The sequence below is a fragment of the Curvibacter fontanus genome, from assembly GCF_054780335.1.
In genome coordinates, this window is the sequence record NZ_BAAGWN010000005.1 from 52,707 (window position 1) to 107,405 (window position 54,699).

General features: G+C 65.6%; 56 protein-coding genes and 1 tRNA gene (2 of these 57 running past the window's edge). 31 read left to right on the plus strand and 26 right to left on the minus strand.

Annotation, left to right across the window (positions count from 1 at the left end):
• On the minus strand, positions 1 to 402 hold the 5' portion of the coding sequence (bfr, locus tag ACYVH8_RS03265) for a bacterioferritin (protein ID WP_460487448.1). The gene continues 75 nt to the left of window position 1, outside the view; the window shows 402 of its 477 coding nt (coding positions 1-402); it begins with the start codon at positions 400 to 402; the stop codon falls past the left edge of the window.
• Between the two features lie 131 nt (positions 403 to 533).
• On the opposite strand from bfr, the gene ACYVH8_RS03270 reads away from it, so the two are divergent.
• Both ACYVH8_RS03270 and ACYVH8_RS03275 read left to right on the plus strand, forming a co-directional pair.
• On the plus strand, positions 534 to 974 hold the full coding sequence (locus tag ACYVH8_RS03270) for a LexA family protein (protein WP_460487449.1): 441 nt from the start codon (positions 534 to 536) through the stop codon (positions 972 to 974).
• Between the two features lie 21 nt (positions 975 to 995).
• Positions 996 to 2,285, plus strand: coding sequence for a Y-family DNA polymerase (locus ACYVH8_RS03275; RefSeq protein ID WP_460487450.1), 1,290 nt, complete (start codon positions 996 to 998; stop codon positions 2,283 to 2,285).
• Positions 2,286 to 2,291: 6 nt separating this feature from the next.
• Here ACYVH8_RS03275 and prmC read toward each other — a convergent pair whose 3' ends face one another.
• The 3 genes from prmC to hemA all read right to left on the minus strand — a co-directional run bounded on the left by prmC (position 2,292) and on the right by hemA (position 5,733).
• Entirely contained in the window at positions 2,292 to 3,119 is an 828-nt protein-coding gene (gene prmC, locus ACYVH8_RS03280; RefSeq protein WP_460487451.1) for a peptide chain release factor N(5)-glutamine methyltransferase, read from the minus strand.
• Between the two features lie 83 nt (positions 3,120 to 3,202).
• Positions 3,203 to 4,312 carry a peptide chain release factor 1 gene (gene prfA / locus ACYVH8_RS03285; RefSeq protein WP_460487452.1) on the minus strand — a complete coding sequence of 370 codons (1,110 nt, stop codon included), beginning with the start codon at positions 4,310 to 4,312 and terminating at the stop codon, positions 3,203 to 3,205.
• A gap of 161 nt (positions 4,313 to 4,473) precedes the next feature.
• A complete protein-coding gene (gene hemA, locus ACYVH8_RS03290) occupies positions 4,474 to 5,733 on the minus strand; it encodes a glutamyl-tRNA reductase (RefSeq protein ID WP_460487453.1) in 1,260 nt (419 codons plus the stop codon).
• A 69-nt stretch (positions 5,734 to 5,802) separates the two neighbouring features.
• On the opposite strand from hemA, the gene ACYVH8_RS03295 reads away from it, so the two are divergent.
• Positions 5,803 to 6,081 carry a hypothetical protein gene (locus ACYVH8_RS03295; protein ID WP_460487454.1) on the plus strand — a complete coding sequence of 93 codons (279 nt, stop codon included), beginning with the start codon at positions 5,803 to 5,805 and terminating at the stop codon, positions 6,079 to 6,081.
• A 55-nt stretch (positions 6,082 to 6,136) separates the two neighbouring features.
• Here the strand turns inward: ACYVH8_RS03295 and ACYVH8_RS03300 are convergent, their stop codons facing one another.
• The 7 genes from ACYVH8_RS03300 to ugpB form a co-directional block, all read right to left on the minus strand.
• On the minus strand, positions 6,137 to 6,658 hold the full coding sequence (locus ACYVH8_RS03300; protein ID WP_460487455.1) for a porin family protein: 522 nt from the start codon (positions 6,656 to 6,658) through the stop codon (positions 6,137 to 6,139).
• A 166-nt stretch (positions 6,659 to 6,824) separates the two neighbouring features.
• A complete protein-coding gene (locus ACYVH8_RS03305) occupies positions 6,825 to 7,376 on the minus strand; it encodes a porin family protein (protein ID WP_460487456.1) in 552 nt (183 codons plus the stop codon).
• 130 nt (positions 7,377 to 7,506) lie between these two features.
• A complete protein-coding gene (ugpQ, locus tag ACYVH8_RS03310; protein ID WP_460487457.1) occupies positions 7,507 to 8,256 on the minus strand; it encodes a glycerophosphodiester phosphodiesterase in 750 nt (249 codons plus the stop codon).
• Positions 8,253 to 9,272: a sn-glycerol-3-phosphate import ATP-binding protein UgpC gene (locus ACYVH8_RS03315; RefSeq protein ID WP_460487458.1), complete on the minus strand. Its 1,020-nt coding sequence runs from the start codon at positions 9,270 to 9,272 to the stop codon at positions 8,253 to 8,255. The genes ugpQ and ACYVH8_RS03315 overlap by 4 nt, the downstream gene beginning before the upstream one ends.
• Positions 9,273 to 9,350: 78 nt before the next feature.
• Positions 9,351 to 10,202: a sn-glycerol-3-phosphate ABC transporter permease UgpE gene (ugpE, locus tag ACYVH8_RS03320; RefSeq protein ID WP_460487459.1), complete on the minus strand. Its 852-nt coding sequence runs from the start codon at positions 10,200 to 10,202 to the stop codon at positions 9,351 to 9,353.
• A 9-nt stretch (positions 10,203 to 10,211) separates the two neighbouring features.
• A complete protein-coding gene (ugpA, locus tag ACYVH8_RS03325) occupies positions 10,212 to 11,093 on the minus strand; it encodes a sn-glycerol-3-phosphate ABC transporter permease UgpA (RefSeq protein ID WP_460487460.1) in 882 nt (293 codons plus the stop codon).
• Between the two features lie 100 nt (positions 11,094 to 11,193).
• Positions 11,194 to 12,507, minus strand: a complete 1,314-nt coding sequence (ugpB, locus tag ACYVH8_RS03330; protein WP_460487461.1) for a sn-glycerol-3-phosphate ABC transporter substrate-binding protein UgpB — start codon at positions 12,505 to 12,507, stop codon at positions 11,194 to 11,196.
• A 200-nt stretch (positions 12,508 to 12,707) separates the two neighbouring features.
• On the opposite strand from ugpB, the gene ACYVH8_RS03335 reads away from it, so the two are divergent.
• From ACYVH8_RS03335 to ACYVH8_RS03410, 16 genes are all read left to right on the plus strand, one after another.
• Positions 12,708 to 16,670 carry a DUF3683 domain-containing protein gene (locus ACYVH8_RS03335; RefSeq protein WP_460487462.1) on the plus strand — a complete coding sequence of 1,321 codons (3,963 nt, stop codon included), beginning with the start codon at positions 12,708 to 12,710 and terminating at the stop codon, positions 16,668 to 16,670.
• Between the two features lie 42 nt (positions 16,671 to 16,712).
• Positions 16,713 to 17,126 carry a gamma-butyrobetaine hydroxylase family protein gene (locus tag ACYVH8_RS03340; protein ID WP_460487463.1) on the plus strand — a complete coding sequence of 138 codons (414 nt, stop codon included), beginning with the start codon at positions 16,713 to 16,715 and terminating at the stop codon, positions 17,124 to 17,126.
• Between the two features lie 2 nt (positions 17,127 to 17,128).
• A complete protein-coding gene (gene ubiE, locus ACYVH8_RS03345; protein WP_460487464.1) occupies positions 17,129 to 17,860 on the plus strand; it encodes a bifunctional demethylmenaquinone methyltransferase/2-methoxy-6-polyprenyl-1,4-benzoquinol methylase UbiE in 732 nt (243 codons plus the stop codon).
• Positions 17,861 to 17,920: 60 nt separating this feature from the next.
• Positions 17,921 to 18,877 (plus strand): Tim44 domain-containing protein, encoded by a 957-nt coding sequence (locus ACYVH8_RS03350; protein ID WP_460487465.1) that lies wholly within the window; start codon positions 17,921 to 17,923, stop codon positions 18,875 to 18,877.
• Between the two features lie 32 nt (positions 18,878 to 18,909).
• Positions 18,910 to 19,443, plus strand: coding sequence for a ubiquinone biosynthesis accessory factor UbiJ (locus ACYVH8_RS03355; protein WP_460487466.1), 534 nt, complete (start codon positions 18,910 to 18,912; stop codon positions 19,441 to 19,443).
• A gap of 88 nt (positions 19,444 to 19,531) precedes the next feature.
• Positions 19,532 to 21,097 (plus strand): ubiquinone biosynthesis regulatory protein kinase UbiB, encoded by a 1,566-nt coding sequence (ubiB, locus tag ACYVH8_RS03360; RefSeq protein ID WP_460487467.1) that lies wholly within the window; start codon positions 19,532 to 19,534, stop codon positions 21,095 to 21,097.
• 50 nt (positions 21,098 to 21,147) lie between these two features.
• Positions 21,148 to 22,593, plus strand: a complete 1,446-nt coding sequence (locus ACYVH8_RS03365) for a high affinity choline transporter 1 (protein ID WP_460487468.1) — start codon at positions 21,148 to 21,150, stop codon at positions 22,591 to 22,593.
• Positions 22,594 to 22,727: 134 nt separating this feature from the next.
• Positions 22,728 to 23,021, plus strand: coding sequence for an FmdB family zinc ribbon protein (locus tag ACYVH8_RS03370; protein ID WP_460487469.1), 294 nt, complete (start codon positions 22,728 to 22,730; stop codon positions 23,019 to 23,021).
• 5 nt (positions 23,022 to 23,026) lie between these two features.
• A complete protein-coding gene (locus tag ACYVH8_RS03375) occupies positions 23,027 to 23,665 on the plus strand; it encodes a DUF502 domain-containing protein (protein WP_460487470.1) in 639 nt (212 codons plus the stop codon).
• Between the two features lie 21 nt (positions 23,666 to 23,686).
• The gene (gene aspS, locus ACYVH8_RS03380; protein ID WP_460487471.1) at positions 23,687 to 25,525 is read left to right on the plus strand and encodes an aspartate--tRNA ligase; all 1,839 of its coding nucleotides are present in this window, start codon (positions 23,687 to 23,689) and stop codon (positions 25,523 to 25,525) included.
• A 67-nt stretch (positions 25,526 to 25,592) separates the two neighbouring features.
• Complete coding sequence (locus ACYVH8_RS03385) at positions 25,593 to 26,510, plus strand: restriction endonuclease (RefSeq protein WP_460487472.1); 918 nt, start codon at positions 25,593 to 25,595, stop codon at positions 26,508 to 26,510.
• Between the two features lie 42 nt (positions 26,511 to 26,552).
• Positions 26,553 to 27,035 carry a dihydroneopterin triphosphate diphosphatase gene (nudB, locus tag ACYVH8_RS03390; protein WP_460487473.1) on the plus strand — a complete coding sequence of 161 codons (483 nt, stop codon included), beginning with the start codon at positions 26,553 to 26,555 and terminating at the stop codon, positions 27,033 to 27,035.
• 4 nt (positions 27,036 to 27,039) lie between these two features.
• Entirely contained in the window at positions 27,040 to 27,774 is a 735-nt protein-coding gene (locus tag ACYVH8_RS03395) for an endonuclease/exonuclease/phosphatase family protein (RefSeq protein WP_460487474.1), read from the plus strand.
• Positions 27,771 to 29,003, plus strand: a complete 1,233-nt coding sequence (gene clsB / locus ACYVH8_RS03400) for a cardiolipin synthase ClsB (protein WP_460487475.1) — start codon at positions 27,771 to 27,773, stop codon at positions 29,001 to 29,003. Before ACYVH8_RS03395 ends, clsB begins: the two co-directional genes overlap by 4 nt.
• A gap of 78 nt (positions 29,004 to 29,081) precedes the next feature.
• The gene (gene folE, locus ACYVH8_RS03405) at positions 29,082 to 29,810 is read left to right on the plus strand and encodes a GTP cyclohydrolase I (protein ID WP_460487476.1); all 729 of its coding nucleotides are present in this window, start codon (positions 29,082 to 29,084) and stop codon (positions 29,808 to 29,810) included.
• Positions 29,811 to 29,812: 2 nt separating this feature from the next.
• A complete protein-coding gene (locus ACYVH8_RS03410; protein WP_460487477.1) occupies positions 29,813 to 30,235 on the plus strand; it encodes a BLUF domain-containing protein in 423 nt (140 codons plus the stop codon).
• Between the two features lie 162 nt (positions 30,236 to 30,397).
• On the opposite strand, the gene ACYVH8_RS03415 is transcribed toward ACYVH8_RS03410, so the two are convergent.
• On the minus strand, positions 30,398 to 31,231 hold the full coding sequence (locus tag ACYVH8_RS03415; protein WP_460487478.1) for a MinD/ParA family protein: 834 nt from the start codon (positions 31,229 to 31,231) through the stop codon (positions 30,398 to 30,400).
• Positions 31,231 to 31,992: a GGDEF domain-containing protein gene (locus tag ACYVH8_RS03420; RefSeq protein WP_460487479.1), complete on the minus strand. Its 762-nt coding sequence runs from the start codon at positions 31,990 to 31,992 to the stop codon at positions 31,231 to 31,233. The genes ACYVH8_RS03415 and ACYVH8_RS03420 overlap by 1 nt, the downstream gene beginning before the upstream one ends.
• 136 nt (positions 31,993 to 32,128) lie before the next feature.
• Between ACYVH8_RS03420 and ACYVH8_RS03425 the strand changes: the two genes are divergently transcribed.
• On the plus strand, positions 32,129 to 32,620 hold the full coding sequence (locus ACYVH8_RS03425) for a thermonuclease family protein (RefSeq protein ID WP_460487480.1): 492 nt from the start codon (positions 32,129 to 32,131) through the stop codon (positions 32,618 to 32,620).
• 12 nt (positions 32,621 to 32,632) lie between these two features.
• Here the strand turns inward: ACYVH8_RS03425 and ACYVH8_RS03430 are convergent, their stop codons facing one another.
• From ACYVH8_RS03430 to gpmA, 3 genes are all read right to left on the minus strand, one after another.
• Positions 32,633 to 33,388, minus strand: coding sequence for a HesA/MoeB/ThiF family protein (locus tag ACYVH8_RS03430; protein ID WP_460487481.1), 756 nt, complete (start codon positions 33,386 to 33,388; stop codon positions 32,633 to 32,635).
• A 132-nt stretch (positions 33,389 to 33,520) separates the two neighbouring features.
• Positions 33,521 to 34,957 carry a S41 family peptidase gene (locus ACYVH8_RS03435; protein WP_460487482.1) on the minus strand — a complete coding sequence of 479 codons (1,437 nt, stop codon included), beginning with the start codon at positions 34,955 to 34,957 and terminating at the stop codon, positions 33,521 to 33,523.
• 100 nt (positions 34,958 to 35,057) lie between these two features.
• The gene (gene gpmA / locus ACYVH8_RS03440; RefSeq protein ID WP_460487483.1) at positions 35,058 to 35,801 is read right to left on the minus strand and encodes a 2,3-diphosphoglycerate-dependent phosphoglycerate mutase; all 744 of its coding nucleotides are present in this window, start codon (positions 35,799 to 35,801) and stop codon (positions 35,058 to 35,060) included.
• Positions 35,802 to 35,927: 126 nt separating this feature from the next.
• On the opposite strand from gpmA, the gene ACYVH8_RS03445 reads away from it, so the two are divergent.
• The 4 genes from ACYVH8_RS03445 to ACYVH8_RS03460 all read left to right on the plus strand — a co-directional run bounded on the left by ACYVH8_RS03445 (position 35,928) and on the right by ACYVH8_RS03460 (position 38,294).
• Positions 35,928 to 36,335 (plus strand): rhodanese-like domain-containing protein, encoded by a 408-nt coding sequence (locus ACYVH8_RS03445; protein ID WP_460487484.1) that lies wholly within the window; start codon positions 35,928 to 35,930, stop codon positions 36,333 to 36,335.
• A 4-nt stretch (positions 36,336 to 36,339) separates the two neighbouring features.
• Positions 36,340 to 36,600 carry a glutaredoxin 3 gene (grxC, locus tag ACYVH8_RS03450; protein ID WP_460487485.1) on the plus strand — a complete coding sequence of 87 codons (261 nt, stop codon included), beginning with the start codon at positions 36,340 to 36,342 and terminating at the stop codon, positions 36,598 to 36,600.
• 197 nt (positions 36,601 to 36,797) lie between these two features.
• Positions 36,798 to 37,244: a protein-export chaperone SecB gene (gene secB, locus ACYVH8_RS03455; RefSeq protein ID WP_460487486.1), complete on the plus strand. Its 447-nt coding sequence runs from the start codon at positions 36,798 to 36,800 to the stop codon at positions 37,242 to 37,244.
• Between the two features lie 36 nt (positions 37,245 to 37,280).
• Positions 37,281 to 38,294, plus strand: coding sequence for an NAD(P)H-dependent glycerol-3-phosphate dehydrogenase (locus tag ACYVH8_RS03460; protein WP_460487487.1), 1,014 nt, complete (start codon positions 37,281 to 37,283; stop codon positions 38,292 to 38,294).
• A 105-nt stretch (positions 38,295 to 38,399) separates the two neighbouring features.
• Here the strand turns inward: ACYVH8_RS03460 and cphA are convergent, their stop codons facing one another.
• Both cphA and ACYVH8_RS03470 read right to left on the minus strand, forming a co-directional pair.
• Positions 38,400 to 40,973, minus strand: a complete 2,574-nt coding sequence (gene cphA, locus ACYVH8_RS03465; protein WP_460487488.1) for a cyanophycin synthetase — start codon at positions 40,971 to 40,973, stop codon at positions 38,400 to 38,402.
• A 1-nt stretch (position 40,974) separates the two neighbouring features.
• A complete protein-coding gene (locus ACYVH8_RS03470; RefSeq protein WP_460487489.1) occupies positions 40,975 to 43,140 on the minus strand; it encodes a cyanophycin synthetase in 2,166 nt (721 codons plus the stop codon).
• A 150-nt stretch (positions 43,141 to 43,290) separates the two neighbouring features.
• On the opposite strand from ACYVH8_RS03470, the gene ACYVH8_RS03475 reads away from it, so the two are divergent.
• The 7 genes from ACYVH8_RS03475 (at position 43,291) to ACYVH8_RS03505 (ending at position 49,941) form a co-directional block, all read left to right on the plus strand.
• Positions 43,291 to 45,594 carry a cyanophycin metabolism-associated ABC transporter gene (locus ACYVH8_RS03475; protein WP_460487490.1) on the plus strand — a complete coding sequence of 768 codons (2,304 nt, stop codon included), beginning with the start codon at positions 43,291 to 43,293 and terminating at the stop codon, positions 45,592 to 45,594.
• Positions 45,591 to 46,085 carry a cyanophycin metabolism-associated DUF1854 family protein gene (locus ACYVH8_RS03480; protein WP_460487491.1) on the plus strand — a complete coding sequence of 165 codons (495 nt, stop codon included), beginning with the start codon at positions 45,591 to 45,593 and terminating at the stop codon, positions 46,083 to 46,085. Before ACYVH8_RS03475 ends, ACYVH8_RS03480 begins: the two co-directional genes overlap by 4 nt.
• A 26-nt stretch (positions 46,086 to 46,111) precedes the next feature.
• On the plus strand, positions 46,112 to 46,984 hold the full coding sequence (gene nadC, locus ACYVH8_RS03485) for a carboxylating nicotinate-nucleotide diphosphorylase (RefSeq protein WP_460487492.1): 873 nt from the start codon (positions 46,112 to 46,114) through the stop codon (positions 46,982 to 46,984).
• Entirely contained in the window at positions 46,984 to 48,096 is a 1,113-nt protein-coding gene (nadA, locus tag ACYVH8_RS03490; protein WP_460487493.1) for a quinolinate synthase NadA, read from the plus strand. Before nadC ends, nadA begins: the two co-directional genes overlap by 1 nt.
• A 242-nt stretch (positions 48,097 to 48,338) precedes the next feature.
• Positions 48,339 to 48,839 carry a pantetheine-phosphate adenylyltransferase gene (gene coaD, locus ACYVH8_RS03495; RefSeq protein WP_460487494.1) on the plus strand — a complete coding sequence of 167 codons (501 nt, stop codon included), beginning with the start codon at positions 48,339 to 48,341 and terminating at the stop codon, positions 48,837 to 48,839.
• 80 nt (positions 48,840 to 48,919) lie between these two features.
• Positions 48,920 to 49,621, plus strand: a complete 702-nt coding sequence (locus tag ACYVH8_RS03500) for a histidine phosphatase family protein (RefSeq protein WP_460487495.1) — start codon at positions 48,920 to 48,922, stop codon at positions 49,619 to 49,621.
• A 41-nt stretch (positions 49,622 to 49,662) separates the two neighbouring features.
• Positions 49,663 to 49,941, plus strand: coding sequence for a YfhL family 4Fe-4S dicluster ferredoxin (locus tag ACYVH8_RS03505; RefSeq protein WP_460487496.1), 279 nt, complete (start codon positions 49,663 to 49,665; stop codon positions 49,939 to 49,941).
• Here ACYVH8_RS03505 and ACYVH8_RS03510 read toward each other — a convergent pair whose 3' ends face one another.
• The 8 genes from ACYVH8_RS03510 to ACYVH8_RS03545 all read right to left on the minus strand — a co-directional run.
• Positions 49,942 to 50,313: a hypothetical protein gene (locus tag ACYVH8_RS03510; protein ID WP_460487497.1), complete on the minus strand. Its 372-nt coding sequence runs from the start codon at positions 50,311 to 50,313 to the stop codon at positions 49,942 to 49,944.
• Positions 50,310 to 50,942 carry an aminoacyl-tRNA hydrolase gene (pth, locus tag ACYVH8_RS03515; protein ID WP_460487498.1) on the minus strand — a complete coding sequence of 211 codons (633 nt, stop codon included), beginning with the start codon at positions 50,940 to 50,942 and terminating at the stop codon, positions 50,310 to 50,312. Before pth ends, ACYVH8_RS03510 begins: the two co-directional genes overlap by 4 nt.
• A 98-nt stretch (positions 50,943 to 51,040) precedes the next feature.
• Positions 51,041 to 51,733: a 50S ribosomal protein L25/general stress protein Ctc gene (locus tag ACYVH8_RS03520; RefSeq protein WP_460487499.1), complete on the minus strand. Its 693-nt coding sequence runs from the start codon at positions 51,731 to 51,733 to the stop codon at positions 51,041 to 51,043.
• 93 nt (positions 51,734 to 51,826) lie between these two features.
• A complete protein-coding gene (locus ACYVH8_RS03525) occupies positions 51,827 to 52,804 on the minus strand; it encodes a ribose-phosphate pyrophosphokinase (protein WP_460487500.1) in 978 nt (325 codons plus the stop codon).
• 40 nt (positions 52,805 to 52,844) lie between these two features.
• Positions 52,845 to 52,921 (minus strand) — tRNA-Gln (locus ACYVH8_RS03530).
• Positions 52,922 to 52,956: 35 nt separating this feature from the next.
• On the minus strand, positions 52,957 to 53,814 hold the full coding sequence (gene ispE, locus ACYVH8_RS03535) for a 4-(cytidine 5'-diphospho)-2-C-methyl-D-erythritol kinase (RefSeq protein ID WP_460487501.1): 858 nt from the start codon (positions 53,812 to 53,814) through the stop codon (positions 52,957 to 52,959).
• Between the two features lie 22 nt (positions 53,815 to 53,836).
• A complete protein-coding gene (locus ACYVH8_RS03540) occupies positions 53,837 to 54,346 on the minus strand; it encodes an outer membrane lipoprotein LolB (RefSeq protein ID WP_460487502.1) in 510 nt (169 codons plus the stop codon).
• On the minus strand, positions 54,343 to 54,699 hold the 3' end of the coding sequence (locus tag ACYVH8_RS03545) for a tetratricopeptide repeat protein (RefSeq protein WP_460487503.1). The gene runs 1,380 nt beyond the window's last position; the window shows 357 of its 1,737 coding nt (coding positions 1,381-1,737); the start codon falls outside the window, past its right edge; its stop codon occupies positions 54,343 to 54,345. The genes ACYVH8_RS03540 and ACYVH8_RS03545 overlap by 4 nt, the downstream gene beginning before the upstream one ends.

Consider the following 54,699-nt stretch of genomic DNA (forward strand, 5'->3'; position numbering starts at 1 on the left):
GAGGAAGTCGATGTGCTCCTCGGTGTCGTCCAGAATTTCCTGCAGCAGGTCGCGCGAGACATAGTCGCGCACTTTCTCGCAGTGGGCGATGCCGTCCTTGATGGTGGCCTGCGCGCCCGTTTCCAGGGCCAGATCGCTGCGCAGGATCTCGGGCACGTTCTCGCCGATGTTCAGCTTGCCCAGATCCTGCAGATTGGGCAGGCCGTCCAGCGTGAAGATGCGGTCCATGAGCTTGTCGGCGTGTTTCATCTCGCCGATCGACTCCTCGTATTCCTTCTTGGACAGCTTGTCCAGGCCCCAGTGCTTGAGCATGCGGTAGTGCACGAAGTACTGGTTGATGGCGGTCAGCTCGTTCTTGAGCTGGGCCTGCAGATGGGAGATGGCTTGTGGGTCGCCTTTCATGGGCCTTCCTTTTCCTTGTTGTGGGAGACAGGCCGCATTGTCGCGCAATACGGGCTGCTTGCAAGCGCGTGGTTTTGAGGAATGTGATTGAGAACCATGTGCAGTAAGGCTTGCGGCAGTATACTGTAAATATGAACAGTATCAATTCGGAAGCCCAGGTGCGCGTGCTTGGCAGCTCTGCGCAGTTGCTCCATGCCTTGCACAACAGCGTGGCGGCGGGCTTTCCTTCACCGGCTGAAGATATGGGCGGGCAACGCGTGGACCTCACGCGCGAACTCGTTGAACACCCGCAAGCCACCTTTCTGCTGCGCGCGCGCGGTATCTCCATGACAGGTGCGGGCATCCTCGACGGCGACATCCTCGTCGTGGACCGCGCGCTGAGCGCCCGCAGCGGCAGCATCGTTGTGGCCGTGGTCGATGGCGAATTCACTGTCAAGACGCTGCAGCGCCAGGGCGCCCGCGTGTGGTTGCGCGCTGCGCACCCGGCTTATCACGACATCGAGCCCGCCGAAGGGCAGACGCTGGAAGTCTGGGGGGTGGTCACGGCGGCCATCCATCGTTTCGTCGGCTGAGCGTTGCACCGAGGCTGCCGCATGTACGCCCTGATCGACGGCAACAACTTTTACGTGAGCTGTGAGCGCGTGTTCCAGCCGCGCCTTAACGGCCGGCCCGTGATCGTGCTTTCCAACAACGACGGCTGCGCCATCTCACGCAGCAACGAGGCCAAGGACATCGGTGTGCCGATGGGCGCGCCCTGGCACGAGATCCGGCACCTGGAGAAGACGCAGGGGCTCGTCGCACTCTCGGCCAATTTCTCCCTCTACGGCGACATGTCCGATCGCATGATGAGCCTGCTGGCCGGGTTCGGTGCGCGGCAGGAGATCTATTCCATCGACGAGTGTTTTATCGACCTCACCGGCATGCCGGATGAGCTGGTCGAACTGGGCCACGCCATGTGTGCAAGCGTGCAGCAATCGTTGGGCCTGCCCTGCAGCATCGGCATCGGCCCGACCAAGACCCTGGCCAAGTTTGCCAACCACATTGCCAAGACGGTGGAGCGTAAGGCCGGTGTTTATCCGGCACAGCATGTCCGCGTGTGCAATCTGGTCGAACTGGAGCGTCCGGAGTTGGAGCGGCTGCTGGCCGCTACCGAGGTCGGGGTGGTCTGGGGCGTGGGCTGGCGCCTGCGTGAGCAGTTGAGGGAGGCCGGCGTGCACACAGCGCTGGACCTGGCACGCCTGGACCCGGTGCAGGTGCAGCGCCGCTGGTCCGTGGTGCTTGAGCGCACCGTGCGTGAGCTACGGGGTGAACCCTGTGTGGACCTCGACGACGGGCCGCAGCAACGCCGGCACATCGCGGTCACGCGCTCCTTCGGGCAGAAAGTGGGCGCGCTGGCCGATCTGCGCGAGGCGGTGACGGTGTTCGCCACACGCGCGGCCGAGAAGCTGCGCCGCCAGCGCAGCGTGGCGTGCAAGGTCTACGTCTGCATCCGTACTGGCCATTACGAACGCCTCAACCCTTATTCGGAGAGCCGCGTTGCCGATCTGCCCTGCCCGACCCAGGACACCTCGCTCATCGTGCAGGCTGCGCTGCGGGCACTGGATGCGGTCTACCAGCCCGGCTATCCCTATGCCAAGGCGGGTGTCATGCTGCTGGACCTGAAGTCCGAACGGCCGCGGCAGGCTGAACTCGATCTGGGCGCAGCGCCCGGTTCACGCATCGCCCGCGTGCTGGACCAGCTTAATCAGCGTTATGGGCAGGACACGGTTTTTCTTGCGAGCGCCGGTCTGGGCGGGCGCCAACGCCGCTGGAGCATGCGACAGGCGCACCGCACGCCGCGCTACACGACCTGCTGGGACGAACTGCCCGTGGCGCGGGCCTGAGCGCCTTCAGCCGAGTTGCCAGACCCCGCCGCTGCAACGTTCGATGCCTGCCAGGTCCTGGCGTGATTGCACATCGGCAAAGCCGGCTTGCGCCAGCAGGGAACGAACGGCTTGCGCCTGTTCCCAGCCATGTTCCAGCAGCAGCCAGCCACCGGACGCCAGGCGCAGCGGCGCCTGTGCGACGATGGCGCGGAGGGCGTCCAGGCCATCGGGGCCGGACGTGAGGGCCTGGCGGGGTTCGTGGCCGAGCGCTTCGAGATGCGGATCGCCTTCGGCGATATAGGGCGGGTTGGAGACGATGAGTTCGTGGCGCTGCGTGAGGCCCTCAAGCCAGTTGCCCTGCGAGAAATGCACGTCCAGCTCCAGACGCTGGGCGTTGGCGCGTGCCACGGCCAGCGCATCGGCGCTGGCATCCACTGCGCTGACCTGCGCGTCGGGGCGGGTGTGCTTGATCGCCAAGGCGATGGCGCCGCTGCCGGTGCCCAGGTCAACGACCCGCGGAGAGGGAAGGCCCTGGAGGCAGGCCAGCGCCCAGTCCGCCAGGGTTTCGGTATCGGGCCGCGGGTCGAGCACACGGGCATCGACCTGCAGGCTCAGGCCGTAGAACTCGCGCTGGCCCGTCAGGTAGGCCAGCGGGGTGCCGGCCGCACGGCGGCGCGTGAGGTTGATGTAGCGCATCTCCGCATCCGGGGCGAGCGCGTCGCTGTCGTGCGCCACCAGCCAGGCGCGGTCGTTCTGCGGCCGGCCCAGTGTGTGCAGCAGCAGCAATTGCGCGTCGAGCCGCTCCAGCCCGAGGGCGGAGCAGGCCGCGTTGAGGGCTTGCTGGATCTGCATGGTGGTCCCGACGACGATCTGTGCTACTGAAAATGTAGCTGCATTGTAGGGTGGCAAGCCGGTTTCGGGGCGATTTCCGGGGTTCAGCTGTTGCCGACTTCCAACTCTGCCAGCTGTTCGGCCTCGCGTGCCTGGCGCAGGCCCTGCACCACCTCGTCGAGTTCGCCCTCCATGATGCGGTCGAGCTTGTAGAGCGTGAGGTTGATGCGGTGGTCGGTCAGGCGGCCCTGCGGGAAGTTGTAGGTGCGGATGCGGTCGCTGCGGTCGCCGCTGCCGATGAGCCCTTTGCGCAGGGCGGCGTCCTTGGCGGCGCGCTCGCTGCGCTCCTTTTCCTGGATGCGGGCCGAGAGCACCTGCAGGGCCTTGGCCTTGTTGCGGTGCTGGCTGCGGTCGTCCTGGCATTCGGCCACGATGCCCGTGGGGATGTGCGTGATGCGCACGGCTGAGTCGGTCTTGTTGATGTGCTGGCCGCCGGCGCCGCTGGCGCGGTAGGTGTCGATGCGCAGGTCGGCCGGGCTGATCTGCACGGCCTGGGCCTCGTCGGGCTCGGGCAGCACGGCCACGGTGCAGGCGCTGGTGTGGATGCGGCCCTGGGTCTCCGTGGCGGGCACGCGCTGCACGCGGTGGCCGCCGGATTCGAAGCGCAGGTCGCCGTAGACGCCGCTACCGGAGGGGCCGTCACCGGCCGTACCGGCGATGCGCAGCACCACCTCCTTGTAGCCGCCCAGTTCGCTGGGCGATTCGCTGATGAGCTCGGTCTTCCAGCCGCGGCGCTCAAAGTAGCGTGTGTACATGCGCAGCAGGTCGCCCGCGAACAGGGCCGATTCGTCGCCGCCGGTGCCGGCGCGGATTTCCATGAAGGCGTTGCGGGCGTCGTCCGGGTCCTTGGGCAACAGCAGGCGTTGCAGATCTTCTTCCAACTGGCTCAGTTCGGCGCTGGCGGTCTCGATCTCTTCCTGTGCCATCGAGGCCATGTCGGGGTCGGCCAGCATGTCCTGGGCGCCGGCCAGATCGGCCTCGCGTTGCTTGTAGCGTTCATAACGACCGGCCATCTGCGTGACCTCGTTGTGCTCACGTGAAAGCACGAGAAACTGGCTCATGTCGGACATGATGTCCTCGCGCGAGAGCAGGAAGTTCAGTTCCTCCAGGCGCTGGGCGTAGCGTTCGAGTTGCTGGCGCAGAAACGGTTTCATAGCGGGGCGGGCGTAAGGGGCTTCGACAGGGGTTTGCCCGGAAGGGGCAAGCGATGGTGCGGGCGGTGAAGCCAGCTAGCGCAGCGCAGGGCCGCCCCAAGCAAGCGCGGCCCCCTCGGGGGGCAGAGAGCTACACGCAGTGAGCGAACGTGGGGGCACCATTACTTCTCTTTGCGCAGGAAGAAGTGCTGGATGGCGGCGCTGGCGCGCTCGCGCGCGGCGGCGTCGCCGGCATGCAGTTCGGCCAGGGCGCCGTGCAGCATTTTCTGCGTAAGGCCCCTGGACAGGGCTTCGAGCACGGTGTCCACGTCTTCACCCTTGGCCAGCAGCTTGCGCGCGCGCGCGATCTCGGCGCCGCGCCACTCGTCGGCCTGGGCGTTGAGCTGCCGGATCAGCGGCACGCTGCTGCGCTGGTCCATCCAGTGCATGAAGCTCTGGACACCGGCGTCGATGATGACTTCGGCCTGGGCCACGGCGGCCTGGCGGTTGGCCTGGCCGGTCTGGACCACGGCGGCCAGGTCGTCCACGGTGTAGAGGTAGACGTCGGGCAGGCCCTTGACCTCGGGCTCGATATCGCGCGGCACGGCCAGGTCCACCATGAACATGGGGCGGTGCTTGCGCTGCTTGAGGGCGCGCTCCACGGCACCCAGGCCGATCAGGGGCAGGGTGCTGGCGGTGCAGCTGATGACGGCGTCGAACTCGTGCAGGCGCTCGGGCAGTTCGGCCAGGCGCATGGTTTCAGCGCCGAAGCGGCTGGCCAGCTTCTCGCCGCGGTCCAGCGTGCGGTTGGCGATGACCATGGCCTTCGGCGTTCTGGCCGCGAAGTGGGTGGCCGCCAGTTCGATCATTTCGCCGGCCCCGACGAAGAGGATGCGGACCTGGTGCAGGTCTTCGAACAGGTTGCCGGCCAGGCGTACGGCGGCGGCGGCCATGCTGATGGAGTGCGCGCCGATCTCGGTGGAACTGCGCACTTCCTTGGCGACAGCGAAGGAACGCTGGAACAGCTGGTTCAGCGTGGTGCCCAGGGCGCCGGCCTCTTCGGCCACGCGTACGGCGTCCTTCATCTGGCCCAGGATCTGGGGCTCGCCCAGCACCATGGAGTCCAGGCCGCTGGCGACACGGAAGGCGTGGCGCGCGGCCAGATTGCCTTCGAGCGCGTAGGTGTGCGAGCGCAGCTCTTCGGCCGAGACGCCGCCGCTGCGCGCCAGCCAGTCCAGCGTGGGGGCGATTTCCAGCTGCTCGCTGGCGCAATAGATCTCGGTGCGGTTGCAGGTGGAGAGGATGGCCGCCTCGGGCGGACGCGGCAGGGCGCCACGCAGCCCGTCCAGGGTAGGGGGCAATTGGTCGAGCGCGAAGGCAAAACGGCCGCGCAGATCGAGCGGCGCGGTCGTGTGATTGATGCCCAAAGCCCAGACTGCCATGGCGGGATTATAAAATTTATAGACGCATCAATGGTTTGCGTCATTTTTCACCGATGCTTGAGCTATTCCATGAACCTCCAAGACATCCTCTTTCACCTGTTCAATTTCGCCGCCCCGGCCTTTGCGTTGGCCCTGCTGCTGCCCCTGCTGGCCCGTCCCTTTTTCAGGAAGCAGGCCTGGCTTCTGCCCTGGTGGGGACAGGTGCTGGTGAATTTTGTCGTGGGTGTGCTGGCCTTGCTGGCCAGCCTGTGGTGGCTGGAGCGTGACGGCAAGATGCTGGCCTATGCCATGCTGGTGCTGGCAGTGGCCAGCACGCAGTGGTTGCTGGCCCGCGGCTGGCGACGCTGAGCCGGCGCATGGGTAAAACCGGGCAGGGCCCGGCTTTACGACCCGACAGCAGCTGTCAGAAGTTGTAGACCACGCCCACGGACAGGCGTGTGACGTCGGCCTTGCTGTTGGAGGACGGGATCTTGACCCGGCCCAGGCTCTCGTATTGCACGCGCATGCTGAACTCCCTGTCGAAGCGGATCTGGCCACCAAAGCCATAGATCAGGTCATCGGGCAGGCCGTTGACCCCTCCGTCGTGCAGGCCCACGCCGGCCTTGCCGAACAGATGAACTTTGCTGTTGAGGGGCACCTTGCCCACGGCCACGGCGCTCAGGATGTTCTGGCTGATGTTCACGCGTCCCGGGCCGGGCACGTCGGCCGTGGCGCTGCCGATCATCGTCAGACCCGCTTCGAGGTCGAGGTTGTCGAGGTAGTGGTAACCGCCGGAGAGCGTCAGGGCGCCGGGGCTGGAGTAGGAACCTGGCCCGCTGAGGCTGACGATGCCGTAGTCGGCGGCGGCGTAATAACGCGCGTTCTGGGCCAGGGCAGGGCTGAGGGCGGCACTGCACAGCAGGGCGGTGGCTAGAAGTTTTTTCATGGCATGTACCTCGTTGTTGCGATAAAAGGCCGCGGAATGCGCGGTGGTGCGGCCGGAATTATCGAAGCGCCATCGAGGGGCCTTGTAACCAGGTGTTATGTCCCTGTTCAACGAAGGCATAAAAAAACCGGGCGGGGCCCGGCTTGTTCGGCAGCGTCGCGCGACGTCAGAAGTTGAGCACGCCGCCGATGGACACGCGGCTGATGTCGGCGCCCGGATCGCTGGGGCCGCTCTTGGCCTTGCCCAGGTTTTCGTACTGCAGGCGCAGGCCGAAGCGTTGGTTGATGTTGAACTGGCCGCCGAAGCCGATGATGCCGTTGGCCGTGGTTTCCTTGCTGTAGGTATTGGAATAGGCGCCGGTGCCCGTGACCTTGGCGGTGTGGAAGCCGATGCCGGCCTTGCCGAACAGCTCGAAGCTTGGCGACAGCGGCAGGACGCCGACGGCCAGGAAGCGGGCATCGCCCTGCTCGGCGGTGGTGGTGCCGTTGCTGTAGACCAGGGTGGAGTCACCGTAACCGGTCAGGCCGCCTTCGAGCGCGAAGTTGCGGCTGAAGCGATAACCGCCCGAGACGGTCAGGGAGCCCGGGTCGGCGTAATTGGTGTTCTGCATCTTCAGCTTGCCGGCGTCCAGCGCGAGGTACCAGTGGTTCTCCTTCTGGGCCAGGGCGGGGGTGGTGATGGCGGCGCACAGCAGGGCGGTGGTGAGGATTTTTTTCATGAAAACTCCCGATAGGGTATGGAGGGTCAAAAAGAAAGGCGCCTGCAGAGGGGCGCGGGCGTGATTCTAGGCATCCCATCCATAAGACGCTTCAAGCTCCCTTTTGGTTGACGGCCGGCGGGCCGTGTCGTCAGGCGGGGGTGAAGAGATCGACCCGGTCGGTGATGATGCCGTCCAAGCCCAGGTCCAGCAGACGCCGGGCCGCGGCTTCGTCGTTGACCGTGTAGCACAGGCAGCGCAGGCCGGCCTGACGCGCCTGGGCGAGGCTGTCGACATTCCACAGCGCATGGTTGCAGACCACGGCCACGCAACCCAGGGCCCGTGCTTTTTCCAGCCAGCCGTTCCAGAGGGAGTCGAGCAGCAGGCCGCGCGGCAGGTCCGGTGCCGTGGCGCGCGCGCCTTCCAGCGCCTCGGGCTGGAAGGAGGTCAGCAGGGGCGGCACGGTCTGGCTTTGCCACAGCTGTGCCGCTGCCTTTGCCACGACTTCACCGGTGCGACGTTCGCTGCCCGGCGTGGGCTTGATCTCGATGTTGAGGTGATGGCCGTTGCGCAGGCAGTAGTGGGCGATGGCCTGCAGCGTGGGCAGGGGCTCACCGGCATGGGCGCGGCTGTGCCAGCTGCCGGCGTCGAGCTGCGAGAGGGCCTGCCAGGGCTGCTCGCCGGCCGTGCCCCGGCCGTTGCTGGTGCGCTCCAGCGTGGCGTCGTGCAGCAGGAAGGGCACGCCGTCGGCGCTGAGCTTCACATCGCATTCGAACATGCGGTAACCGTGCGTGGCGCCCAGGCGGAAGGCGGCCAGGGTGTTTTCCGGCGCCAGCTTGCCGGCCCCGCGGTGGGCGACCCAGCGCGGGTAGGGCCAGTGCTGCGCGTCCACGAGGCTCATAGGCGCTGGCCGGTGTTTGCGTCGAAGCTGTGCAGGCGCTCGGCTTGCGGCACCACGTGCAGGGTGCTGCCGATGTCCGGCGCCACCCCCGTTTTTTCATCCGTGCGCACGATGAGTTGCTCGCTGCCCAGGCGGGTGTAGAGCAGGCGCTCGGCGCCCAGCATTTCGATCGCCTCGATCTGCACGCTCCAGCCCTCGGGGGCGGCTTGCGGCACGATGTGCAGGTGCTCGGGACGGATGCCCAGCGCAGTGCCGGGTTTCACATGCGGAGCGTTGTGCAGCAGGTTCATGGGCGGCGCGCCGATGAAGCTGGCGACGAAGGTGGAGGCCGGGCGGTGGTAGACCTCTTCGGGCGTGCCGAACTGCTCCATGCGGCCGGCGTTCATGACGATCATGCGCTGGGCCAGCGTCATGGCCTCGACCTGGTCATGCGTGACGAAGAGCGAGGTGATGCCGAGTTCGCGGTGCAGCTTCTGGATCTCCAGGCGCGTCTGGGCGCGCAGCTTGGCGTCCAGGTTGGACAGGGGTTCGTCAAAGAGGAAGACCTGGGGCTGGCGCACGATGGCGCGGCCCATGGCCACACGCTGGCGCTGACCACCGGAGAGTTCGCGCGGCTTGCGCTCCAGAAAGGGCGCCAGTTCCAGGATGCCGGCGGCCTTGTCGACCCGGGCGCGGATCTCGTCCTTGGGTACCTTGGCGATCTTCAGACCGTAGGCCATGTTGTCGAAGACGCTCATGTGCGGGTAGAGCGCGTAGTTCTGGAACACCATGGCGATGTCGCGCGCGGCCGGCTCCAGTTCGTTGACCACGCGCTCACCGATGCGGATCTCGCCGCCGCTGATTTCCTCCAGCCCGGCCACCATGCGCAGCAGGGTGGACTTGCCGCAGCCCGAGGGGCCGACGATGACGATGAACTCGCCGTCGGCGATGGACGCGTTGACGCCGTGGATGACCTGGTTGGCCTTGGGGCCGTGGCCGTAGCGCTTGATGACGTTGGAGAGGGTCAGGGATGCCATGGTGGATTGAGCGTTCTGGGTTGAGCGTTGAGCGGGTTCACACGCCGGACGCTGAACGTCCAGCGCTGAACCTGACGGTCATTTTTCGGTATCGACCAGGCCCTTGACGAACCATTTCTGCATGAGGATGACCACCAGTGCCGGTGGCAGCATGGCCAGGATGGCCGTGGCCATGACGATGTTCCAGTCGTTGGCGGCGTCGCCCCCGGAGATCATGCGCTTGATGCCCATCACCACCGGGTACATGTCCTCGCTGCTGGTGACCAGCAGGGGCCAGAGGTACTGGTTCCAGCCGTAGATGAACTGGATGACAAAAAGCGCGGCGATGGAGGTCTTGGACAGGGGCAGCAGCACGTCCCAGAAGAAACGCATGGGCCCGGCGCCGTCCATGCGCGCAGCTTCCACCAACTCGTCGGGCACGGTGAGGAAAAACTGGCGGAACAGGAAGGTGGCGGTGGCCGAGGCGATCAGCGGCACGGTGAGGCCGGCGTAGCTGTTGAGCAGCCCCAAGTCGCTGACGACCTGGTAGGTCGGGCCGATGCGCACCTCCACCGGCAGCATCAGCGTGACAAAAATGGCCCAGAAGAAGAACTGGCGACCCGGAAAGCGGAAGTAGACGATGGCGAAGGCTGACAGCAGAGAGATCACGATCTTGCCCAGTGCGATGACCAGCGCCATCACGAGGCTGACGGTCATCATGCGTCCGACCGGGGCCGTGGAAGCCGCACTGCCGCTGGTGCCGAAGATGGCGGCCGCGTAGTTTTCCACCAGGTGGGGGCCCGGCACCAGGGGCATGGGGACCTGGACGATGTCCTGCGCCGTGTGGGTGGAGGCGACGAAGGTGATGTAAAGCGGGAAGGCGACGACGATCACGCCCAGGATGAGGACGAGGTGCGAGATCGCAGTGGCAAGAGGGCGACGTTCAACCATGGTGCACGATCAGTAGTTGACCTTTTTCTCCACGAAACGGAACTGCACCACGGTCAGGGCAATGACGATGACCATGAGGACGACCGACTGTGCGGCAGAGCTTCCAAGGTCCAGCGCCTTGAAGCCGTCGTAATACACCTTGTAGACCAGGATGGCCGTGTCCTTGCCGGGGCCGCCCTCGGTCGCCGCATCGATGATGGCGAAGGTGTCGAAGAAGGCATAGACCACGTTGATGACCAGCAGGAAGAAGGTGGTGGGCGAGAGCAGGGGAAAGATGATGGTCCAGAAACGCCGCCAGGGACCGGCGCCATCGATGGCGGCGGCCTCCACCAGGCTTTTCGGGACGGATTGCAGGCCGGCCAGGAAAAACAGGAAGTTGTAGGAGATCTGTTTCCAGACGGCCGCGAAGACGATCAGCGTCATGGCCTGGCCGCTGTTGAGCAGGTGGTTCCACTCAATGCCCATGCTGCGCAGCGCGTAGCTCACGATGCCGATGGACGGTGCGAACATGAACAGCCAGAGCACGCCGGCCACGGCCGGCGCGACGGCGTAGGGCCAGATCAGCAGCGTCTTGTACAAGGATGCGCCACGCAGAACCCGGTCGGCGAATACGGCCAGTACAAGCGACAGCGACAACCCTAGCGTGGCTACCAGGAGTGAGAAGACGGCGGTGGTCTGGAAGGAGGCCAGATAACTCTCGTCGGCCCACAGACGCCGAAAGTTTTCCAGCCCGACCCATTCGATCGAGGTGCCGAAGGCGTCCTGTTGCTGCAGGGACTGGACCAGGGCCTGGGCGGCAGGCCAGAAGAAGAAGACGGCGATGACCGCCACCTGGGGGGCCAGCAGCACCCAGGGCAGCCACCAAGACTTGAAACGGACCCGTTTTTCCATGCCGCGATTGTGCTCTACCAGAGTCAAAAAAGCCCTCCCCCGCCTGGCGGGGGAGGGTAGGGGAGGGAGGGCCGTCAGGCGGCGTCAAGCCAATCAGGGCTTAGCCCTTGTTGGCTTTTTCAAATCGCTCCAGCTGCTCGTTGCCGCGCTTGACGGCGTCGTCCAGCGCTTCCTTGGCCGACTTCTTGCCGGCCCAGACCTGTTCCAGTTCCTCGTCCATGATGGCGCGGATCTGGTTGAAGTTGCCCAGACGCACACCGCGCGACTTGTCGGTGGTCTTGCGGATCATCTGGTTGACGGCGGTTTCCGTGCCCGGGTTCTGCTTGTAGAAGCCCGTCTTCTCGGTCAAGGCAAACGATGCCAGCGTGATCGGCAGGTAGCCGGTGCGCTGGTGGCTCTTGGCCTGAATTTCGGCATTGGTGAGGTAGTTGAAGAAAGTGGCCACACCCTTGTACTCGGCCGCCTTCTTGCCCGACATCACCCACAGGGAGGCGCCGCCGATGATGGTGTTCTGCGGCGCACCGGCCACGTCTGCATAGTAGGGCAGGGGGGCGATGCCGAAATCGAACTTGGCGTTCTTCTTGATGCTGGCGTAGGTAGATGAGCTGGCCGTGGCCATGGCGCATTCACCCGAATAGAAGGGCGCATCCCCCTTGTTGCCGCGGCCGCGGTAGTGGAACAGGCCCTGCTTGGCCATGTTGGCCAAGTTCTCGATGTGGCGCACGTGCAGCGGGCTGTTGAAGACCAGTCGCGCCGAGGTGCCGCCAAACCCGTTGTTCTGAGTGGCGAACAGGGTGTTGTGCCAGGTGGAGAAGCTTTCCAGCTGGGTCCAGCCCTGCCAACTCGTCGTGAAGGGGCAGGCGACGCCCGAAGCCTTGAGCTTGGCGGCGGCCAAGGTCAGCTCGGGCCAGGTCTTGGGCGGGTTGTTGGGGTCCAGGCCGGCCTTCTTGAACAGGTCCTTGTTGTAAGTCAGCACGGTGGTTGAGCTGTTGAAGGGGAAGCTCAGCATCTGTCCGTTGGGGGCGGTGTAGTAGCCGACGATTGCAGGAATGTAGGCTTTGGCGTCGAACTTGTAGCCGGCGTCGCTCAGAACCTTGCCGACCGGTACGATGGCGCCCTTGGCGGCCATCATCGTGGCGGTGCCGACCTCATAGACCTGCAGGATGTGCGGGGCGTTGCCGGCGCGGAAGGCGGCAATGGAAGCCGTCATCGATTCGTCGTAGGTGCCCTTGTAGGTGGGCACCACCTTGTACTCTTTCTGGCTGGCGTTGAAATCGTTGGCAATGTCGACGACCCAATCGTTCAGGCCGCCAGTCATGGAATGCCACCACTGGATCTCGGTCTGGGCCTGGGCGGCGGGTGCGAGCAGCAGGGCCGAGAGGGCGGCGACGCTCAGTTTCACGGAAAGTTTCATGCGGGGCTCCTTATGGACAAGCTCGCCAGCCTAGGCGGGAAATGTGACATACACATTAAGCCCCGGTTACTGTCATCTCCGGATGCGGGGTTTCCATGATGCGGGCATGGCCCCAATGCGCTTGCCTGCAGGCCTTTGTTGCACTGCGGTAACATCTCGCCTCAGCCGGTGTACCGTTCTGGCTGATATTCCAGACTGCCATGAACGCACCGACTCCGCTAGCTCAATTCGTGGACACGGCCGGCCTCGCGCCGCACGGGCACGAGCGCATCCGCGAAATCCCCTACAACTACACCTCCTTCTCCGACCGCGAGATCGTCATCCGCCTGCTGGGCCCCCGGGCCTGGGAGGTGTTGAACCAACTGCGCGAGGAGCGCCGCACCGGCCGCTCGGCCCGCATGCTCTATGAAGTCCTCGGTGACATCTGGGTGGTGCAGCGCAACCCCTATCTGCAGGACGACCTGCTGGACAACCCCAAGCGTCGCCAGCTGCTGGTCGATGCCCTGCACCATCGCCTGGGCGAGGTGCAGAAACGACGCACGCCGCAGGCCGACCCCCAGCGCGACGCACTGGTGGGCGAGTTGCTGGAGGCTGCCAGCCGCGCCGTCGAGGCCTTTGATGCCTCTTTCCAGAAAATTGCCGCCCTGCGCCGCAAGGCCCAGCGCGCGCTCAGCCGGCTGACCGCCAAGGACAACGTCAAGTTCGACGGCCTGTCGCGTGTCTCGCATGTGACGGACGCGACCGACTGGCGCGTCGAGTACCCCTTCGTGGTGCTGACCCCCGACAGCGAGGCCGAGATGGCGCGCCTGGTCAAGGGCTGCATCGAGCTGGGCCTGACCATCATTCCGCGCGGGGGCGGCACGGGTTACACCGGCGGCGCCGTGCCGCTGACGTGGAAGAGCGCGGTGATCAACACCGAGAAGCTCGAGGCCATGACCGAAGTGGAGATGGTGCAACTGCCGGGGCTGGACCAACCCGTGCCCACGATCTGGACCGAAGCCGGTGTGGTCACCCAGCGCGTGGCCGATGCCGCCGAGCGCGGGGGGTTTGTCTTCGCTGTGGACCCGACCTCGGCCGAGGCCTCCTGCGTGGGTGGCAATATCGCCATGAACGCGGGTGGCAAGAAGGCCGTGCTATGGGGCACGGCGCTGGACAACCTGGCCAGCTGGCGCATGGTCACGCCCGATGCGGGCTGGCTGGAAGTCACGCGTGTGGGCCACAACCTGGGCAAGATCCACGACGCCGACGTCGCCAGCTTCGAACTCAAGTACTTCGAGGCCGACGGCAAGAAGCTGGTGAAGACCGAGCGCCTGGACATTCCCGGCCCGAGCTTCCGCAAGGAAGGCCTGGGCAAGGACGTCACCGACAAGTTCCTCTCCGGCCTGCCCGGCGTGCAGAAGGAGGGCTGCGACGGCCTGATCACCAGCGCGCGCTGGGTGGTGCACCGCATGCCGGCGCATACCCGTACCGTCTGCCTCGAATTCTTCGGCCACGCGCGCAACGCGGTGCCCAGCATCGTCGAGATCAAGGACTTCATGTTCTCCCTGCAGAACCGCAGTGGTGCAGGAGGGAATGAACAGGGCCCCTCCCCCGTTCTGCTCGCCGGCCTGGAGCACCTGGACGACCGTTATCTGAAAGCTGTGGGCTACGCCACCAAGAGCAAACGTGGCGGCCTGCCCAAGATGGTGCTGATCGGTGACATCGTGGGCGACGACACCGACGCCGTGGCGCGTGCCACCAGCGAGGTGGTGCGCATTGCCAACTCGCGCGGCGGCGAGGGTTTCATTGCCATCAGCGCCGAGGCGCGCAAGAAATTCTGGCTGGATCGCAAGCGCACGGCCGCCATCAGCAAGCACACCAACGCCTTCAAGATCAACGAAGACGTGGTGATCCCCTTGCCGCGCATGGCCGAGTACACCGACGGCATCGAGCGCATCAATATCGAGCTGTCGCTGCGCAACAAGATCCAGCTGGCCGACGAGCTGGAGTATTTCTTCACCGAGGGCAACCTGCCCCTGGGCAAGCTGGACGATGCCAGCGAGATTGCATCGGCCGAGCTGCTGGAAGACCGCGTGGCGCAGGCCCTGGCCCTCGTGCGCGAGGTGCGCACCCAGTGGCAGGGCTGGTTGAAAGACGTGGACACGCTGTTCCCGCAGCTGCAGGACCACAGCCTGCGTGCCAGCTGGAAGGCGCAGATCCGCACGCCCCTGCAGGACATCTTCACGGGCGGTGCCTTCGCGCCCATCCTGGCCGAATGCCAGGCTATCCATCAGCGCGTGCTCAAGGGCCGGGTCTGGGTGGCGCTGCACATGCACGCCGGTGACGGCAATGTGCACACCAATATTCCCGTCAACAGCGACGATTACGAGATGCTGCAGGCCGCGCACGGCGCGGTCAAACGCATCATGGCCCTGGCGCGTTCACTGGACGGCGTGATCTCGGGCGAACACGGCATCGGCATCACCAAGCTCGAATTCCTCAGCGACGCCGAGCTCAAGCCTTTTGCCGACTACAAGCAGCGCATCGACCCCGAAGGCCGCTTCAACCGCGGCAAGCTGCTGCGTGAGGCCAGCCATCCGGCCGACCTGACCAACGCCTACACGCCCAGCTTCGGCCTCATGGGCCATGAGTCGCTGATCATGCAGCAGAGCGACATCGGCGCCATCGCCGACAGCGTCAAGGACTGCCTGCGCTGCGGCAAGTGCAAACCCGTGTGCTCGACCCACGTGCCGCGTGCCAACCTGCTATACAGCCCGCGTAACAAGATCCTGGCGACCTCGCTGCTGGTGGAGGCCTTCCTCTACGAGGAGCAGACCCGCCGCGGCGTGAGCATCAAGCACTGGCAGGAGTTCGAGGACGTGGCCGATCACTGCACGGTCTGCCACAAATGCCTCTCGCCCTGTCCGGTCAAGATCGACTTCGGCGACGTGTCGATGAACATGCGCAACCTGCTGCGCAAGATGGGACAGAAGTCCTTCCGTCCCGGCAATGCCGCGGCCATGTTCTTCCTCAACGCAACCAACCCCGAGACTATCAAGCTCATGCGCTCGGCCATGGTGGACGTGGGTTTCAAGGCCCAGCGCCTGGCCAACCAGCTGCTGCGCACGCTGGCGCGCCGCCAGACGGCCAAGCCTCCGGCGACCGTGGGCACCGCGCCCATCAAGCAGCAGGTCATTCACTTCATCAACAAGAAGATGCCCGGCGGCCTGCCCAAGAAGACCGCGCGCGCCCTGCTGGACATCGAGGACGCCGACTACGTTCCCATCATCCGCGACCCGCAGGCCACCACGGCCGAGACCGAGGCGGTGTTCTATTTCCCGGGCTGCGGCTCCGAGCGCCTGTTCAGCCAGGTGGGCCTGGCCACCCAGGCCATGCTCTGGCATGCGGGTGTGCAGACCGTGTTGCCGCCGGGTTACCTCTGCTGCGGTTACCCGCAGCGCGGCAGCGGGCAGTTCGACAAGGCCGAGAAGATGATCACGGACAACCGCGTGCTCTTCCACCGCGTGGCCAACACCCTGAACTACCTGGACATCAAGACCGTGGTGGTGAGCTGCGGCACCTGCTACGACCAGTTGCAAGGCTACAAGTTCGAGGAGATCTTCCCGGGCTGCCGCATCATCGACATCCATGAGTACCTGCTGGAAAAGGGAATCACCTTGGGTGATTCCCTTTCGGCGGAGGCTAACGTGAGCGAAGCGAACGTTAAGCGCAGCGGCCGAAGCCAAAAGGGAACGAGTGCCTACCTGTATCACGAGCCCTGCCATAACCCCATGAAGCTGCAGGACTCGATGAAGACAGTCAAGGCGCTGGTGGGTGACAACGTCCTCAAGAGCGACCGCTGCTGCGGCGAGTCCGGCACCCTGGGCGTGACCCGCCCCGATGTGTCCACCCAGGTGCGCTTCCGCAAGGAAGAGGAAATCCGCAAGGGCGAAACCGAGCTGCGCGAAGCGGGACTGGTGGGTGCGAAGGACAACGTGAAGATCCTGACCAGCTGCCCCAGCTGCCTGCAGGGCCTGAACCGTTATGGCAACGATCTGCAGAACGGCCTGCTGGAGGCCGACTACATCGTGGTCGAGATGGCGCGTCAGATCCTGGGCGAGGACTGGATGCCGCAGTACGTGGCCTCGGCCAATGCCGGCGGCATCGAGCGCGTGCTGGTCTGAGCAGGACGGGATAATCCGGTTTCAACAGACAAGGTGACCCTCATGGCAGGTTTGCAAGCCGGCGCCCCGACGCCGCAGGATCTCACGGTGCACAGCAAGTCGCGGGTGCTGGAGGTCGGCTTTTCCGACGGCAAGACCTTTCGCATCCCCTTCGAGCTGATGCGCATCTACTCGCCCTCGGCGGAGGTGCAGGGCCACGGCCCGGGCCAGGAAGTGCTGCAGACTGGCAAGCGCGACGTGGAGCTGGCGGAACTGGAGCCTGTAGGTAACTACGCCGTGAAACCCGTTTTCTCGGACGGCCACGACAGCGGCATCTTTTCCTGGGATTACCTCTATTTCCTCGGTTCGCAGCAGGACCAGCTCTGGGCCGACTACGAGGCCCGCCTGAAAGCGGCCGGCGTGGACCGCGACGCGCCCATGCCCGAAAAAGCCGGCCACGCCTGCGGCAGCCATTGACCATGAGCGGCACCCATTTCGGATTCGAGACGGTCGACGAGACTGAAAAAGCGCGTCGCGTGCGCGGCGTGTTCGATTCGGTGGCGTCGAAATACGACGTCATGAACGACCTCATGTCCATGGGCCTGCACCGCGCGTGGAAGGCCTGCACCGTGACCGTGGCCAACCTCAAGGAGGGGGACCGCGCGCTGGACATCGCCGGCGGCACCGGCGACCTGGCCCTGGCTTTTGCCAAAAAAGTCGGCAAGACCGGCCAGGTGGTGCACACCGATATCAACGAGGCCATGTTGCGTGTGGGCCGTGACCGCCTGCTCGACGCCGGTGTGGTCCTGCCCACGGTGGTCTGCGATGCCGAAAAGCTGCCCTTCCCGGACCGCCATTTCGACCTGGTCAGCGTGGCTTTCGGCCTGCGCAACATGACGCACAAGGACCGGGCCCTGGCCGAGATGTGCCGTGTGCTCAAGCCCGGCGGCAAGCTGCTGGTGCTGGAATTCTCGAAAGTGGCGCCGCCCCTGGCCAGGGCCTACGACTGGTATTCCTTCAAGATCCTGCCCCAGCTGGGCAAGCTGGTGGCCGGCGACGCCGACAGCTACCGCTACCTGGCCGAGTCCATCCGCATGCATCCGGGCCAGGAAGAACTCAAGGCGATGATGAAAAAAGCCGGATTCGGCCATGTGGACTTTCACAACATGAGTGGCGGTGTGGTGGCACTTCATGTTGGAATCAGGTGCTGACACTCCGCTTTTGAGCTCATTTCGGGGTGCTGCATCCCGCAAGGTATTTTTGGAGCAAGCATGAAATTCTGGTCTCTCGCCCTGTCGCTGGCACTGGCCCTCGGCGCGGTCAACGTCGAGGCCAAGCGCCTGGGCGGCGGCAAATCGGTCGGCAAGCAGTCGAGCAATGTGACGCAGCGCGAGGCAGCGCCGGCGCAAAACACGGCCGCTCCCAAGCCCGCTCCGACGGCCCCCGCAGCCGCTCCGGCCCCCGCCCCCAGGAAGCCCTGGGGCGCCATGCTCGGTGGCCTGGCCGCCGGCCTGGGCCTGGCCTGGCTGGCCAGCTCCCTGGGCATGGGTGAGGCCTTCGGCCAGTTCATGCTGATCGCGCTCGTGGTGCTGCTGGCCATGATGGCCTTCGGCTGGTTCATGCGCAGCCGACGAGCGGCGACCCCGGCCACCGGCCGCTACGCCTTTCAGGGAGCCGGTGTGGGTGAAGTGGCCACGGCCGGCCCGGCCTACCGCCCGGAAAACGTGGGCAATGACGCCTCGGCCCGCCCCTGGGAGCGCAACCAGACGGCTTTCGACAGCGTTGCTGCGCAGGGCGCTTCCGGCGTCGTGATCGGCTCGGCGCTGCCCAGCAGCTGGAGCATCCCGGCCGGTTTTGATGCCGACGGTTTCCTCAAGGCGGCCAAGAGCAACTTCATCCTGCTGCAGGCGGCCTGGGACCAGGCCGACATGGGCACCCTGCGTTCCATGATGACCGACGACATGCTGACCGAGATCAGCGCCCAACTGGCCGAGCGCGAGGCCCACACGGGCGGCGCCGTGAACCTGACCGAGGTGCAGATGCTGCAGGCCCAGTTGCTGGGCATCGAGGAGTTGGGTGACGGTTACATGGCCAGCGTCGAGTTCTCGGGCATGATCCGCGAGACGCCGCAGGCCGGCCCCAGCCCCTTCCGCGAGGTCTGGAACATGGTCAAACCCCGGGATGGCAGCCGCGGCTGGCTGGTGGCCGGAGTTCAGGCCTTGCAATAAACCCGCCTGCTTCTAATCAATAATCGGGGACTATGGCAACACAGTCCCCTTTTTCATTGTTGGAAGACGTTTTCCAGAAGTTAGGCACGACCCTGCAGCCTCCCGCCTGGGCGGTACAGGAGGTGCAGCGCCGCATTGTGCTGCTGCTCAACCATGTGCTGATGCAGGAACCCGAGGCCATGGGCCGGCTGGCCCGGCAAAAGGGCCGGGTGCTGCTGTTCCACTGGCGCGAATTCGAGTTCAAGCTGCAGCTCACGCCGGCCGGCCTGCTGGACCTGGCCGCGGCCGATACCCCGTCCGACCTGACCTTGGCTGTGACCGAGGCCTCGCCGCTGGCGCTGGTGCAGGCGGCCCTGGCCGGTGACAAACCGGCCGTGCGCATCGAAGGCGACGTCCAACTGGCGGCCGATATCAACTGGCTGGTCGACCACGTGCGCTGGGATGTCGAGGAAGACCTGGCCCGCCTGATCGGCGATGCGCCGGCCCACGGCCTGGCGCAGGCTGCGCGCCGTGCCCTGGAGAGTCTGCGCGGATGGCTCAAGCCGGCCCGTGGAGCCGGGGCATGAGCCCCCGCACGGCCGCTCCCGGCCAGCGCGGCGCAGCCCTGGGCCGCGCGGGGGCTCGCACCGTAGCGCAAAGCGCGGAGGTGCTTCTGTGACCCGCCTGCTGCGCGGCGCCTACATCGTCTGGATCGTGCTGCGCTACGGTCTGGACGGGCTGGTCCTGACCAGTTTCCAGAAACCCTGGCTGCGTGTGATCGCGCGCATCGTCTCGATCGGCCGCAACCTGGATGCGCCGCCCGGCCAGCGCCTGCGCGAGGCGCTGGAGCGCCTGGGCCCGATCTTCGTGAAGTTCGGCCAGGTGCTGTCCACACGGCGTGACCTGCTGCCGGCCGACATCGCCGATGAGCTGGCCAAGCTGCAGGACCGCGTGCCGCCTTTCCCCTCCGAGGTGGCTGTGGCCACGATCGAGCGGGCCTTCCGCAAGCCGGTGGCCCAGATCTTCAGCGAATTCGAGCGTGTGCCGGTGGCCAGTGCTTCGATCGCGCAGGTGCACTTCGCCAAGCTCAAGGACCGGGAAGGCCGTGAGCGCGAGGTGGCCGTCAAGGTGCTGCGCCCGGGTATGCTGCCGGCCATCGAAAAGGACTTGGGCCTGATGCGCCTGATGGCCGGGTGGGTGGAGAACCTGTCTGCCGACGGCCGGCGCCTCAAGCCGCGCGAGGTGGTGGCCGAGTTCGACAAATACCTGCACGACGAACTGGACCTGGTGCGCGAAGCCGCCAGCGCCGCCCAGCTGCGCCGCAATATGGACGGGCTGGACCTGGTGCTGATCCCCGAGATGTTCTGGGACTACTGTCACAGCGACGTCATCGTGATGGAGCGCATGAAGGGCATCCCGATCAGCCAGACCGCGCGCCTGCGCGAGGCGGGCGTGGACATGAAAAAGCTGGCGCGCGACGGGGTCACCATCTTCTTCACCCAGGTCTTTCGCGATGGTTTTTTCCACGCCGACATGCACCCGGGCAATATCTTCATCAGCACGGATCCGACCACCTTCGGGCGCTACATCTCGCTGGACTTCGGCATCGTGGGCACGCTGACCGAGTACGACAAGGAGTACCTGGCGCAGAACTTCACGGCCTTCTTCCGGCGTGACTACAAGCGCGTGGCCGAGCTGCACATCGAATCGGGCTGGGTGCCGCCGCGCACGCGGGTGGACGAGCTGGAGTCCGCCATCCGCGCCGTGTGCGAACCCTATTTCGACCGGCCGCTCAAGGAAATCTCGCTGGGCATGGTGCTCATGCGCCTGTTCCAGACCTCGCGCCGTTTCCATGTGGAGATCCAGCCGCAGCTGGTGCTGCTGCAGAAGACCCTGCTCAATATCGAGGGCCTGGGCCGCGAGCTCGACCCCGAGCTGGACCTCTGGAGCACGGCCAAACCCTTCCTGGAGAAGTGGATGACCGACCAGATCGGCCCGCGCAAGCTGCTGGAGGAACTCAAGAACCAGGCCCCGCGCTACGCCAAGATGCTGCCGGATCTGCCGCGCCTGCTGCACGACTACCTCAAGCACAACGCGGGCAGCCAGAAGCGCGAGCTGGACGAGCTGCTGACCGAGCAGCGGCGCACCAACCGCCTGCTGCAGGCCCTGATCTACGCGGGCATAGGTTTTGCTCTGGGATTGATCGTTGTCCAGATGGTGATCCGCTTCCAGCTGTTCTAGGGCTCGCTTCTGGGGATAATCCTGGCCCATCGCAACCAAGGAGATACAAGGTGCTGCTGACCCTCGTCATTGTTTACCTGCTGGTGACCATTGCCATCGGCCTGTGGGCCGCCAAGCGGGTCAAGAACTCGGCCGATTTCGCCATCGCCGGACGTCGCCTGCCACTGGTCATGATCGTCACCACCACCTTCGCCACCTGGTTCGGCTCGGAGGTGGTGCTGGGCATTCCCGCCAAATTCGTGGGTGGCGGCCTGGGCAGCGTGGTGGAAGACCCCTTCGGCGCGGGCTCCTGCCTGATCCTGGTGGGCCTGTTCTTCGCCGCCAAGCTCTACCGCATGACCCTGCTGACCATCAGTGACTTCTTCCGCGAGCGCTACGGCCGCAGCGTGGAGATCATCTGCTCGCTCATCATCATGCTGAGTTACCTGGGCTGGGTCTCGGCCCAGGTCACGGCCCTGGGTCTGGTGTTCAATCTGCTGTCGGGCGGCGCCATCAGCATCCCGGTGGGCATGGTGATCGGTGTGGTCTCGGTGCTGGCCTACACCCTGTTCGGCGGCATGTGGTCGGTGGCCCTGACCGACTTCATCCAGATGATCATCCTGGTTGCGGGCCTGAGCATCCTGGCCGTGTTTGCCGGCGGCCCGGCCGGTGGGGCCGACAAGGTGGTGGCGCTGGCCGTGAGCCGCGACATGTTCAACTTCCTGCCCGAGCCGAGTTTCAAGGACGTGGTGTTCTTCTTCGCCGCGGCCATCACCATGATGCTGGGCTCCATCCCCCAGCAGGACGTGTTCCAGCGCGTGATGTCGGCCGACAGCGAGAAGTCGGCCTCGCGCGGCGCCATCATCGGCGGGGCGCTCTACATCCTCTTCGCCTTCGTGCCCATGTTCCTGGTGGTCAGCGCCCTGATCATCATGCCCGAGCAGGCCGACGCCCTGATCAAGGAGGATCCACAGAAGGTGCTGCCCACCCTGGTCATGGAGAAGATGCCTTTCATCATGCAGGTGCTCTTTTTTGGCGCGCTGCTCTCGGCCATCAAATCCTGTGCCTCCGCCACCCTGCTGGCGCCGAGTGTGACCTTCGTGGAGAACATCTGGCGTCAGTTCCATCCCCATATGGGTGACAAGCAGGAATTGAAGACCATGCGCATCACCGTGCTGGTCTTCAGCGCCCTGGTGCTGCTGTACGCCATCCAGATGCAGGGCACTTCGATCTATGAAATGGTCTCTGGCGCCTACCAGGTGACCCTGGTGGGCGCCTTCATCCCGCTGACCTTCGGCCTGTACTGGAAACGGGCCACGACCCAGGGGGCGCTGTTCTCCATCGTGCTGGGGCTGTTGACCTGGGGGATCTTCCTGGCCACCCCGGCGGGTGCGGAGTTTCCGGCCCAGCTGGCGGGCGTGCTGTCCGCGCTGACGGGCATGCTGGTGGGCTCACTCGGCCCCCAGGCCATCGTCAACCGGCACGCGGGCCACCACAAGCTGGCCGGCCTGGGCTAAGGCGGAAGGCCGGAGGACGGCCTTGATAAAGGGGCCGCCGCCTATAATTGCGGGTTTTCCGCAGGTCGCGCGGCTGCTGGTGGGCGGCGCAACTTGCTGACACCCGCCAGACCCCCCTTAACCTCCTTCGAGCCATGCCAATTTACGCCTACAAATGTGAATCCTGCGGTGCCGCCAAGGATGTGCTGCAGAAGATCTCCGACCCGACCCTGAGCGACTGCCCGGCCTGTGGCCAGCCGACCTTCCGCAAGCAGGTCACGGCCGCCGGCTTCCAGCTCAAGGGCAGCGGCTGGTACGCCACCGATTTCCGCGGGGGCGCCACCCCTGCTGCTGCCCCCACCACGGCTGCGGCGGCCACGACCAGCGAGGCCCCGGCTGCCGCTGCGCCGGCCAGCCACAGCTGCGGCACGGGTTGCGGGTGCGCTTGATGCCCATGGCCAAATTCCGCAAGTGGCTGTTCGCGGGCCTGCTGGTGCTGGCCCCGCTGGGCATCACGGTCTGGGTGCTGGAATGGGTGGTGTCCACGCTGGACCAGACCCTGCGCATCCTGCCCGCGTCCTGGCAGCCCGACCAATGGCTGGGCCTGCACATTCCCGGCCTGGGGGTGATCTTCGCCCTGGCCGTGGTGCTGGCCATCGGCGCCCTGACGTCCAACATCATCGGCAACCAGTTGCTCAGCTGGTGGAATGCCCTGCTGCACCGCATTCCGGTGGTGCGTTCCATTTACTCCGGCGTCAAGCAGGTCTCCGACACCCTGTTTTCCGACAAGGGCAACGCCTTCCGTCAGGCCGTGCTGGTGCAGTGGCCGCGCGAGGGCATGTGGACCATCGGTTTCGTGACCGGCGCGCCCGGTGGCGACCTGGTCAACCACCTGCCGGGTGAGTACCTGAGCGTTTACGTTCCGACCACGCCCAACCCGACCGGCGGCTACTTCGTGATGATCAAGGCCAGCGATTGCATCGTGCTTGCCATGAACGTCGACGAGGCGCTGACCTATGTGATTTCCATGGGCGTGATCGTCCCCGGCTCTGCGAAGAAACCGGCCGAGTCCGACCAGCCTTCCCATTCCTGAATTCCTGAAAGAGTAAGCCCCATGGCCATGCGTTCCCATTACTGCGGTCTCGTGACCGAGGCCCTGCTGGGCCAAACCGTCACCCTGTGCGGCTGGGTCAACCGCCGGCGCGACCATGGCGGCGTGATCTTCGTCGACCTGCGCGACCGTGAAGGTTATGTGCAGGTGGTCTGCGACCCGGACCGCGCCGAGATGTTCAAGACGGCCGAGGACCTGCGCAACGAGTTCTGCATCCAGGTCAAGGGCCTGGTGCGCGCGCGCCCGGCCGGCACCACCAACGAGAGCCTCAAGAGCGGCAAGGTCGAGGTGCTGTGCCACGAGCTGACCGTGCTCAACCCCTCGGTCACGCCCCCCTTCCAGCTCGACGAGGACAACCTCTCCGAGACCACGCGCCTCACGCACCGCGTGCTGGACCTGCGCCGCCCCTACATGCAGAACAACCTGATGCTGCGTTACAAGGTGGCCATGGAGGTGCGCAAGTTTCTCGACGCCAACGGCTTCGTGGACATCGAGACCCCCATGCTGACCAAGAGCACGCCCGAAGGCGCGCGCGACTATCTGGTGCCCAGCCGCGTGCACGATGGCCAGTTCTTCGCGCTGCCGCAGTCGCCCCAGCTCTTCAAGCAGCTGCTCATGGTGGCCGGTTTCGACCGTTATTACCAGATCACCAAGTGCTTCCGTGACGAGGACCTGCGCGCCGACCGTCAGCCCGAGTTCACGCAGATCGATATCGAGACCAGCTTCCTGAGCGAGCAGGACATCCGCGACATGTTCCAGGGCATGATCACGACGGTCTTCAAGAACACCATCGGGGTCGATCTGGGCGAGTTCCCGGTCATGACCTACCAGGACGCCATGCACCTGTACGGCTCGGACAAGCCCGACCTGCGCGTGAAACTGCAGTTCACCGAACTCACCGATGTGATGAAGGACGTGGACTTCAAGGTCTTCTCGGGCGCGGCCAATATGGTGGGCGGCCGTGTGGTGGCCCTGCGGGTGCCTGGCGGTTCGGTCGAAGGCGGCGGCATCAGCCGCGGCGAGATCGACGCCTACACCGAGTTCGTCAAGATCTACGGTGCCAAGGGTCTGGCCTACATCCGCGTCAACGAAGCAGCCAAGGGCCCTGGACCCGAAGGGGCCACGCGGTGGCCGGGCCTGCAGTCGCCCATCGTCAAGAACATCCACGACGCCGCGCTGAGCGAAGTGCTCAAGCGCACCGGAGCCCAGGACGGCGACCTGATCTTCTTCGGCGCCGACAAGGCCAAGATCGTCAACGACGCCATCGGCGCGCTGCGCATCAAGATCGGCCACAGCGAATTCGGCAAGAAAAACGGCCTGTTCGAAAACCGCTGGGCGCCGATGTGGGTGGTGGATTTCCCCATGTTCGAGTTCGACGAGGACAACCAGCGCTATACCGCCGTGCACCACCCCTTCACGGCGCCCAAGGCCGGCCACGAAGACTGGATGGTCACCGCGCCCGAGAAATGCATCTCGCAGGGCTACGACATGGTGCTCAACGGCTGGGAAATGGGCGGGGGGTCCGTGCGTATCCACCGTGCCGACGTGCAGCAGAAGGTGTTCGACGCGCTCAAGATCACGCCTGAGGAGGCCAAGCTCAAGTTCGGCTTCCTGCTGGACGCGCTGCAGTACGGCGCCCCGCCGCACGGTGGCCTGGCCTTCGGCCTGGACCGCATCGTCACGCTGATGACCGGCGCCGAGTCCATCCGCGACGTGATTGCCTTCCCCAAGACTCAGCGCGCCCAGTGCCTGCTGACCCAGGCCCCGAGCCCGGTGGACGAGAAGCAGCTGCGCGAGCTGCACATCCGCCTGCGCAACCCGGATGCGGTGAAACCGGCCTGAGTCTCAGGCCTTGGTGCAGAATCAAAGGGCGCTGTGATCACAGCGCCCTTTTTACTTGGGAGCGGAAATGGCGATTCCAGATTTTCAATCACTGATGCTGCCCTTGCTCAAGTTCATCAGCGATGGTCGAGAGTGCTCCATGGGGGAAGCGACGAAAAGTATTGCAAAAGAATTTTTGCTTTCCCAGGAGGAATTGGCTGAGATGCTGCCCAGTGGTCGTGCGCCACTTTTTTATAACCGTTTGGCGTGGGCAAAAACCTACCTGAAGCGAGCTGGATTGATCGAGCAACCCCGACGAGGTGTGTTTCTCATAAGCCCCACCGGACGTCAGCTCTTGGCAGAAAAACCGCAAAGGATTGACTTGCGTCTGCTTCAGAAAATACCTGGGTATGCGAATGCAAGTGAGCCCTCTGAACTGATGGCTTCTTCGGACCCGGCTGCTTTGGCTGGCTCATCTTCGGATGGCGTTACGCCAGAGGAAGACTTGGAGCGTGCGCATGCTGTTCTGCGGCGGGAGTTGGCGGCAGAGCTGATCAATAGCATCAAGCGGTGCTCACCAGCATTTTTTGAGAATCTGGTGATCCAGTTGTTGCTGAAGATGGGATATGGAGGCAGTCGTCAGGAGGCCGGGCGGGCCGTCGGGCGATCAGGTGATGGCGGGATAGATGGCATCCTCAACGAGGATCGTCTCGGACTGGACGCCATCTATTTGCAAGCCAAACGATGGGATGGCTCTGTTGGCCGTCCCGAGATACAGAAATTCGTTGGTGCACTGGCGGGTCAGCGTGCCAGCAAAGGCGTGTTTATCACGACCTCGGTATTCACGCAGGATGCCAAAGAGTACGCGGAGCGTAGTCAGTACAGAGTTGTGTTGATTGACGGGGCACGCTTGTCTGACTTGATGATTGAGCATGATCTTGGTGTATCCGTTGCGGCTACGTATCAGCTCAAGCGTATTGATTCAGATTTTTTTGACGATGAGTGATGGCGAGTAGATACGTCTAATTGATATTGACATCCTGTACCTGTGGCTGATTTACCCATCTACAAGATTCCGCAATCCGTGCTGGTGGTGATCCACACCCCGGCACTCGAGGTGCTGCTGATCAAGCGCGCTGACGCCGAGGACTACTGGCAGTCGGTCACGGGCGCCAAGGACGATCTCCGGGAGTCCTTCGAAGCCGCCGCCCTGCGCGAGATCGCGGAGGAGACCGGTATCGATGCGCGAGCGCCGGGTCACGCCTTGCTGGACTGGGGCCTGGAGAACGTCTACGAGATCTATCCGCGCTGGCGCCACCGCTACGAGCCCGGCGTGATCCACAACACCGAGCACCTGTTTGGCCTGATGGTGCCGGTCGGCACCCGCATCACGCTGAGCCCGCGCGAGCACACCGACTACCAGTGGCTGCCCTGGCGCGAGGCCGCCGAAGCCTGCGCCTCGCCCAGCAACGCCGAGGCCTGCCTGATGCTGCCGCGTTTTGTCCACGCTGCGGCCAGCCTGCCAAAATAATCCCATGAAAACCCTGCGCGTCGCCACCTACAACATCCACAAGGGTGTGCAGGGCCTGGGCCCGCGCAGGCGCCTGGAGATCCACAACCTGGGGCTGGCCGTGGAACAGCTCGACGCCGACATCGTCTGCCTGCAGGAAGTGCGCAAGATACATCGACGCGAGGAGCAGTACTTCAGCCGCTGGCCCGAGATGCCGCAGGCCGATTTCCTGGCCCCCGAAGGCTACGAGGCGGTCTACCGGACCAATGCCTACACGCGCCACGGCGAGCACGGCAACGCCATGCTGTCGCGCTGGCCGGTGAAGTCGCACCAGCATGAGGACATGTCCGATCACCGGTTTGAGCAGCGCGGTCTTTTGCACAGCGAGGTGGTGGTCAATGGCATGGCCTTGCATGTGGTGGTGGTGCATCTGGGTCTGATCCGCGCCAGTCGCATGCGCCAGGCCGCCCAGCTGGACAGCTATATCGCTCGCGAGATTCCCGCCGATGCGCCGCTGATCGTGGCGGGTGACTTCAATGACTGGGGTGAGCGTGTTCACCGCCACTTCGCGGCCATGGGACTGCAGACCTTCAAGCCGTCCACGAACCCGACCTTCCCGGCACGCCTGCCGCTGGTCCAGCTGGACTATGTCTATGTGCGCGGCCTGCGGCCCTTGAGTGTGGAGGTGCCGCGCGGGCGTGTCTGGTGGCGCATGTCCGACCATCTGCCGCTGATTGCCGAGTTCGAGTTGCCGGCATGAAGGACCGCCACCTGCCGTCCTTGCGCAGCGGGCATCGCGTGCAATTGCTGCAGGGTGGCCAGGAACTGTTTCCTGCGCTGGTGCAGGCGATCGACCGGAGCGTGCGTGAAGTCCGCATGGAGACCTATATCTTCTACCCGGATCCGTCGGGTGAGCAGGTGGCCGCGGCACTGGTGCGGGCCGCGCAGCGCGGGGTGGCCGTTTATCTGGTGATGGATGGTGCGGGCACGCCCGAGCTGCCTCTCGAATGGCGCCGGCGCTTCGACGCTGCCGGCGTCCAGTGGCGGATTTTTCTGCCCCTGGGCCGGCTGGGTCTGCTGATCCCAAGCCGGTGGCGGCGTCTGCACCGCAAGTTATGCGTCGTGGATGGTCACGTGGCCTTTTGTGGCGGTATCAATGTGCTGGATGACTGGCATGACCCCAACCACGGCGCCCTGTCTGCGCCTCGTCTCGATTTTGCGGTGCGCGTGACCGGTCCGCTGGTGCGCGCCGTGCATGAGGTGACGGTGCAGTTCTGGTGGCGCCTGCAGGCGGGCAGCAAGGCGCGGGAGATCGATTTGCCGGCCGCCTGGCGCCACCTGGAGGAAGCCGTCAAGCTGGCCGTGCAGGCCGGAGATGAGATGGCCGCCGGCATGGCCGCCGCCCGCGGGTCCGGCACGCGCGCCGCCCTGCTGCTGCGGGACAACCTGCGCCATCGCAGCCGCATCGAGAGGGCTTACCGCAAGGCCATCGCCGAGGCGCGTTCAGAGATCATCATCGCCAATGCCTACTTCGTCCCTGGCCGCAAGCTGAGGCTGGCCTTGATCCATGCGGCACAGCGCGGGGTCCGGGTGCGTCTGCTGTTGCAGGGGCGTTATGAGTATTTCATGCAGTTCCATGCCGTGCGCATGGTCTACGGGGTGCTGCTCGGTGCGGGCATGGAAATCCACGAGTATTCGCCCAGTTTCCTGCACGCCAAGGTGGCGGTGATCGACGGCCACTGGACCACCATCGGCTCTTCCAACCTGGACCCCCTGAGCCTGTTGCTGGCGCGCGAGGCCAATGTGGTGGTGGAGGATGTCCGTTTCGCCCAGGACCTGCGGGAGCGCCTGATCCGGGCCATGGAACATGAAGGGCACCGGGTGGACCCGAGCCAGTATGCCGACCGGCCATGGCAGCAGCGCCTGCTGGACCGGGCGGCCTTTGCCCTGATGCGGCTGGGCGTCTTCCTGAGCGGTAATCGCTATTGAATTGATAGCTTTTGATGGTTGAAAGCAAAGGCTCCGGGGCCGATAACCCTGATGGCGAATCGCTGGTACCATAAGGCCATGCTGAAGAAAAGCCAGAGTCCCTTGAGCCCCGCAGACGCCGCCGACGAGGGCACTCCGGTGTCCGTGAAGATCCGCGAGCGCCTGCTGGCAGCGCGCAAGCGCTTCTATGCGAACGACAACATCGCCGATTACATCGAGCCGGGTGAGCTGGCGCAGATGCTCGACGAGGTCGAGCTCAAGATGCAGCACGTGCTCGACAGCCTGGTCATCGACACCGACAACGATCACAACACCGACAACACGGCGCGCCGTGTGGCCAAGATGTACGTCAACGAGGTGTTCCGCGGCCGTTACGTGCAGGCGCCCACCATCACCGAGTTTCCCAATGCCGAGCACCTCAACGAGCTGATGATTGTCGGCCCGATCACGGTGCGCAGCGCCTGCTCGCACCACTTCTGCCCGGTCATCGGCAAGATCTGGATCGGCGTCATGCCCAACGAGCACACCAATGTCATCGGCCTGTCCAAGTACGCGCGCCTGGCCGAGTGGATCATGGGCCGGCCCCAGATCCAGGAAGAGGCCGTGGTGCAGCTGGCCGATCTGATCCAGGAAAAGACCCAACCCGACGGCCTGGCCATCGTCATGGAGGCCAGCCACTACTGCATGGCCTGGCGCGGGGTCAAGGACATGGACAGCAAGATGATCAACTCGGTCATGCGCGGCGTGTTCCTCAAGGACCCCAATCTGCGCCGAGAATTCCTGTCCCTGATTCCCCAGAGAGCCTGACCATGCTAGTCCGCCTGCTTTACGCCAGCCGTGCCGTCGATTCGAATGCCGAGGCCATCGAGAACATCCTCGCGCATTCGCGCCAGTACAACCCGACCTGCGGCATCACCGGCATCCTGTGTTACGGCGGCGGCATCTTCCTGCAGGCCATCGAGGGTGGACGCAATGCGGTCAGCGAGCTGTATGGCCATATCCAGCGCGATGCGCGCCACAAGGACGTGGTGCTGCTGCATTACGAGGAAATCAGCGAGCGGCGTTTCGGTGGCTGGACCATGGGGCAGGTCAACCTCTCGCGCATCAATACCTCGATCCTGTTGAAGTATTCCGAGAAGCCGGAACTCGATCCCTACGCTGTGTCCGGCAAGGTCTCGCTGGCCTTGCTCGAAGAACTGATGGCGACGGCCTCCATCATCGGCCGCAGTTAAAAACTGGCGAATAAATCTACTGCGCGACCCGATCGCCGCGTTGGGCGGTGCTCGAAAACCTCACGTACCTGAGTACGTTCCGGTTTCTGCGCTCCGTCCGCCTTGCGCTCGGACCGCTCGCTACGATTTCTTCGCCAGTTTTGGCGTGCCAAGGCGCGGTCCTCAGCTGTTTTTGGGGATGACCGTGTCTTCGATCTTGCCGGCCAGCTGGACCAGGGCGAGTCCGGCCGGGCAGCCCGGCGTGACCTGCATGAGCAGTTGCCGGCGCATGATGGCCTGGCGGACCGAGGCGTCGACGGGAATATCACCCACATGGATCAGCTTGACCGGCTTGCCCGGCTCGCCCGGCACGAAGCGGTCCACCACCTGCTGCAACTGCACCGTGATGGCACGCCCGTCACCCGGGCGGGTCGTCTGGTTGACGATCATGCGGATGTTCTGGCGTTTCTGCTGGCCCACCAGCACCTTGATGGTGGCGTAGGCGTCGGTCAGTGAGGTCGGTTCCGGGGTCACCACCAGCAGCACCTCGGAGGCCAGCGAGACGGCGAACAGCACCACATCGGAGATGCCGGCGCCAGTGTCGAGCAGCACCACGTCGAAACGCGGCACGAGACTTTCCATCACACGCAGGAATTCGTCGCGCACCTCGGGCGTGAGGCGCGAGTACTCGACCATGCCGGAACCGGCCAGCAGCACCGAGAATCCGCCCGGCGCCTTGATGATGGCTTCATCCAGCTTGGCCTTGCCGGTGAAGACGTCGTGCAGCGTGGTCTTGGGATAGAGGTTGAGTACAACGTCCAGATTGGCGAGGCCGAGGTCGGCATCGAGCACCAGCACGCGCAGGCCACGGCGGGCCAAGGTGGCAGCCAGGTTGGCCGAGACGAAGGTCTTGCCCACGCCGCCCTTGCCGCTGGTGATGGCGAGCACCTTGCCCAGGGGCTTGAGGGGCACGGGCGGTGCCGGCTTGTCCTGATCGGTCGTCAGTTCGTCACTCATCAGCTGAACCTCTGCGTATTGCTGTCGGTCAGGTCACCCCAGACGGAATCGGACAGGGCCAGATTACCGAACAGCAGACTTTTTTCTTCCGGACTCACGGAAATGACCTGCTGGTGGTCGATGCACACCCGGTTGCGGCCCTGGGTCTTGGCCAGGTAAAGCTGGGTATCGGCGCGCTCAATCCACAGGTCGGCGGTGGAGCGGACCCAGACCGGCGCGAAAGCGCCGCCCACACTGGTGGTGATTTGCAGATGGAGCCGCGGGCTCACCGGGATGGACAGGGCAGCAATCGATTGGCGGATGCGTTCGGCCACGGTCTCGCCGTAAGCGGCCTGGCAGTCGGGCATGACGATGGCGAATTCCTCGCCGCCGTAACGTGCCACGGTGTCCTGCGGGCGCACACAAGCGGCGATGCAGCGTGCCACGGCTTGCAGGACCTTGTCACCGGCCAGATGGCCGTGCGTGTCATTCACTTTCTTGAAATGGTCGATGTCCAGCAGCAGCAGCAGGGCCGAGTTGCCCGAGCGCGCCACGATCTCGATCTCGCGCGAGAGCACAGCGCGGAAATGGCGCCGGTTGGCCAAACCTGTCAGCGGGTCGCGCAGGGAGAGTTCACACAGGCCATCGATGATGTGCTGCAGATAGGCGGCCGGTCCGTCACCGGGCGCCGGCAACTCGGCGCCGTCGTGCTGGAGCAGCGCGCGCGCATCGTCCAGACGCAGCGCATGCACGTCAAGCGGGGGGGTGACAGCGGAGCTCACAGGAGGTGTCCATCAATTACCATCAAAGTCTAACAGGAGCCCTGTGGTGATAGAGGCCAGATTTGGCCGGCTACCTCCATTAAATCAGGGCTTCGTGAGACTGGTCACGGAGACAGGGAATGAGAAAGTGCAGGGTATGAAGCGGGCCTGCGGGCTGCTGCTGTTGCTGGGTCTGCTGGTCCCGGCGGCTGCGCAGGCTTTGACGTCGAGCTGGACAGGCACGGTGACCCATGTGAGCGATGGCGACACGCTGTGGGTGCGGCCGCAGCAGGGTGGCGCGCCTCGTGCGGTGCGCATCGATGGCATCGACGCGCCCGAGCTGTGCCAGGCCCATGGGGAGACGGCGCGCGCTGCACTGGTGGCGCATGTGCTGGGGCAGAGGGTGCAGCTACGCGTGCGTCGGCACGACGACTATGGCCGCGCCCTGGCGCGTGTGCGTTTGCACGGGCAGGATGTGGGGGCCTGGCTGGTCAGCCGGGGGCATGCCTGGTCCTACCGCTACCGGACCCAGACCGGGCCCTATGTCCAGCAGGAGTCTGAGGCCCGGGCCCATCGTCTGGGACTGTTTCGTCAGGCACGTGCCGAATTGCCGCGTGAATTCCGTCGCCGGCACGGTCCCTGCCATTGAGGCAGGCCGGGTTCAATGGGCGGCTTGGCCGCACACCGTACAGGCCGGGTTGCGCGGGATACGGACTTCGTTGAAGGTCATGTGCCGGCCGTCAAGCATGAGCAGGCGGCCCCTCAGTGGGGCGCCTGCTCCGGACAGCAGCTTGAGCGCTTCAGCGGCCTGCAGGGTGCCGATGATGCCCACCAGCGGCGCAAACACGCCGAGGGTGGAGCACAGGGTTTCCTCGAAGCTTTCCTGCGGGTCGAACACGCAGGCATAGCAGGGTGAGTCGGCGCTGCGCGGGTCGTAGACGGCCAGCTGGCCATCAAAACGGATGGCTGCGCCCGAGACCAGGGGTTTGCCTTGTTGCACGCAGGCCGCATTGACGGCCTGGCGGGTGCGGAAGTTGTCGCTGCAGTCCAGCACCACGTCGACACGGGCCACCAGCGTGTCCAGCAGGGCCGCATCGGCGCGTTGCGCCACGGTGTGGACCTGCACCTCGGGGTTGAGAGCGGCCACGGCCTGACGGATGGAGTCGACCTTGGGGCTGCCCACACGCGCCATGCTGTGGGCGATCTGGCGCTGCAGGTTGGTGACGTCGACCGTGTCGTGGTCGACCACGGTGAGCTGGCCCACGCCGGCGGAACCGAGGTAAAGCGCGACCGGTGAGCCCAGGCCGCCGGCGCCGATGATCAGGGCGTGGCTGTCGAGGAGGCGCTGTTGGCCTTCAATCCCGATTTCATCCAGCAGGATGTGCCGCGAGTAACGCAGCAACTGGTCATCGTTCATGGTGCTAAGTCAGGGCGCTTCATCGGGAGCGGGTTTGATCGAGGGCGCCGCGGAACCGGCTTTGCCGGGCCGCCGCCGGCGCCCCCTGGAAGGGGGGTGGCGGAGCGACACGCAGTGCGCGTAGCCTGGGGGTCAGTTTTCTTTTTGTTCTTCCTTGCGCTCGGTCTGGGTCTTGCTGACCAGGACCGGCTGGCCCTTGAGCTGGTTGAGCGCCTGCATCAGCTGGAAGTCCTTGTCGGTTCCGAATTCCGGCAGCTTGCGTTCGGCCACCGGTTTCTTGGCCTCGTCTTCCAGCTTCTTGAGGGCTGCGTCACGTGCTTTCTCGCGCGCTTCGTCCTTCTGTTCGGCGCCCTGGCCGCTGCTCAGGTGCTTGTCGAGGTCGGCTTCGCGGGTGCGCAGCACGGAAAAGACATTGCCTTCGGCGGTTTCATCAACCATGACGTCGGGCAGGATGCCCTTGGCCTGGATGGAGCGGCCCGAGGGCGTGTAATAACGCGCCGTGGTGATCTTCAGGCCGGTGTCGGGACCCAGCGGACGCACGGTCTGCACCGAGCCCTTGCCGAAGGTCTGGCTGCCCATGATGGTGGCGCGTTTGTGGTCCTGCAGGGCGCCGGCCACGATCTCGCTGGCCGAGGCCGAGCCTTCGTTGACCAGGACCACCAGCGGCACCTTCTTGAGGGTGGCCGGCAGGCGCTTGAGCGGGTCGCTGTTGCCACGGCGCTGGTAGAACTCGGGGGCGGCCTTGAAGGTGTACTTGCTTTCGGCGAGCTGGCCGTTGGTCGAGACCACGGTCACGTTTTCGGGCAGGAAGGCGGCCGAGATGGCCACGGCGGCGTCGAGCAGGCCGCCCGGGTCGTTGCGCAGGTCCAGCACCAGGCCCTTGAGCGCGGGTTCCTGCTTGTAGATCTCGTCGATCTTGCGCGCGAAATCGTCCACCGTGCGTTCCTGGAACTGGCTCAGGCGGATCCAGGCGTAGCCGGGTTCGATGACCTTGGCCTTGACCGACTGGGTCTTGATTTCCTCGCGCGTGATGGTGACGGGGAAGGAGCGGTTCTCGTCCTTGCGGAAGATGGTCAGCATGACCTTGGTGTTGGGTTCACCGCGCATGCGCTTGACGGCTTCGTTGAGCGTCAGGCCCTTGACGGCGGTATCGTCGATGCGGGTGATCAGGTCATTGGTCTTGAGACCGGCGCGGTAGGCGGGCGAGCCCTCGATGGGCGAGACGACCTTGACCAGGCCGTCCTCCTGTGTGATCTCGATGCCCACGCCGACAAAACGCCCGGCCGTGCCCTCGCGGAATTCCTTGTAGGACTTCTTGTCGAAGTACTGGGAATGCGGGTCCAGGCTGGAGACCATGCCCGAGATGGCGTCGGTGATGAGTTTTTTCTCGTCCACCGGTTCGACATAGTCGGTCTTGATCATGCCGAAGACGGCAGCCAGTTGCTGCAGCTCTTCCAGCGGCAGCGGCGCCACGGCATTGCGTGCCACGGTCTGCAAGGAGACGGTGGTGAGCGCGCCGGCGAGCACGCCCAGCGAAATCCAGCCGGCGATTTTCAGTTTCTGACCCATGGATAGATCCTCGTCGCTTCAATATACACGTTTGGAAGCGAAATCGCCGCCAGGGTTCCGGCGGCTGGTGACAAATTGTTGGGCCGTTGCCGGCCCGGTTTCAGGCTTGGCACTGGCTGGCCACGGCCGCCGCGGCCCGGGCGGCGGCTTCGGCGTCGCCCAGGTAGTAGTGGCGGATGGGCTTGAGCTCGGCGTCGAGCTCGTAGACCAGGGGGATGCCGTTGGGGATGTTCAGGCCCACGATGGCCTGGTCGGAAATGCCGTCCAGGTACTTGACCAGGGCCCGGATGGAGTTGCCGTGGGCGGCCACGACCACCCGCTGGCCCGACCGGATGGCCGGGGCCAGGGCCTCGTTCCAGAAGGGCAGCACCCGGGCCACGGTGTCCTTCAGGCACTCGGTCAGGGGAATCTGGTCGGCTTGCAGGCTGGCATACCGGCGGTCGGCGCGTTCACTACGGGCGTCGGTCGGCTCCAGCGCCGGGGGCGGGGTGTCGTAGCTGCGGCGCCAGACCAGCACCTGCTCGTCCCCGTATTGCTTGGCCATGTCAGCCTTGTTCAGGCCCTGCAGGGCGCCATAGTGGCGCTCGTTCAGGCGCCAGCTCTTGACGACCGGCAGCCAGGTGCGGTCCATCTCGTCCAGGCAGTACCAGAGGGTGTGGATGGCGCGCTTGAGCACGCTGGTGTAGGCCGCGTCGAAGTCGTAACCCTCGGCCTTGAGCAGCCTGCCGGCCGACATGGCCTGGGAGACGCCGGTGGGGGTCAGGTCGACATCGGTCCAGCCGGTGAAGCGGTTTTCCAGGTTCCAGGTCGATTCGCCGTGGCGGATGAGCACGAGTTTGTACATGAGGGTAGGGCGGGACAGGGTGGTTAGGGATGGGGCGACCAGGGTCAAAACGAGCCTGGCCAGCAGCAATCAACCCGTCATTTTAAAATCACGGCTTTGCTCCTGCAGACTTCTACAAGGAATATTGTGAAATTCATCCTCGACAACTGGTCTCTGATCCTGGTTTGCCTCAGTTCCGGCCTGCTGCTGGCCTGGCCGGCCATCAAGGGCGCCGCCGGCGGTTCCCTGACCCCGGGCGCCGCCGTGCAACTGATCAACCGCGAAAAAGCCGTGGTGATCGATGTCTGCGAAGCCACGGAATACGCCGCCGGCCACGTCAACGGCGCCAAGAACATTCCCCTGGCCCAGCTGGCCAGCCAGTTGCCTGCTGTGGTGAAAAACAAGGAGCTGCCGGTGATTTTCGTCTGCCAGAGCGGCGGGCGCTCCAGCAGTGCCGCGCGCATCGCCAAGGGCCTGGGCTTTACCCAGGCGCAGTCCCTGGGCGGTGGCCTGGCCGCCTGGCGCGCTGCCAGCATGCCGGTCGAGAAGGGCTGAAGCCATGCCGGCAGTAAAGATGTACACCACGGCGGTCTGCCCCTATTGCATGCGCGCCAAGCAGTTCCTCAAGTCCAAGGGGGTGGAGCAGATCGAGGAAGTCCGTGTCGACGCCGATCCCCAGGCGCGTGAGCAGATGATGGCCGTCACCGGCCGACGCACCGTGCCGCAGATCTTCATAGGCTCCACCCACGTGGGCGGTCATGACGACCTGATCGCCCTGGACGCCCAGGGCGGGCTGGCCCCGCTGCTGCAGGCGGCCTGAGGCTGCGACGAGCCCCGTCGCCGCCGGGCCGACCCAAGGCGACGACGGCCCCCTTTGGGGGCAGCGACCGAACGAAGTGCGGGAGCGTGGGGGCCATTCCACGGCCTGAGATAATCGGGCCGATCCGATCGCGGGCCCGCTCGGTGTTTTCCGGGCGGGCTCAGTTTTTTTGACCCACTTCCCCTCAAGGCAAGTCCATGGCCGACCAGCAAGAACCCGTTTTCCAGATCCAGCGCGTCTACCTCAAGGAGGCCTCGCTGGAGCAGCCCAATTCGCCGGCCATTCTGCTGCAGGGCGAGCAGCCCTCGGTGGACATCCAGTTGGGCGTCGAGGCCCAGCCGGTGGCCGAAGGCGTCTACGAGGTCTCCGTGACGGCCACCGTGCATACCCAGATCGCCGACAAGACCGTGTTCCTGGTCGAGGCCAGGCAGGCCGGCATCTTCGAGATCCGCAACCTGAGCGAAGAACAGATGGGCCCCATCGTCGGCGTGGTCTGCCCGCAGATCGTTTTCCCCTACCTGCGTGGCAATGTGGCCGACATCGTGCAGCGCGCCGGCTTCCCGCCCGTGCACCTGCAGGAAATCAATTTCCAGTCCATGTACGAGCAGCAACAGCAGCAGGCGCAGGGCATCAAGGTCCAGTAAGGCCCGTTCCGACACCGGCGACAGAGCCCACTGACCATGAAGATCCTCGTGCTTGGTGCCGGCGCCTGGGGGACGGCGCTGGCCATGAGCGCCAGCCAGAACCCGCAGCTTCGCCACGAGGTCACGCTGTGGGCGCGCGACGCAGTGCAGGCCGCAGCCATGCGCGCGACGCGTCTCAATGCCCGCTACCTGCCCGATCTGCCCCTGCCGGTTTCCCTGCGCGTGGTCGATGGCCCGGCCCGAGGGCTGGCTGCCCTGGCGCAAGGGCAGGATCTGGTGGTGGTCGGCACCCCCATGGCGGGTTTGCGTGGCGTGCTGCAAGAGCTGGCCGGCTTCGATCAGGCCGTGGCCTGGCTGTGCAAGGGTTTCGAGCCGGCCGATCAGGGGCGCCACGGCCTGCTGGCCCATGAAATCCAGGCCCAACTGGCGCCCGGCTTGCGGGCTGGTGTGTTGAGCGGCCCCAGTTTCGCGCAGGAGGTGGCGCGCGGCCAGCCCACCGCCCTGGTGGCGGCCAGTCGCCACGCCGCCGTGCGCGAGCGCCTGGTCCAGGCCTTCCACAGCCCGACCCTGCGCGTTTATGACAACGAGGACATCGTTGGTGTCGAGGTCGGCGGCGCAGTGAAAAACGTGCTGGCCATCGCCACCGGCCTGTGCGATGGCCTGGGCCTGGGCCTCAATGCCCGGGCCGCCCTGATCACGCGCGGCCTGGCCGAGATGACCCGCCTGGGCCTGGCGCTGGGGGCGCGCGCCGAGACCTTCATGGGGCTCTCGGGGCTGGGCGACCTGGTGCTCACGGCAACAGGCGACCTCAGCCGCAACCGCAAGGTCGGACTGCTGCTGGCCCAGGGGCAGACGCTGGCGCAGGCCGTGGCCTCGCTGGGCCACGTGGCCGAGGGCGTCTACTGCGCCCGCACCGTGGTGCAACGTGCGCAAAGCCTGGGCGTGGAGATGCCGATTTCCCAAGGCGTGGTGGCCTTGCTCGACGGCCGTATGCGGCCGGAGCAGGCCGTGGCAGCCCTCATGGGCCGCGACCCGACACAAGAAACCTGACAGCTCCCATCGCGGAACGCCGTGGCACCTGCTTTGCCGGGCCACTGGCGTTGCCCCCTGCAAGGAGGGTGGCGTAGCGCCACAACGTGGCGCGCAGCCTGGGGGTCAGCCTTTCGTTATGCGCTTGTTGATGTGCGCGATCGCTTCTTCCACCTGGTCCACCAGGATCAGGCACAGATCACCCTCGCCCAGTTTGTCCATGGCCGTGTCGATGGCCAGGAACTCACCGCGGATCTCGTGCACGTCGCGCGTGCGCTTGGCTTCGGACAGACCCGAGCGCAGCAGGGCCAGTACCTCGCCGTCGGCACGGCCGCGCTGGCAGGCGTCCTCGAACAGCACGATCTGGTCGAAGGCATCGCCCAGGATGCGGGTCTGCTCGCGGATGTCCTCGTCGCGCCGGTCGCCAGCGCCGCTGATGACAACCGAACGGCGCTGGGCCGGCATGGCCCCCACGGCCTGCACCAGGGCCAGCATGGCGTCGGGGTTGTGGCCGTAGTCGGCGATCACCGTGGCGCCCTTGTAGCGGAACAGGTTGAAGCGGCCCTGGGCATTGTTGCTGTCGTTGTCGAAGCTGGCCAGGCCCTGGCGGACGAGTTCCCAGTCCAGGCCCAGGGCCCAGACGGCACCTACGGAGGCCATGACGTTCTCGACCTGGAAACCGATGGTGCCGCCCAGGGTGAGCGGCACGGCGGCCAAGGGCAGGCGGTGCAGGACCTTGCCTTCGGCGGCCACCAGATGGCCGTCTTCGACATACACCGCGCGTTTGCCCTGCGCCAGGTGGGTGGCCATGACGGGGTTGTGCCGGTCGGCGGCGAAGTAGGTGATCAGGCCGCTGCGGCACTGGTTGGCCATGGCCGCCACGATGGGGTCGGCCGCGTTCAGCACGGCGGTGCCCCGGTCCGAGATGTTCTGCACGATCACGCGCTTGAGCACCGCCAGGTCTTGCACCGTGGTGATGAAGTTCAGGCCCAGATGGTCGCCGCTGCCCACATTGGTGACCACCGCCACGTCGCAGCGGTCGAAGGCCAGGCCTTCGCGCAGCATGCCACCGCGCGCGGTCTCCAGCACGGCGGCGTCCACATCGGGGTGCTGCAGCACATTGCGCGCGCTCTTGGGCCCGCTGCAGTCGCCGGTATCGATGCGCTCGCCACCGACGTAGACGCCGTCGGTGCTGGTCATGCCCACGCACAGCTTGTTCTGCGTGAGCAGATGGGCGATCAGGCGCACGGTGGTGGTCTTGCCGTTGGTGCCGGTCACGGCCACCAGGGGGATGCGGCCGTTGTCCTGCTCGCCGAACATGGTGGAGATGATGGCCTCGCCCACCGCCCTGCCCTTGCCGTAGGAGGGCGAGAGATGCATGCGCAGGCCAGGCGCGGCATTGACCTCGACCACACCGCCGCCGGTTTCTTCCAGCGGCTGCAGGATGTTGTCGCAGACCATGTCCACGCCGCAGATGTCCAGCCCCACCATCTTGGCGGCGATGATGGCGCGGTGCGCAACCTCGGGGTGCACATCGTCGGTCACGTCGGTGGCGCTACCGCCGGTGGACAGGTTGGCGTTGTGGCGCAGCGAGACGCGCCGGCCGCTGGCCGGCACGGAATCGGCGTTCAGGCCCTGGCCGGCCAGGCAGGCCAGCGCGATGTCGTCGAAGCGGATCTTGGTCAGCGAAGTCGAGTGGCCCGTGCCGCGGCGCGGGTCCTGGTTGACCTGCTCCACCAGCGCGCGGATGGTATGCACGCCGTCGCCCACCACCGTGGGCGGGTCGCGGCGGGCGGCGGCGACCAGCTTGTTGCCCACCACCAGCAGGCGGAAATCGTTGCCGGGCAGGAAACGCTCGACCAGGATCTCGTTGTCGAATTCGGAGGCGGCTGCGTAGGCCTTGAGCAGCTGTTCGCGCGTGGTGATGTTGACCGTGACCCCCTTGCCCTGGTTGCCGTTCTTGGGCTTGATGACCACGGGCAGGCCGATCTCACCGGCGGCGGCCCAGGCCTCTTCGGCCGAGGTGATCTCGCGCCCCAGCGGTACGGGGACGCCGGCGCTGGCCAGCAGCTTCTTGGTCAGTTCCTTGTCCTGGGCGATGGATTCCGAAATCGCGCTGGTCACATCCATCTCGGCGGCCTGGATGCGGCGCTGCTTGCTGCCCCAGCCGAACTGGATCATGCTGCCCGAGGTCATGCGGCGGTAGGGGATGCCGCGCGCTGTTGCGGCGTCGGCGATGGAGCCGGTGCTCGGGCCCAGGCGCACGTCTTCGTCGAGTTCACGCAGCTGGCCCAGGGCGGCGGCCAGGTCGAAGGGCGTGTCCTCCAGGGCGGCGCGGCACAGCAGTTGCGCCAGTTCCAGCGCCAGGAGGCCGACGGCCTCTTCGGAATACTCGACCACCACCTGGTAGACGCCGGGTTCTACCGTGGGCGTGGTGCGGCTGAAGGTCACCGGACAGCCGGCCTGGGCCTGCAGGCCGAGCGCGGCGAGCTCCAGTACATGGGCCAGGGGCACCGTGTCGTCATGGCCGGTGGGGTTCAGCGGCAGGATCTGAGGGAAACGCGTGCGCAGGCGCATGCCGAAGTTCTGGCGCGGGCTCAGTTCGCACTCGGTCGGCGTGCAATGGACGACGGCCTCGATGGCGGTGTGGTGGCTCCACAGATTGGGGCCGCGCAGGGCGCGGATGCGTGTGACTTCCATGTCAGTGGTCGTGGTTGAGGTTGGCCTTGAAAGTGCGCAGGCCGGCGCCGATCAACTCGGGTCGCACGTCCAGCGCCCAGGCGGCAGCCACGGCGGCCATCACCATGTCGGGTTTGGCGGCCTTGGCCGGGTTGAGCGTGTCCAGCGGGATCTCGTTGACTTCGTCCATGCCCTGCGCCAGCACGATGTGGCGCTCGCGCAGGAACACCGTGCGCTCGCCCTGCTGCCGGTGCCGGGCAATCGCCGGGAGTTGGGCGTCGGGGCCGTAGAAGATGACCTTGCCGTCACACAGCGCCGCCATCTCGACCACACGCGGATCGGCGGCGTTGAGCACGGCCGTGCCGCTGGGCAGGATCACGTCGACCTGGGTGCGCACCACGTTGTAGAGCTTGTCGGCGTCGTCGATGTGGAAGTCGGCCAGCTCTTCCAATCCGTCCAGGTCGGTGACCACGCCCACCGTGCAGCGGTCGTAGGCCAGGCCTTCGGACAGGATGGCGCGGTGGCTGTGTTCGAGCACGGCGGCTTCCAGCGAGCGGTTGATCAGCAGGCGCTGGCCGGTTGCCCAGTCCGAGCAGTCGCGGGATTCGACCTGGCGCGGGCCGAGGAAAAAGCCGTCGCGGCAGGCCAGGCCGACCTGGGTGCCGTTGATGTGCAGCAGCCAGTTCACCAGGCGTGCGATGCGGGTGGTGTTGCGTGTGCCGGTGATGCCCACGATGGAAATGCGGCCCTGGTCTGCGCCTGGGAAGAGGTGGGCCACGATGGCCTGGCCCACATTGCGCGGCTGGCCTTCGGCCGGTTTCAGGTGCATCAGCAGGCCGGGGCCGGCATTGACCTCGATGATGGCCCCGCCCTGTTCGGCCAGGGGGCGCGAGATGTCGGGTGTGACCAGGTCGATGCCGGCGATGTCCAGCCCGACCACCCGCGCGGCCAGTGCGGCGGCGGCGGCCACCTGCGGGTGCACCTGATCCGTCACGTCGTAGGCGAGATCGCCGTGGCGACGGATCAGCACGACCTGACCGGCCGGCGGCACCGAGTTGCCATCCATGCCCTGGCGGCTGAGTTCCAGCTGGGCGATGGGTTCCTTGTCCAGGATCAGGGGTTCCAGGGGGAATTCCTCTTCTTCGCCGCAACGGGGGTCGTTGTTGATCTGGCTGTCGATCAACTGCAGGACGGTGGAATGGCCGTCGCCGGTGATGGTCTGCTTCTTGCCGCGTGTGGCGGCCACGACCTGGCGACCCACGACCAGGAGGCGATGGGCCTCGCCCTCGATATATTTTTCCACCAGCACGCCGCTGCCTTCGGCATCCGCAGCCTGCCAGGCCTTGGTGACCTCCTCACGCGTGTGCAGGTCGGTGAACACGCCGCGGCCATGGTTGGCGTCCGTGGGCTTGACGGTCACGGGCACGCCGATGTCCTGCGCCACGTCCCAGGCCTGTTCGGGGCTTTCCACCTCTTCGCCGGCCGGGACCGGCACACCGCAGGACTGCAGCAGTTCCTTGGTGAGCTGTTTGTCGCTGGCGATGCTTTCGGCAATGGCGCTGGTCTGGTCGGTTTCGGCCGTCCAGATGCGGTGCTGGCGGGCGCCATAGCCCAGCTGCACCAGATTGCCCTCGTTCAGGCGGATGTGCGGGATGCGGCGGTCGGTCGCCGCTTCGACGATGTGCGCCGTGCTCGGGCCCAGGTAGAGCCGGTCGCAGAGCTCGCGCAGGCGGGCCACGGTGGCGGCCACGTCGTAGGGCCGGTCCTCGATGGCGGCCAGCAGCAGTTCGCGCCCGGTCTCCAGGGCGGCACGGCCCACTTCTTCCTGGCGCGTGCGAAAGGCCATCTTGTAGACGCCGCGCCGGGAGGTGCTGCGTGTCTGGCCGAAGCCGGTGGCCATGCCGGCCATGGATTGCAGCTCCAGCGCCACGTGTTCCAGGATGTGGCCGGCCCAGGTGCCGTCACGCAGGCGTTCCAGGAAACCGCCGATTTCACCGATGCCGCAGCGGTGCTGGGCCAGGCCGGGCAGCAGGGTGGTCAAACGCTCGTAAAATCCGGGGATGACGTTGGAAGGCCGGTCTTCCAGCTCCCCCAGGTCCAGCCAGGCTTCGATGACCGGACGGTAGGTCCAGATGTTGGGACCGCGCAGATGGCTGACCCGCAGAATTTGAAGGTTTTTTTGAGTCATGAGGCTAGGCAGGGTGAACGATCTGTCCCTGCGATGGTCTTGCTCGCTGGCATCGCCAGATCGTGCTGAGGCTGCGGTTGGTCTCCAAGGTGTCGTGCATAAAACGGGGACAATCGACATCAGCAAATCCCACCCCAGGTTCTGGATTCCATGACTCGTGTGACCCCGTCAGCAGCTCTATTATCTTTCAGCGACGTTCCGGCGGAATGGCTGGCCGAAATCCGTCCGCAACTGCACTCTGAGGAGAACGTTCAGGCGGTGCTGGAGGTTGACCTCGACACCCGGCTGCAGTTCGGCCGCGGCCTGCTGGTGGCGACCGAGCGGCGCCTGCTGGCCCGTGCCCCGGGGCAGCCCGCCTGGTTGAGCTGGGAATACCACCGCGGGCTGCAGCTGAGCCAGCACGACCATGCCGGCGTCGGCCATCTGGAACTGCTGGACGGCCAGGGCCGGCTGGCGCACTGGTGTTACACCCTGGGGCAGAACCTGCAGGCCGTGCGCCTGGCCGAACAGGTGGGCCGCCAGCTGCGCAGCCTGGACACCGGCCAGCCCGTGCCCGCCCCGGTCGGGCATGACTGCCCGATCTGCAAGGCGCCGCTGGACCCCGGGCAGGACGAATGCCCGATCTGCGCCAAGGTCATCCACACCCCGCCCTCGACCTGGACCCTGTTGCGCCTCTGGCGTTTCGCCCGGCCCTACAAGGGCCAGCTGCTGCTGGGTTTTGTGCTGACCCTGCTGGGCACGGCGGCCAGTCTGGTGCCGCCCTACCTGACCATGCCCTTGATGGACGAGGTGCTGGTGCCATTGGAGACGGGCAAACAGGTCGACCCCATGCTGGTCGTGCTCTACCTCAGCGGTCTGCTGGGGGCGGCTGTGCTGGCCTGGGGCCTGACCTGGGCCAAGACCTATATCCTGGCCCTGGTGTCCGAGCGCATCGGCGCCGACCTGCGCACCACCACCTACGACCATCTGATGCGCCTCTCGCTCGAGTACTTCGGCGGCAAGCGCACGGGCGACCTGATGGCGCGTATCGGCAGCGAGACCGACCGCATCTGCGTCTTCCTCTCCCTGCACCTGCTGGACTTCTTCACCGACCTCATCATGCTCTTGATGACGGCGGCCATCCTCTTCTCCATCAACCCCTGGCTGGCCCTGGCCACGCTGATCCCGCTGCCCATCATCATGTGGATGATCCACGCGGTGCGGCACCGCCTCAAGACCGGTTTCGAGAAGATCGACCGCGTCTGGTCCGAGGTCACCAGCGTGCTGGCCGACACCATCCCCGGCATCCGCGTGGTCAAGGCCTTTGCCCAGGAAAAACGCGAATCGGCCCGTTTCCACGAGGCCAACCGCCAGAACCTGCTGGTCAACGACCGCATCAACAAGATCTGGTCCCTGTTCGCGCCGAGCATCTCCTTCCTGACCGAGGTCGGTCTGCTGGTGGTCTGGGGCGTGGGCGTCTGGCTGGTGGCCCGAGGCGAGACCTCGGTGGGCGTGCTCACGGCCTTCATCGCCTACATCAGCCGCTTCTATGGCCGGCTGGACTCCATGAGCCGCATCGTCTCCTGGACCGAACACTCGGCCTCGGCCACCAAGCGCATCTTCGACATCCTGGACCACGTCTCCAGCGTGCCCGAGCCGGTGCAGCCGGTGCACCTGGATCGGGTACAGGGCCGTATCGAGGTGCGCGACGTGGGTTTCCGCTACGGCAACCGTGAAGTCAACCGCGGCATCAACATCACCATCGAACCGGGCCAGATGGTGGGCCTGGTCGGCCACAGCGGCTCGGGCAAGAGCACCCTGGTCAACCTGATCTGCCGTTTCTACGACGTGACCGAGGGTTCGATCCGCATCGACGGCGTGGACATCCGCTCGCTGCCCGTGGCCGAGTACCGCCGCAACATCGGCCTGGTGCTGCAGGAGCCCTTCCTCTTCTTCGGCACCATTGCCGAGAACATCGCCTATGGCAAGCCCGACGCCACGCGCGAGCAGGTCATGGCGGCCGCGCGCGCCGCCCATGCGCACGAGTTCATCCTGCGCCTGCCCCAGGGCTACGACTCCATCGTCGGTGAACGCGGCCAGGGCCTGTCGGGCGGCGAGCGCCAGCGCATCTCGATCGCGCGCGCGCTGCTGATCGACCCGCGCATCCTAATCCTCGACGAGGCCACGGCCTCGGTGGACTCCGAGACCGAGAAAGAAATCCAGAAGGCCCTGGACAACCTGGTGCAGGGCCGTACCACCATCGCCATCGCCCACCGCCTCTCCACCCTGCAGCGCGCCGACCGGCTGGTGGTGCTGGACCGCGGCCAGGTGGTGGAGGAGGGCACACACGACGAACTGATGGTGCGCCAGGGGGCCTACTACAACCTCTACCAGGCCCAGGCCCGCAACGTCGACACCGACATGGACGACGCTGAAAACGATGTGAGCCCGGAACGCAAGGACGACGCCAAATGAACCCGCGCCCCCTCCTGAACCTGACCCAGACGGCGGCGACCCTGAAGCGCAATGCCTACGGCAAGCTGGTTCTGACCCTGGTCGATGGCCAGGTCCGCACGGGCGTGGTGCCGGTGCGCGCCTTTCCCATCCAGGCGCCCGAGCGCGACATCTCCCTGCTCGATGCCGACGGCCACGAGGTGGCCTGGGTCGACGAACTGGCCCGTGTGCCCGAGCCGGCCCAGGGCCTGATCCGCGCGGCGCTGGCCGAGCGCGAGTTCATGCCCGAGATCCGCGCCATCCTGGGCGTCAGCAGTTTTTCCACGCCCAGCACCTGGCAGGTGCGCACCGACCGCGGCGATACGGCCTTCGTGCTCAAGGGCGACGAGGACATCCGCCGCCTGGCGGGCAACACCCTGCTGGTGACCGACTCGCACGGCATCCAGTTCCTGATCCGCGACATGGCGGCGCTGGACCGCGAGAGCCGCCGCCTGCTCGATCGCTTCAAGTAGGCCGCTTTCATCCGGCCTTGCTGACCATGAAACCTGTTTTTGACTTTTCCGATGCGGCGCTGCGCCAGTCGGCCCAGGCCGACGTGGCCCGCGCCCTGCAGGAAGACGTGGGCGGTGGCGACCTGACCGCCGGCCTGATCGACCCGTCGCGCCAGGCCCATGCGCGCATCCTGGCGCGCGAAGCGGCCGTGATCTGCGGTGGGGCCTGGGTGGAGGCCACCTTGCAGCAGGCGGTACCTGAAGCCCGCGTGACTTGGCATGTGCGCGACGGCCAGCGTTGCGCCGTTGATCAGGTGGTGCTGGAACTCGGCGGCCCGGCGCGTGGCCTGCTCACCGCCGAGCGGACGGTGCTCAACTTCCTGCAATTGCTCAGTGCCGTGGCCACGCAGACGGCGGTGTATGTGGCGGCCGTACAGTCCGTGCCGGGCAACCGCGCGCAGATCGTGGACACGCGCAAGACCCTGCCGGGCCTGCGCCTGGCGCAGAAGTACGCGGTGCACTGCGGCGGGGGCTTCAACCACCGCATCGGTCTGTACGACGCCGTGCTGATCAAGGAAAACCACATCGCTGCCGCCGGGGGCGTGACGGCCGTGCTGCAGCGCGCCGCCGCCGTGGCGCCCACGGCCAAGTTCGTCGAGATCGAAGTCGAGACACTCGATCAGCTCCGAGAAGCCCTACAGGCCGGTGCCACCATGGTGCTGCTCGACAATATGAGCCTGGAGATGATGCGCGAGGCCGTGCGCCTGAACGCCGGGCGCGCCATCCTGGAAGTCTCGGGCGGCGTGAACATGGGCACGGTGCGCGAGATTGCCGCCACGGGTGTGGACCGCATCTCCATCGGGGCCCTGACCAAGGATGTGAAGGCCGTTGATTTCTCCATGCGGTTTACGGAGCTGTGATGAGCGCGACCCAAGTCATCGACGTCGAATACGAACAGCCCGAAGGCGCGGCCTGCTCCACGCATCACGCCTGGGCGCGTGTGCCCGTCGAGCCCACACCCTCCGAGCGTGCGGCGCTGAAAGACAAAATCCGCCGCCTGCTCAAGGAAAAGAACGCGGTCATGGTCTCGCACTACTACGTGCACCCGGACCTGCAGGACCTGGCCGAGGAGACCGGCGGCATCGTCAGCGACTCGCTGGAGATGGCGCGTTTCGGGCGCGACCACGCGGCCCAGACCCTGGTGGTCTCGGGGGTGCGTTTCATGGGCGAGACCTCCAAGATCCTCTCGCCGCACAAGCGCGTGCTCATGCCCGACCTGGACGCGACCTGCTCGCTGGACCTGGGCTGTCCTGTCGACGAGTTCTCGGCCTTCTGCGACGCCCATCCCGACCGCACCGTGGTGGTCTATGCCAACACCAGCGCGGCCGTGAAGGCGCGCGCCGACTGGTTGGTCACCTCCAGCTGCGCGCTGGACATCGTGCGGGCACTCAAGGACCAAGGCCACAAGATCCTTTGGGCGCCGGACCGCCACCTGGGTGGCTACATCGAGCGCGAGACCGGGGCCGACATGCTGATGTGGAACGGCTCCTGCATCGTGCACGACGAGTTCAAGAGCTTCGAGCTGGAAGAACTCAAGAAGGAACACCCCCTGGCCAAGGTGCTGGTGCACCCCGAATCACCGGCCGCCGTGGTGGCCCTGGCCGATGCCGTGGGCTCGACCTCGGGCATCCTCAAGGCCGCGCAGGAGTTCGACGCGCCCGTCTTCATCGTCGCCACCGACAAGGGCATGATGCACAAGCTGCGCACGCTCAACCCCGGCAAGACCTTCATCGAAGCGCCCACCGCCGGCAACAGCGCCACCTGCAAGAGCTGCGCCCACTGTCCCTGGATGGCCATGAACGGCCTGGCCGGCGTGGCCCATGTGCTGGAACACGGCAGCAACGAGATCCATGTGGACCCGGCGCTGATCCCGCGCGCCCGTCTGCCCATCGACCGCATGCTGGCCTTCACGGCCGCGCTCAAGGCCGGCCAGCCGGTCTCGGGCCTGGTGCCCCATATCGGGGCGGCCTGAAAGGAAACACCCCCGAGACGCTCCGCGTCTCCCCCTCAAGGGGGTGCTACCAGCGGACTGGCAAAGCCAGCTCCGCGGGAGCCCTGGAATGGCCGGCTACGCGGCCTTGCGCTGCTTGCCCTTCCTTCCGTTCGGGCTGAGCCGCCTGTCCTGAGCAAAGTCGAAGGGGTCGAAGTCCCGATCTTGTTCCTCGCATTCCTTGGACTTGGGACGGCATAATCGGCGCGAGAAGGAGTTCACCCATGCCCCGCAACGTGCTTGCCGTCTACCCTGGTACCTTCGATCCCATGACCCTGGGGCATTCCGACGTGATACGGCGTGCGGCCCAGCTCTTTGACCGTGTCATCGTGGGCGTTGCTGCGGCTCACCACAAGAAGACCATGTTCACGCTGGACGAGCGCATCGGCATGGTGCGCGAAGTCATGCACGATCAGCCCAATGTGGTGGTCGAGAGTTTTTCCGGCCTGCTGCGTGACTTTGTCGTGGGGCGCGGCGCCAAGGTGGTGATCCGTGGCCTGCGTGCCGTCACAGACTTCGACTACGAATTCCAGCTGGCCGGGATGAACCGCAGCCTCATGCCCGAGGTCGAGACGGTTTTTCTCACGCCCAGCACGAGCTACCAGTTCATCTCCAGCACCCTGGTGCGCGAGATTGCCACCCTGGGCGGCGAGGCCGAGAAGTTCGTCGACCCCCTCGTGGCCACGCGCCTGCAGGAAAAGATCCGCAGCCTGGGCCGCGCCTGAGCTCGGCGGTGAAGCATCCTGTTGCAAAACCGGGGCCCGGTCGTCACCGGCATGCAATGCCTGCGTCGCATAATTGACGCATGACCGAACTGATCCTGATCCGCCACGGCGAGACCGACTGGAACCGCGAGCTGCGCTTCCAGGGGCAGCTCGACGTGCCGCTTAACGCGATCGGCCTGGAGCAGGCACGCCGCCTGGCCGACCGCCTGGCCCTGCAGCCCGTGCATGCACTGGTTAGCAGTGACCTGCAGCGGGCCCTGCAGACGGCGCAGGCTCTGGCGCAGCGTGCCGGTCACGCTGCGCCCTTGTCCGAGTCCGGCTTGCGCGAGCAGCACTTCGGCATGGCCGAAGGCCTGCGGGCGCCCGACATCCAGGCCCGGCACCCCCAGGCCTGGGCGCAATGGGTGCGTTTCGACGAGCACTACGCTTTTGACGGCGGCGAATGCACCCGCGACTTTCATGTCCGTGTGCTGGGCGTCTTGCGCGCCCTGGCGCAGCGCCATGCGGGGCAGACCCTGGCCGTGGTCACCCACGGGGGGGTGCTCGACATGGTCTACCGCAGCGCACTCGGCCTTTCATTGTCGGGCCCGCGCGTGAGCGAGATTCCCAACGCCGGCATCAACCGCGTGCGCCTGCGGGGCGAGGCCATCGACATCCTCGATTGGGCCGACACCCGCCATCTGGCCGACCTGCCGCCGCAGCCGGTTTATGACCAGCAGCGCCTGGCGCGTGAGCGCGAGGCTGTGACCCCGGCTACCTCGCAGGCGGCCGATAGCGCCTGACGCGGCCGTGGTTTTCAGCCAGGGCGGATAATCAGACCACCATGGCCTTGATGATCACCGACGAATGCATCAACTGTGATGTCTGCGAGCCCGAGTGTCCCAACCAGGCGATCTATCTCGGGCCGGAGATCTATGAGATTGATCCGTCGCGCTGCACCGAGTGCGTGGGCCATTTCGATGAGCCGCAGTGTGTGCAGGTCTGCCCCGTGGCCTGCATCCCGGTGAATCCGGAGGTCGTGGAAGACCGCGAAACCCTGTGGCGGAAATACCAGCGTCTGCAGGCTGAGGCCCAGACTGCAGGCAAGCCGTCGGCGGCCTGATCACTTCGACACCGGAGCCCGGTAGGCCGGGATTTTCTCTTTGTTGCCGCTTTTCTTTTTCCCGTCGGCCTTTTGTGCGGCCTTGTCGGTATCGCGCTGGACCTTGTCGGCCCGTTCAACGTCGCGCTGGGCTGCCGCCTCTTCCTTCTGCCGGGTCTTTTCCAGCGTGTTGCCCGCGCGTTTTTCGTGTTGGACGCTGGCGTCATGCGCCTTGCGCTGCTCGGGACTTCGGCTGTCCGTCGCGTCGACGGCGTTGCCGCCAGGGCAGGGGGTCTGGCTGTAGCTGCTGCCGCAGCGGTAGACGGTCTGCGCCGACAATCCGGTGCACAGCGTCATGGCAGCGATCGCAAGAATGTGTGACAGCGTCTTCATGCAGGTTCTCCTTCCTTGGGGGGCAGATCAGCGGGGCGCGGCGGTTTGGGCCGGGGCGGCTTGCTGGTGTGGATCAGCAGGGTGGCTTTCTCCATCTCGCCGGCCAGCAGATCCGGCAGGGCCTTGACCGAGCGCACGATGCAGTCCTCGATGGCCGTGCGGTGCTCGGGCGAGGGTTTCTTGAGCACCCAGTTCACCACCTCGGACTTCACGCCCGGATGGCCCACGCCGATGCGCAGGCGCCAGTAGTCGTCGGTGCCCAGCCTGGCATGGATGTCGCGCAGGCCGTTGTGGCCGGCATGGCTGCCGCCGAACTTGAGCTTGACCTGGCCCGGCACGATGTCCAGCTCGTCGTGCGCAACGAGGATTTCCTCGGGCTGGATCTTGAAGAAGCGCGCCAGCGCCGCCACCGATTTGCCCGATTCGTTCATCCAGGTCTGCGGCGCCAGCAGCCAGACGGTCTGGCCCTTCACGGTGGTGCGTGCCACCAGGCCGTGGTAGCTCCTGTCCATGACCGGGTTGACCTTGAGCTCACGCGCCACGGCCTCGATCCACCAGAAGCCGGCGTTGTGCCGGGTGGCCTCGTATTCGGGACCGGGGTTGCCCAGGCCGACAAACAGTTTGATCATGCGCGGATTATCAGTGCATCGTGGGGGGGCGCCCGGCGGGCCGGGACTCCAAAAAAAACGGCCCACCGAAGTGGGCCGTTGACGCAAAGCCAGGAGGCTTATTTCTTGGCAGCAGGCGCCTTGGCAGCCGGAGCGGCGGCCTTGGCCGGAGCAGCCTTGCCGCCAGCGGCCGGGGCCGCAGCGGGAGCGGCTGCATCGGCGGCAGCCGGTGCGGCTTCGGCAGCGTCGGCGCCAGCAACCATCACCACCGAGACCACCACCGGGTTGGCCTTGCCGTGGGTCACGGCGGTCACGCCCTTGGGCAGCTTGATGTCGGACAGGTGCAGCGAGGCACCCTTCTTCAGGCCACTCAGGTCCACGGCGATGAACTCGGGCAGATCGGCCGGCAGGCAGAGCACTTCGATTTCGGTCAGCACGTGGTTGGCGATGCAGCCATCGGTCTTCACCGCAGGCGAATTCTCGTCACCGCTGAAGTGGAAGGGCACCTTCATGTGCAGCTTGGTATTGGCATCCACGCGCTGGAAATCGATGTGCAGCACCAGGGGCTTGAAGGGGTGCATCTGCACGTCGCGCAGCAGCACCTTGTTGCTCTTGCCGTTCACTTCCATCTCGAGGATGGACGAGTGGAAGGCTTCCTTCTTCAGGGCGTGCCACAGCGCGTTGTGGTCGAGCTCGACCAGCTGCGGTTCACCGGTGCCACCGTAGACGATACCGGGCGTGCGGCCCGTGTTGCGGAGACGGCGGCTCGCACCCGTGCCCTGCTTGGCGCGCTCAAAAGCGACGAATTTCATAGTTCACTCCATAAAGAGTCCACCGCGACCAGTGAGACTCCGTTTCAACAAAGGCCCGCGGCAGTATGCGTGCGGGCCGGCTTTTTGCCCGGGTCAGAACAGATCGTCCTGGTCCGAGAACAAACTCATGACCGACTCGCCCTTGGCGATGCGGTGGATGGTTTCCGCGATCAGCGGGGCCACGTTCACCTGCCGGATCTTGGCGCAGCCGGTGGCGGCGGGGCTCAGCGGGATGGTGTTGGTCACCACCACCTCGTCCAGGGCCGTGCCCTTGGACAGGCGCTCGATCGCCGGGCCGGAAAAAATCGGGTGCGTGCAGTAGGCGTAGACCTTCTTGGCGCCGCGCTCCTTGAGCACCTCGGCGGCCTTCACCAGCGTGCCGGCGGTGTCGATCATGTCGTCCATGATCACGCAGTTGCGGCCTTCGATCTCGCCGATCACGTGCATCACTTCACTGACGTTGGCCTTGGGGCGACGCTTGTCGATGATGGCCAGGTCGCAGCCCAGCTGCTTGGCCAGCGCGCGGGCGCGCACCACACCACCCACGTCGGGCGAGACCACGATCAGGTCTTCGTATTTCTTCAGCCGCAGATCACCCAGCAGCACCGGCGAGGCGTAGATGTTGTCCACCGGGATGTCGAAGAAACCCTGGATCTGGTCGGCGTGCAGGTCCATGGTCAGCACGCGGGCCACGCCCACGGTCTGCAGCATGTTGGCCACCACCTTGGCCGTGATCGGCACGCGCGTCGAGCGCGGGCGACGGTCCTGGCGGGCGTAGCCGAAATAGGGGATCACGGCGCTGATGCGCTCGGCCGAGGCGCGCTTGAGCGCGTCGACCATGATGAGCAGCTCCATCAGCGAGTCGTTGGTCGGCGCGCAGGTGGACTGCACGACGAAGACGTCGCGGGCGCGCACGTTCTGATTGATCTCCACGGTCACCTCGCCGTCCGAAAAACGGCCGACCGTGGCGGCGCCCAGCGTGATGCCGAGGTGCTTGGCAATGTCGGCGGCCAGTGCCGGATTGGCATTGCCCGTGAAGAGCATGAAATCGGGGGGCGGAGCGACCTGCATGAACGATCCAGCGATGAGTGACTATTGACCCAGAAAAATTTGGCAGGGGAGGAAGGATTCGAACCTTCGCATGCTGGAATCAAAATCCAGTGCCTTAACCAACTTGGCGACTCCCCTACACAGGTCAACAGCTGAGTACAGCTGCCCACCGACTAACTTTTTTCGCTGGCCGCCCAACCGACGAGCGGGTGAGTCTCCAGGCTGCTGCACAAGCGGGCCTGTAAAGTGTCCGGCGCCGTCGGAACACTGAACAAAGGCGGTGCCCACGCAAACACGGCACTTCCCGAGCCTGTCATTCGTCCCGCAAGTCCCAGGGTGGCGAGCCATTCCAGAGCTTGCGTGACACCCGGGCAGAGCCGCTGGGCGACAGGCTGCAGGTCATTGCGGGCTTCCTTCAGAAAGGCCTGCGGGTCTGCAGCAAAGCCTGAAATTATAGCAGGAATACTGTCGCGCTTCAAAGCCGGGTCTGAAAAAATCGCGCGCGTCTCCAGCCCGGCCTGCGGCTTGACCACCAGCACGGGGCGAGGCGGCAGACTGACCGGTGTGATGGTTTCACCTATGCCCTCGACCCAGGCGTTGTACCCGCGCAGGAAGAAGGGCACGTCGGCCCCGAGCTGCAGGCCGATGGCGCAGAGTTGCTCCAGCGTGAGCTGGAGCCGCCACAGGCGGTTGAGCGCGAGCAGGGTGGAGGCGGCGTCCGAGGAGCCGCCTCCCATACCGGCCTGGGCCGGCAGGCGTTTTTCGATGGCGATGTGCGCGCCGTACGTGGTGCCGGTGGCAGCCTGCAGCGCCCGTGCGGCCCGCAGGATCAGGTCATCGGGAGGCAGCGGCGCCAGCAGATCTTCGCGGCTGAGCTGGCCGTCCGCGCGGCGCTCGAAGTGCAGGGTGTCGGTCCAGTCGATCAGCATGAAGACCGACTGCAGCAGATGGTGGCCGTCGGCGCGCCGGCCCGTGATGTGCAGGAAAAGGTTGAGCTTGGCCGGGGCCGGGATGTCGTGTAGCGACTGCATGCCCGGGATTATCGGATGCGGCTCAGGGCTCGATGATGAGTCGCAGTTCAGCCGCTGGCGCGGGCTGGCTGCGACGGGCTACCAGGCGGCCAGCGTCCAGTTGCGACAGATCGGCCTGCCAGCCGTCGGCAGGGGCCGGCCGGCCCTGCAGCCATTCGAACAGGGCCGCGATGGGGATGGGGGTGCCAGTGGCTTCGGTGGCCAGGGCTTCGAGCGAATCAAAGGCGCGGGTCTGTCCGTTGCTGCGCAGCAGGGCCAGTTGCGGGGTCCAGCGCAGTTGCGCCAGGGTGGTGCCCAGGGGGCTGGACAGCAGCAGTTCGCCGGCCGGGGCCTGGCCGCTGAGTTCGAAGTTGGCGAAGAAGGAAGCGGGCTCCGGGCTCTTGTCCACGCGCAGTGCCAGGCGGCCACGCCAGTAGGTCTGGGTCTGGCCATCGACCGTCGGAGCCAGCCTGGGCGGCTGGGCGCAGCCGCCCAGCAGGACGGACAAGGCACAGAGCAGGCCGGCCGCAAGGGCGCGCAGCAGGAACTTCACGGCTTGACGCGCAGGCGTTTGAGCGTTTCGACCAGGGTCTCGTTCTCGGCGTTAAGTTGCAGGCCTTCGCGCCAGATGCTCAGGGCCTGCTCGCGCTGGCCCAGGCTCCAGAGCACCTCGCCCAGGTGGGCGGCGATCTCGGCATCAGGACGCGCGCGGTAGGCTTTTTCCAGTACACGCAGGGCTTCAGGCTTGTTGCCCGTGCGGAACTCGACCCAGCCCAGGCTGTCGCTGATGAAGGGATCGTCGGGTGCGAACTCCAGGGCCTTGAGGATGAGCTGGCGCGCTTCGCTCAGGCGCACATTGCGATCGGCGAAGGAATAGCCCAGCGCGTTGTAGGCGTGGTGGTACTG

Excerpts from the sequence above, each read along its gene's own strand:
- ACYVH8_RS03270 (WP_460487449.1), top strand. The coding sequence starts at position 534 with ATGAACAGTATCAATTCGGAAGCCCAGGTGCGCGTGCTTGGCAGCTCT.
- ACYVH8_RS03340 (WP_460487463.1), top strand. The coding sequence starts at position 16,713 with ATGGCAGGTTTGCAAGCCGGCGCCCCGACGCCGCAGGATCTCACGGTG.
- grxC (WP_460487485.1), top strand. The coding sequence starts at position 36,340 with ATGCCGGCAGTAAAGATGTACACCACGGCGGTCTGCCCCTATTGCATG.
- cphA (WP_460487488.1), bottom strand. The coding sequence starts at position 40,973 with ATGGAAGTCACACGCATCCGCGCCCTGCGCGGCCCCAATCTGTGGAGC.
- ugpA (WP_460487460.1), bottom strand. The coding sequence starts at position 11,093 with ATGGAAAAACGGGTCCGTTTCAAGTCTTGGTGGCTGCCCTGGGTGCTG.
- ACYVH8_RS03415 (WP_460487478.1), bottom strand. The coding sequence starts at position 31,231 with ATGAGTGACGAACTGACGACCGATCAGGACAAGCCGGCACCGCCCGTG.
- nadC (WP_460487492.1), top strand. The coding sequence starts at position 46,112 with ATGAAACCTGTTTTTGACTTTTCCGATGCGGCGCTGCGCCAGTCGGCC.
- ACYVH8_RS03435 (WP_460487482.1), bottom strand. The coding sequence starts at position 34,957 with ATGGGTCAGAAACTGAAAATCGCCGGCTGGATTTCGCTGGGCGTGCTC.
- ubiE (WP_460487464.1), top strand. The coding sequence starts at position 17,129 with ATGAGCGGCACCCATTTCGGATTCGAGACGGTCGACGAGACTGAAAAA.
- ACYVH8_RS03295 (WP_460487454.1), top strand. The coding sequence starts at position 5,803 with ATGAACCTCCAAGACATCCTCTTTCACCTGTTCAATTTCGCCGCCCCG.
- ACYVH8_RS03425 (WP_460487480.1), top strand. The coding sequence starts at position 32,129 with ATGAAGCGGGCCTGCGGGCTGCTGCTGTTGCTGGGTCTGCTGGTCCCG.
- ACYVH8_RS03385 (WP_460487472.1), top strand. The coding sequence starts at position 25,593 with ATGGCGATTCCAGATTTTCAATCACTGATGCTGCCCTTGCTCAAGTTC.
- ACYVH8_RS03460 (WP_460487487.1), top strand. The coding sequence starts at position 37,281 with ATGAAGATCCTCGTGCTTGGTGCCGGCGCCTGGGGGACGGCGCTGGCC.
- ACYVH8_RS03475 (WP_460487490.1), top strand. The coding sequence starts at position 43,291 with ATGACTCGTGTGACCCCGTCAGCAGCTCTATTATCTTTCAGCGACGTT.
- ACYVH8_RS03430 (WP_460487481.1), bottom strand. The coding sequence starts at position 33,388 with ATGAACGATGACCAGTTGCTGCGTTACTCGCGGCACATCCTGCTGGAT.
- secB (WP_460487486.1), top strand. The coding sequence starts at position 36,798 with ATGGCCGACCAGCAAGAACCCGTTTTCCAGATCCAGCGCGTCTACCTC.
- aspS (WP_460487471.1), top strand. The coding sequence starts at position 23,687 with ATGGCCATGCGTTCCCATTACTGCGGTCTCGTGACCGAGGCCCTGCTG.
- prmC (WP_460487451.1), bottom strand. The coding sequence starts at position 3,119 with ATGCAGATCCAGCAAGCCCTCAACGCGGCCTGCTCCGCCCTCGGGCTG.
- prfA (WP_460487452.1), bottom strand. The coding sequence starts at position 4,312 with ATGAAACCGTTTCTGCGCCAGCAACTCGAACGCTACGCCCAGCGCCTG.
- ispE (WP_460487501.1), bottom strand. The coding sequence starts at position 53,814 with ATGCAGTCGCTACACGACATCCCGGCCCCGGCCAAGCTCAACCTTTTC.
- ACYVH8_RS03335 (WP_460487462.1), top strand. The coding sequence starts at position 12,708 with ATGAACGCACCGACTCCGCTAGCTCAATTCGTGGACACGGCCGGCCTC.
- ACYVH8_RS03355 (WP_460487466.1), top strand. The coding sequence starts at position 18,910 with ATGGCAACACAGTCCCCTTTTTCATTGTTGGAAGACGTTTTCCAGAAG.
- nadA (WP_460487493.1), top strand. The coding sequence starts at position 46,984 with ATGAGCGCGACCCAAGTCATCGACGTCGAATACGAACAGCCCGAAGGC.
- ACYVH8_RS03470 (WP_460487489.1), bottom strand. The coding sequence starts at position 43,140 with ATGACTCAAAAAAACCTTCAAATTCTGCGGGTCAGCCATCTGCGCGGT.
- ACYVH8_RS03375 (WP_460487470.1), top strand. The coding sequence starts at position 23,027 with ATGGCCAAATTCCGCAAGTGGCTGTTCGCGGGCCTGCTGGTGCTGGCC.
- clsB (WP_460487475.1), top strand. The coding sequence starts at position 27,771 with ATGAAGGACCGCCACCTGCCGTCCTTGCGCAGCGGGCATCGCGTGCAA.
- ACYVH8_RS03305 (WP_460487456.1), bottom strand. The coding sequence starts at position 7,376 with ATGAAAAAAATCCTCACCACCGCCCTGCTGTGCGCCGCCATCACCACC.
- ACYVH8_RS03500 (WP_460487495.1), top strand. The coding sequence starts at position 48,920 with ATGACCGAACTGATCCTGATCCGCCACGGCGAGACCGACTGGAACCGC.
- gpmA (WP_460487483.1), bottom strand. The coding sequence starts at position 35,801 with ATGTACAAACTCGTGCTCATCCGCCACGGCGAATCGACCTGGAACCTG.
- ugpE (WP_460487459.1), bottom strand. The coding sequence starts at position 10,202 with ATGGTTGAACGTCGCCCTCTTGCCACTGCGATCTCGCACCTCGTCCTC.
- ACYVH8_RS03395 (WP_460487474.1), top strand. The coding sequence starts at position 27,040 with ATGAAAACCCTGCGCGTCGCCACCTACAACATCCACAAGGGTGTGCAG.
- ACYVH8_RS03350 (WP_460487465.1), top strand. The coding sequence starts at position 17,921 with ATGAAATTCTGGTCTCTCGCCCTGTCGCTGGCACTGGCCCTCGGCGCG.
- ACYVH8_RS03505 (WP_460487496.1), top strand. The coding sequence starts at position 49,663 with ATGGCCTTGATGATCACCGACGAATGCATCAACTGTGATGTCTGCGAG.
- ugpQ (WP_460487457.1), bottom strand. The coding sequence starts at position 8,256 with ATGAGCCTCGTGGACGCGCAGCACTGGCCCTACCCGCGCTGGGTCGCC.
- ACYVH8_RS03520 (WP_460487499.1), bottom strand. The coding sequence starts at position 51,733 with ATGAAATTCGTCGCTTTTGAGCGCGCCAAGCAGGGCACGGGTGCGAGC.
- folE (WP_460487476.1), top strand. The coding sequence starts at position 29,082 with ATGCTGAAGAAAAGCCAGAGTCCCTTGAGCCCCGCAGACGCCGCCGAC.
- ACYVH8_RS03370 (WP_460487469.1), top strand. The coding sequence starts at position 22,728 with ATGCCAATTTACGCCTACAAATGTGAATCCTGCGGTGCCGCCAAGGAT.
- hemA (WP_460487453.1), bottom strand. The coding sequence starts at position 5,733 with ATGGCAGTCTGGGCTTTGGGCATCAATCACACGACCGCGCCGCTCGAT.
- ACYVH8_RS03275 (WP_460487450.1), top strand. The coding sequence starts at position 996 with ATGTACGCCCTGATCGACGGCAACAACTTTTACGTGAGCTGTGAGCGC.
- pth (WP_460487498.1), bottom strand. The coding sequence starts at position 50,942 with ATGATCAAACTGTTTGTCGGCCTGGGCAACCCCGGTCCCGAATACGAG.
- coaD (WP_460487494.1), top strand. The coding sequence starts at position 48,339 with ATGCCCCGCAACGTGCTTGCCGTCTACCCTGGTACCTTCGATCCCATG.
- ACYVH8_RS03300 (WP_460487455.1), bottom strand. The coding sequence starts at position 6,658 with ATGAAAAAACTTCTAGCCACCGCCCTGCTGTGCAGTGCCGCCCTCAGC.
- ACYVH8_RS03480 (WP_460487491.1), top strand. The coding sequence starts at position 45,591 with ATGAACCCGCGCCCCCTCCTGAACCTGACCCAGACGGCGGCGACCCTG.
- ACYVH8_RS03510 (WP_460487497.1), bottom strand. The coding sequence starts at position 50,313 with ATGAAGACGCTGTCACACATTCTTGCGATCGCTGCCATGACGCTGTGC.
- ACYVH8_RS03410 (WP_460487477.1), top strand. The coding sequence starts at position 29,813 with ATGCTAGTCCGCCTGCTTTACGCCAGCCGTGCCGTCGATTCGAATGCC.
- ACYVH8_RS03315 (WP_460487458.1), bottom strand. The coding sequence starts at position 9,272 with ATGGCATCCCTGACCCTCTCCAACGTCATCAAGCGCTACGGCCACGGC.
- ACYVH8_RS03525 (WP_460487500.1), bottom strand. The coding sequence starts at position 52,804 with ATGCAGGTCGCTCCGCCCCCCGATTTCATGCTCTTCACGGGCAATGCC.
- ugpB (WP_460487461.1), bottom strand. The coding sequence starts at position 12,507 with ATGAAACTTTCCGTGAAACTGAGCGTCGCCGCCCTCTCGGCCCTGCTG.